This window comes from Myroides sp. C15-4, assembly GCF_050522745.1.
Classification (GTDB): domain Bacteria; phylum Bacteroidota; class Bacteroidia; order Flavobacteriales; family Flavobacteriaceae; genus Flavobacterium.
This window is the reverse complement of sequence record NZ_JBMVQX010000011.1, coordinates 1-57671: the sequence shown is the minus strand read 5'-3', so window position 1 is coordinate 57671 and position 57671 is coordinate 1. Positions and strand designations below refer to the sequence as shown.

Genomic DNA, 57671 nt, shown 5'->3' with positions numbered 1-57671 from the left:
TTCTACCCTACTAATTAAATTATACAGGTGTAATTCGCTATGGTTTATCGCAAAGCAAGTCAAATAAATTCAATAACATTCGTAAATTTGAGGTTTGAAATTCAAGCATATGAAAAATATTGGGATAATTCTGCTTCTAGTTATTGGTTTGAGCCTAGCCTCTTGTAAAAAAGAAACTGACCAAAATCAAGTAGAACAAACAAAATTACAGCAGTACAATGATAGTGTATTCAGCCATTTGATGAAGGAATGGAAGTTTAAAGTTCCCAAAACATCCAAAGAGTTGACTCCTATTTTAGAAGAATGGAAGCCGTGGAGCAACCTGATCAACGAGGTAAAACTACGTCCAGTATCTTCGATTGGCGCATTTCAGAAAAAAGCTGCTACATTAACTGAGATTGCACAAAACTTGACTTATCAAGCCTATCCTGCTCCATTGGATACCCCAGATATACAAACGCGCTATACCACCTTACTTACTGCTTTTCAAAATTTAGAAATGTACATTGAATTAGATCCAATCAATGTAGAAAAAGTCGATGAATGGCTTGATAATATTCAAATCAGCCTAGATGATATTGTCCGCATGATGGAGGAAAACTTAATGCGTCAAAATTATGCTAAACAAGAAGGTGAAGACGCTATGCTAGAGGAAATGGAAGAATTGAGAAATGAAACGCGAAGAGCCAACCCTGAAGAAGAACAATAATTTATGGAAATAAAACAATATTTTAATGAAGCTATACAGACCAAACAGGTCGTACATGATTTATTAAATAGTCGACAATCGCTACTTTTCAAAGGTCTTGTTGGATCAGCACTATCCTTTCAAATGGAAAGTTTATTCCGACAATCCGAACTTCCTTTCTTATTGATTTTTAACGACAAGGAAGAAGCGGCCTATTACCTCAATGACTTAGAACACTTCATCAACAAACAAGATGTGTTGTTTTATCCTGGGTCTTATCGCCGACCTTATCAAATTGAAGAAACAGACAATGCCAATGTATTACTACGCGCCGAGGTGCTTAACCGCATTAGCTCTCGCAAAAAACCAGCGATTATTGTCTCCTATGCCGAAGCGATCTTTGAGAAAGTAGTCACGAAAAAAGTATTAGAAAAAAACACCCTAAAAGTGCAAATTGGCGATCAATTATCGATTGATTTTGTCAATGAAACCCTATTTGAATACAACTTTAAGCGCGTAGATTTTGTTGCTGAACCAGGAGAATTTTCCGTTCGCGGTGGAATTATTGACGTATTTTCATTCTCTAATGACAATCCGTATCGCCTTGAGTTTTTTGGCGATGAAATCGACAGTATTCGAACCTTTGATGTAGAGACACAACTCTCGGTGGATAAGCAGAAAAAAATCACCATTATTCCCAATGTTGAAAATAAATTTACCGCTGAAACAAGAGAGAGTTTCTTAGAATACATCGCTGAAAAAACGGTTATCTTCGCTCAAAATACGGCTTTTATTGTCGATCAATTGAATCGCAATTTTGAAAAAGCAGGGGCTATCTTTGAGAAATTAAACAAAGAGCTCAAATATTCGAATCCCAACGAAATGTTTTTAAATGGTGACGTATTTTTACGTCAAGCAGAGCTATTCAACTATATTGAACTAACAGATAGTCATCCTATTAACCCGAGCAAAACCTACGTTTTTCACACCAAACCTCAACCGTCATTCAATAAGCAATTTGACTTATTAGTGCGCAATTTGAATGACAATTCTGATGCGGGCTATACCAATTACTTATACTGTGCGAATGAAAACCAAGCGAGGCGATTCAAAGATATTTTTGATGCGATTCGCGATGAAAATCAAAACCAAGTCGTACAGCAATATAAAACCATCGTTTTACCTATCTACGAGGGTTTTATTGATGAAGAGAAGCAAATTGCGTGCTATACGGATCACCAAATTTTCGAACGCTACCACAAGTTTACGTTAAAAAACGGCTATACGAAAAAGCAAACCATCACCCTCAAAGAGATCAATTCCTTGAGTGTTGGTGATTATGTAACGCATATTGACCACGGAATTGGAAAGTTTGGTGGCTTACAGAAGATTCAAGTAGAGAACAAAACCCAAGAAGCAATTAAATTAGTTTACGCAGACAATGATATTGTCTATGTGAGTATCCATTCCCTACACAAGATAGCCAAATACAATGGCAAAGATGGAGCGATTCCCAAAATACACAAATTGGGATCATCGGCTTGGAAAAATTTAAAAACAAAAACGAAAGCACGTGTTAAACACATTGCGTTCAATTTGATTCAGCTTTACGCTAAACGTCGAACGCAAAAAGGTTTTGCTTGTGCTCCTGACAGTTACTTACAACACGAATTAGAGAGTTCGTTTATCTATGAGGATACACCAGATCAATTAAAAGCGACACAAGAAGTAAAAGCCGATATGGAGCTGGATCGACCAATGGATCGTTTAGTTTGTGGGGATGTTGGCTTTGGAAAAACGGAGGTTGCCATTCGAGCGGCCTTTAAAATGGTGGATAACGGCAAACAGGTAGCCATTCTCGTCCCGACAACGATCTTGGCCTTCCAACATTTCAAAACGTTTGCTGAGCGCTTAAAGGATATGCCTGTTCGCGTGAGCTATATCAATCGATTCCGAACGGCAAAACAAAAGAGCGATATTTTACGCGATTTGGAAGCAGGGCAAATTGACATCCTTATTGGAACCCATCAATTAGTAAATAAAAACGTCGTTTTCAAAGATTTAGGTTTACTCATTATCGATGAGGAACAAAAATTTGGTGTAGCAGTAAAAGATAAATTGAAGACGATTTCTGAAAATGTAGATACACTTACCTTAACGGCAACGCCAATTCCGAGAACGCTACAGTTTTCGCTCATGGCAGCCCGTGATTTATCCGTTATTACAACACCCCCACCCAACCGATACCCCATCGAAACCAATGTTGTCGGTTTTAATGAAGAAATTATACGCGATGCAGTTGCTTACGAATTAGAGCGCGGCGGACAGGTGTATTTCATCAATAATCGCATTGAGAATATACGCGAAGTTGCTGGTATGATTCAGCGCTTGGTTCCCGATGCTAAAGTGGGAGTAGGACATGGTCAAATGGAGGGCAAAAAATTGGAGGAACTCATGTTAGCCTTTATGGATGGGGAGTTTGATGTACTGGTAGCCACAACAATTATTGAAAGTGGGTTAGACGTGCCCAATGCCAATACCATTTTAATCAACAACGCCAACAATTTTGGTTTGTCCGATTTACATCAAATGCGTGGACGCGTGGGTCGAAGCAATAAAAAGGCCTTTTGTTACTTCATTTGTCCACCGTATTCCGCGATGACGGAGGAAGCGCGTAAGCGCATTCAAGCCTTGGAGCAATTCAGCGACCTTGGCAGTGGATTCAACATCGCCATGAAAGACTTGGAGATTCGAGGGGCAGGAGATATATTAGGAGGTGAACAAAGTGGTTTTATCAATGAAATTGGCTTTGAAACCTACCAAAAGATTATGCAAGAAGCCATTGAAGAATTGAAAGAAAATGAATTCAAAGACCTCTATGCAACAGAAACAAAAGAAGAAAAGAAAGTATTTGTCCGCGATTGTCAAATCGATACCGATTTCGAAATTCTATTCCCTGATGAATACGTCAACAATATTACAGAACGCTTAAATCTATACAATGAGTTAAGCGCCATAACCACTGAAACGGGATTAAAAGAATATGAACAACGTCTCATTGACCGTTTTGGACCACTTCCAAGGCAAGCTATTGCTCTCTTAGACAGTTTGCGCATCAAATGGCATGCTAGTAACCTCGGTATAGAGAAAGTGATTCTAAAGCAAGGAAAAATGGTATGCTATTTTATCGGAGACCAAAAATCAGGCTACTATACCTCACCTAAGTTTAGACAAGTATTGACCTTCGTACAGCAGAGTAGTCACTTGTGTAAAATGCGAGAAAAAGAAACGAAAAACGGACTGCGCTTAATGCTTTCTTTTGATCAGGTTAAATCAATTAAGAAAGCGCTGGAGTATCTAGCGGGAATTGATTTGATGGAATAAGAGGCGAGAATTGTTTTTTGTTCTTTGCACGGTTTGTTCTTTGTAAAAACTGTGAACTGTCAACTGTAAACCAAAAAAGCCAGCTCGATGAGCTGGCTTTTTTTATTAATATCCAAATAAGTCTTCTAACGTTAATTCTTTGATTGTACCGAACTTTTTAACGGCTTCCCAATCTAAGTTTTCTTTTTTACCTAATAGACCTACGTTAAACGTTTTTCCTTTTACATGTTGGTTAAAGAAGTTTACTAAGTCAGACATTTGCATGTCTTGCGTTTGTTTGTAAATATCTTTGTTGATATCGTAGTTGATTCCTCTTTCTTGTAATCCTAACCAGTAGTAGAAAATCTGTGCTTTTGTATAGCGTTGTGTTGCGATGTTCTTCAAGGCTGAATTTTTCGCATTTTCGAATTGATTTTGCGCTTGCGGCATATCATTCATCAACTCCATCATAGCATCAACGGCTTGTGGCAATTTGTTCGCTTGTGTACCTACATAAGCCATAACGTAGTTGTATTTATCTAATTTTCCAGCATTTGCATACGCAGCATAAGCTGAATAAGCCAATGATTTAGACTCTCTAATTTCTTGGAAAACAACAGAAGCCATTCCTCCACCAAAGTAGCTATTGAATACACTTGAAGTAGCTAATAGATTTTTATCGAATTTAGATTCTCTACCGCGGTACGAAATTTCAGCTTGTACCATGTCATAAGGAGCAAAATACACTGTTCCATCCGTAGCTGGTTCTGCATATACTTTCTTCACTGGTGTCATTTTTCCTTTTCCTAAGTTGTGATTCGCTACAATTGCTTTTTTCACTGTTGCTAAATCATTTCCGTAGTAGAATACTTCTTGGTTATAGTCGAAGAAATTATGTAATAACCCCACCAATTCTGTAGGTTGTATCGCTTTTAATTCTGCTTCGCTCAAAATATCTTTAAATCGGCTCAACTGATTTCCAGACATAATATAGCTATTCAACGCACGTTGAATTCCTCCTTTGCTTGACTTCGCATCAAAACGAGATTTCAAGATTTGATCGACTAAGTTCTCATACGATTCTTGATCTGCTTTTGCATCTGTTACTAAGTGCTCTAGCAATTTAATTCCCGCAGGGATATTTTCTTTTAATCCCGAAATGGTGATATACGATTTATCTATTCCTGTATTCAATGAATATTCCACGCCTAGTTTGTAGAATTCCTTGCGAATATCTGCTGGAGAGTACTTGTTTGTTCCGATGTAATCTAAATATTCTAAAGCTAGGTTCAATTTCTTATCGTGATCTGATCCTACAGGTGTGATGTAGGTTACCGTCGCCAAGTCATTGGTTACATTTTCAATACTGTATAACGTAGTATTTATTTTTCCAATTTTTTCTCTTTTCAGTGCTTTATTGAAATCGATAAACTCTGGTTGGATATCCTTAACAGCCACTTGATTTAACGCTTTATAGAAATCTGATTCACTATCTCTATTTAGGTCGATTGGTGTGATTCCAGGATTTTCTACGCGAACTAAATCTTTGTTTTCTCCTTGGCGTTTGTAGATAATTGCGTAGTTATCTTTATAGTTTTCATTGGCGAAGCGAATGATATCGGCTTTGGTGATTTGCTCCATGCGGTCAATTTCACTCACTGCATCTTCCCATGTTCTACCTTGGATAAACGCTTGGTACATTTCTGTTGCCATGGCATCATTATGCTCCAATGCTTGCATTGAGTTCTTTCTCAACTCATTGATTACAGCTTGTAGCAACCACTCGTCAAAATCTCCTTTTTTAATTTTCTCTATTTGTTCCAATAGAAGGTCTCTCACCTCTTCTAGGGTTTGTCCTTCATTTGGCATCCCTGTTAATTGGTGAACCGAATAATCTTTCATGATCATTGGTGAACTACCTGCATATAATGCCTTTTGTTTTTGGTTGATATCTAAGTCGATTAACCCTGCTTGACCGTTGGTCAATAGCATATCAATCATCGTTACATAAAGAGCATCCTGTGTTTTTGCTCCTCCTAAACGGAATCCCATTTCTACGCGTTCTGCCTGTGGGCTGAATACTTCGCCAATTTTAACTCCTTGGATGGGTTGTTCAACAGCCACATATTCTTTCGGTTGTACTCCTTTTGTCATGGAACCGAAATACTTATTTACCATTTGAATGGTCTCATCAAACTGGATATCTCCAACCAATACAACCGCAATATTATTCGGTACATAGTATTGATCGAAATAATTGTGGATAGCGACCATAGAAGGATTCTTCAAGTGTTCAGACGTACCGATTGTCGTTTGTGTACCATAATGTGTCGTTGGAAATAACAACTTCATCATTTTTTCATGAGAGGCCCAGAAATCATTGTCTTGACCACGGTTAAACTCTTCGTATACTGCTTCTAATTCTGTGTGAAATAAACGCAATACCAATTGAGAAAAACGCTCTTTTTCAATGATTAAGAATTTCTCTAACTCATTAGAAGGAATTGCGTTTTTGTATACGGTTTCATCAAACCAAGTGTGCGCGTTTGTTCCTGTTGCTCCGATAGAAGCGACGGATTTGTCATACTCATTCGCAACAGCATATTGAGAGGCTTCTTTAGAAATCTCATCAATGCGTTTGTAAATCGCTTTTTTCTTCTCTGGATTTGTTTCATTTTTATGCTGTTCATACAGATCAGAAATTTGCTTAATTAGGCCTTGTTCAACTTCCCAATTAACCGTTCCTAATTTCGATGTTCCCTTGAACAACATATGCTCTAAGTAGTGCGCTAATCCTGTATTGTCTTCTGGATCATTGTTAGATCCCGTACGAACAGGAATATACGTTTGGATTCTTGGTTCATCGTGATTTTGTGCTAAATAAACCTTTAATCCATTATTTAATGTATAAATTCTAGCTTTGGTAGGGTCATTTTCTACATATTCATAAGTAAAACCATTGGCATCTGTTTTTGTAAGCGTTTTATATTGAGCGTGTAAAACTCCACTCATGGAAAATATAAAACCAAACAAGAGGTATCTTTTTTTCATAAATAGTACATTTTGTATGCCCAAAGCTAAACATAATTCTTATTTCTCAAACAAAAATTGCGTATGGATAAAAAAGAAAACGTCTTAAGTTTAAAACTTAAGACGTTTTCTTTTTCTTACTGTTCAATTGCTTCGTAAATTGGTGTTCCTATATTTCCATTTGGAAACTCAATTTTCAAGATTTGCGCTAAGGTTGGCGCTATATCTGTCATATGCGTTTGACGGGTTGTTTTTCCTGGTTTCACTCCCCATCCTAAGAATACGGCAGGGATATGAGCATCATACGAATTCCAACTTCCGTGGGTGGTTCCTTTTCCATCTTTTGAACCACTGAACCACTGAGGCTCTAGAATTAGTTGAATGGCTCCACTTCGCTTGTAATTGTATCCGTTGACAATGCGTTCTCTAAGCATTTGCGGTACTGCAGCAGTAGCGGCTTCTTGCATATCCACAACAAAAGCCACACCTTCTACTTTTTTCAATAATTTAATTGCCGCTTCAATCACATCCTCTTCTTCCACTTTACTTGATTCAAGTACTTCATAATTCAAGTGCACTTGGTAGTTCGCTAAGCTTTTTACCAAACCTGCTACGCCAAATTTCGCTTCTAATTTGTCATTTAACTCCTGGCGAATCACCTTGGTATCAAAGTAACCTGAATTCCCTTTCTGATCGGCAAAAAACTTTGGATTATGTGCTGCTCCATGGTCTGCACTCAAGAACAACGTATAATTTCCCTTTCCGATTGTTTGGTCTAAATACAGTAAGAAATCAGCGATATCGCGATCTAAACGCAAATAGGTATCTTCAATTTCGATGGAGTTAATCGCAAATTGATGTCCAATATAATCCGTTGACGACAAACTCACCGCTAAGAAATCTGTTACATTTGCTGGGTTATTTCCCAATTTTTCACTTTCGATCGCGCGTTTAGCAAAATCAAGCGTTAAGGTATTTCCCTGTGGTGTACTCTTAATAAGTTCATATCCATTTTCCTTCTTCAATTTCACTAAATCACGTGGAAATGTTGGAGCTTTCTCCCCTTTGAATGGCTCTTCATATGCATTGTCATCCGCTGTACTCAACACATAGGTATTGATAGGGTATAGCGTATTCCATCCTTCTTTATAGTATTTGTCTGCTAATTTTTCTTTGTTGAATCCCTTGACCCATTTTGGCAAGTCATTCATATAGTAGGTACTCGTAATCCAATCCCCTGTTTTACCATCTAACCAATAGGCTGCATTGGCAAAATGCCCAGCAGGTAAAATACCACCGCGATCTTTAATAGCAATTCCGATTACTTTCGATTGAAAATTAGTTGCTAATTTCAACTGATCTGTAACAGTAGATACCAATAGGTTTTTAGGTGATTGTTGTCCCACTTTTCCCTCACCACCAACGGCTTGCACACTGTCATCTTGTGTACAGTACATATTTTGTCCTGTGGCTTGGATAATAAAATCATTTCCTGCAATCCCGTGAATAGCAGGCACACTTCCCGTATAAATTGTACTGTGTCCAATAGCTGTATACGTCGGAACATAGTCGATCAATGTATTTTCACTCGAGAAACCTTCGTTTAGTAATCGTTTAAATCCATTGTCGCTGTAGCGATCATAGTAGCGATATAAGTAATCCCATCTCATTTGATCCACAACAAGGCCCACCACTAGTTTTGGTTTTTCTATCTTCTCACTTGCTAGAATAGCCAGTGAAAATAAGCAGCTCATTGCTGTAAGTACCGTTGACTTTACATTCATTTTAAATTATTTATTTGGGTGTTATTTAAGTAATTAATAGGGTTTAACAAAGCTATTAAAGTCATTCAACATAGAAAATAAATCCTGTCTTAAAGTTTGTTAGCATATTACACAGCACAGCGCATATCATTTTGACAAATAAAGCCTTTTTGCATTAATTTCATATTACCTCAACATTAAATATCAATAATTATTCCTTTAACTTTAAAAGAAATTAAATGTACTTGTTTTTCGACCAACATTTACCTTTCTAGTAGAATACCTTATCTTTGTATCTGTTGGACGTAGTCCTTTTCATTTCGTACACCATGGATATCGAACAGATTCTCACCGCTATTTATCCCTTACCTGAACCGTCACTCACTGCGTTAAAGTCTTTGTGTAGTGAGATCCATCTGCCTAAGGGGCATGTCTTACTTGAAGCGGATCGCATTGAGCACAATATCTACTTTATAAAGCAAGGGGTTGTGCGTGCATTTTCCATTCATGAAGAAGGCGAGATCACCTTTTGGTTTGGGGAAGAAGGCAGTACTATCCTATCGATGAAGAACTATGTAGAAAACCGAAAGAGCTATGAGAGTATTGAACTCTTGGTCGACTGTGAGTTGTATCAGGTGAATTTCAAGGAATTAAGTCAACATTACCTCACGGATATCCACATTGCGAACTTTGGGCGAAAATTAGCAGAAAAAGAGCTGATGCGCGTAGAAAAACGCATCATCTCTCGTGATTTGCTCTCTGCAACCGAGCGATATAAAGAGTTAATCGCCAATTTTCCGACTATCATTCAACGTGTGCCTTTAAAGTACATTGCGTCTTATTTGGGTATTACCCAAGTGAGCCTAAGCCGAATACGCAAAGATGTATAACTTCTTTCTAACTAAGTACAAAAATTTGCTTGTCGCTCAGGTGCTCGTCTGATCTTTACTTATCTTTAGGGTAAATATAACAACGCAATATGAACAAAATTAAAGTGGTTGCATTTGATGCAGACGATACCCTTTGGATTAATGAACCTTTTTTTAGAGATGCAGAACAACAGTTTTGTATTTTAATGGAAGATTACTTAACCCACCAAAGTATTTCACAAATTCTCTTCAAAACACAAGTAGATAACTTACCTCTTTATGGCTACGGAATCAAAGGTTTTACCCTTTCGATGATTGAAGCGGCAGAAATTATCTCCAAGGGAACACTAAACATTAAACTTATTGATAAGATAGTCAAAATAGGAAAAGAGCTCCTAACCAAACCCGTGGAGTTGATTGACGATGTAGAAGAAATTCTTCAAGAACTACAAGGCAAATACCGTTTGGTCGTTGCAACAAAAGGCGACTTAAAAGATCAGCACCGCAAGTTACACAAATCGGGACTAGGTCCCTATTTTCACCATATTGAAGTCATGACAGATAAAGAAGAAGTCGATTATGAAAAATTGCTCAAGCGACTCGACATCCAAGCAGAAGAATTTATCATGATTGGCAATTCACTTCGCTCCGATGTTTTACCTGTATTAGCTTTAGGCGGTCATGCTGTTCATGTGCCTTTTCACACCACCTGGTTACACGAGCACATCGATCATGCTGTGGTGCATGAGAATTTCAAATCCATCAAGAAATTATCGGAAATTAAGGAATTGTTGTAAGGTTTTTTGCGCGGTTTGCTCGTTGTGAGGTTCACGCGGATATGCAAGAGAAAAAAAGGATTCAAAATCAATGCAACGAAAAACAGAAAAAGGAAACCTTGAGGGTTTCCTTTTTCTGTTTCATAAGCAATTTTATTTATTTCACTTGATTCCGATTGATCTAAAAACGGTAGCCTACATAAACACCAAAATTCTGATTGTATATTTTAAAGTCATTAGCTCCAGTATTTTCTTCTACCCCAAATGTATTGGAGTTATCGAAAATAGTGGCGAATCCTCTAGTATATTGTGCCCCAACAAGTAAGCCAAATTTAAACTGGTACTCAATCCCAGCAGTAACTCCATAATCCATTTTTTGCAGGTATTTACTGTCTTCTTGATCATCTTCTGTTGATCCGAAAATACCGTGATCTTTATAGGTTTTTCCATTTTCGTCTACGGATGTAATTGACGAATACAGCAACATATTGATATAGGGTCCTGCATAAACCTGTAAGCCTCCAACTTTAAACGTTGGACTGATGGGATTCAGACGCAAGCTATGCATCTCCAACGTAGCATCAAACATATGCTCCTCTAATTCGCGTTTGAACTTTGCCCCATAATTTTGGTAATACAGTTCGTGTTTCAACCCAAAATACGTTCCGATGCTATTATCTACACTTACCCCTACAAAAAGGGCATTGCGGTGATCTATTTTACCATCTACTGCCAAGTCCTTCACGTCATCCCCTTTTAACGTAGACTGTAGCCATCCTGCTTTTACACTAAAAGAAGTTTTTCCTTTTAGATCTTCCTTGAGGTCCTGCGCTTTCACAGAAAGCCCAGTTAATACTAGTAAACTGAATATAATGTGTTTCATACTCCTTCTTCTTAAAAATCAATATCCCAAATTCCAACCGCTTTCTCTAACTCCACCAAAGACTCTGCATAACCAAATAAGGTTTCGGCATAAGCTTGTTGGGTTTCGTTATAGGTGCGTTGTGCATCCAACACTTCTAATAAACTACTTGCACCTCGTTGATAGCTGTATTTGATTCCTTCAAATACTTGTTTAGCTTCCTCTAGCATTCCGTTTTCAAAACGTTGGATTTGCTTTTGTTTGGTCAAGTAATTGCGATAGGCTTGGTTAATTTCTTTCTCCAATTCTAGTTCAATGATGTCGTATTCTAGCTCCGCTTGTCTTTCTTCATACAAAGCGGTTTTCAAGCCTGCCTCACGGCGGTTAGAAAATTTTAAAGGAACCGAAACTCCTGCTTTTACCACCGTATTTCCCGGAGTGGGTGCAACAGCATTTTTAACGAAGGAATTATTTTCAACACCAATATTTAACCCTAAATCGATGACGCGCTCTGCTCGTGCTAGAGCAACTTGTCTACCTGCCACCACTTTATTTTGTTGAGCAACTAAATAATCCGCTCGGTTATTTTGAGCCGTTACAATCAAATCTTCTAGGGCAAACAAGCGAACAAACTGACTGAAATCACCTGTTGGTAGATACACCGTATCAACGCGATAAGCACTGATGATGTTGCGCACTTCCATTAAACTATTCTCCCATGTATCATCAGCATCTTGCAAATCATTTAACATCGACTTAGCTTCCAACTTACTCTGGATAGCATCAACTTTGCTGATTTGTCCAAGTGAATAGCGAATACTATCTGACTTGGCTACTTGCAACATGGATTCGTAGGAGTCTTTTTGAATATCGTACAGCATTTTGTTTTGCATCGCTTCTAAAAAAGCAAGGGTCGATTCTGCGCGTAAGGTGTGAAAGAACTCTTGCAATTCTAGTTCAGCTAATACCTTTTGATCATGAGCTAAGTTTTTTCTTGCTTTTCGCTTGCCTCCTAACTCTAAATCCCAAGACAACTCGGCTTCAAATCCATACCCCATTTGCATGCGCTTTTGTTGGTTATCTGCCCAACCAAAACTCAACTCTGGATCTGGAAATGCTTTAGCGGCTTGCACTTCTGCTTCTGCTATATTGATGTTGTATTTCTCTGCTGCATAGCCTAAGTTATTTTCTATCATCTTAGATAGAAACTCCTTGTATGTAAGCGTTTGTTTATTTGTAGCTTGCTCTGTATGCCCATCTTGAGCATACAAAACACCGCTACACATTATAGACATAACACTTATACTGATATATTTTTTAAACATATTCATCTCCATGTTAGTTTTCTTCTGTTTCTTCTACTTTGACAAAGTCACTGTCTTTCCCCCATTTGCGCTCTACGAGATAGTATAAAGCAGGCAATACGAAAAGCGTTAAAATCGTGGCGAACAATAGACCATAAACGATCACTGTCGCTAGAGGACGTTGCACATCTGAACCGATTCCCGTTGCCATAGAGGCTGGAAACAAGCCCAAAATAGCTACTGTTGCCGTCATTAATACGGGTCTGAATCGCTGTTCTGCTCCAAGCAACACGGCTTCTAGCAACGCATGTCCTCGTTTTCGCAAATCATTGATATGGGAAATCATAATCACTCCATTTTGAATGGCTACACCAAATAGTGCAATAAATCCAACCGCAGAGGATACATTCAAAGACATCCCTCTGATATTCAAGGCTAACATTCCACCAAAAAGGGCCAGAGGCACAACAACCATCAACAACCCTGCCTGTCTAAATTGCCCAAAAGCACCATAGAGTAAGACAAACATCAAACACAAGGTCAACGGCACGATGATCGCTAAACGATTGTATGCACGGTGCTGGTTTTCAAACTGTCCTCCCCACTCAATGTGGAACTTGTTGTGATCATAGGTGATGTTCTCCTCAATTTTTTGCTGCGCTTCTTTCAATAAAGACCCTAAATCGCGATTACGCACATTCAATTTTACAGTCAAATGACGTCTGTTCATCTCACGTGTAATCGTACTTTCACCTGTACTTGTCTTGACATCGGCCACTTGAGATAGCGGTATTTTTGCTCCTGTACTTGACGTCAACATCAAATTGGCAATCTTTTCTGGAGTATTTCTACTTTCTTCTGTATAACGTGCACTGATATCGTATACCTTATTTCCAATAAAGATTTGCGAAATGGCCTTTCCTCCGATCGCTACTTCAATGAGCTCAGCTACATCAGCAACATTCAATCCGTATTGTGCTATTTTATCTCGATTTGCATGGATTTGCAATTGCGGTAAAGGTGGTTCTTGGTCAATGGCTAAATCTACTGCTCCATCTACTGTTTTCAACGTACCTAACACCTCATTGGCGATGCGTCTAGTTTCGTGAAAATCCTCTCCATATACTTTGACTACTAGCTCACTGTGCGCCCCTGAAATTTTATCCATTACTCCATCGATCATCGGTTGAGCAAAACCAACCGTAAATCCAGGTAAAGACTCATATTCTGCTGCTAACTCTTCGATTAAATCGTTTTTCGTTTTGCCTCTTGGCCATTCTTTATACGGTTTAATTCCGATTGAACACTCGAAATGAGAAGGAGTAAAAGGATCCGTTCCATCGTCATTTCTCCCTGCTTGAACCATAACGTAAGTTACTTCCTCATATTTCATGGTACGCGCTCTCAACGTATCACTCATTTCTTTGGATTTCTCCAACGAAATTCCCGGTGGCAACGTTACTTGTAACCAAATGGATCCTTCATCCAGAGGCGGTAAGAAATCTTTTCCAACCTTAGCAGTCAATCCAATGGTAATTGCCAATACAACTAAAATAGGTAAGAAGACTTGTTTTGGCTTTTTCATAATCTTCTCAATGCGATTATGATACAAGGTTGTTAGTTTTTCCAACCATTTGTTGTGGTATATTTTTCGCGGCTTTTTATACACAGCATAGGCTAATCCTGGGATTAAGAACAAGGCAACCAAAAGCGCTCCGAGTAAAGCAAATCCAACGGTAAAAGCCATTGGGGTAAACAGTTTCTTCTCAACGCGCTCAAAAGCAAATAGCGGTAAATAGGCTGTGATAATAATAATCGTAGCGAAGAATACTGGTTTTGCCACTTCTTTGGTTCGTTGGGCAATGGATTTTTCCTTGAGTTCCTCCTCCGGATTGTCTTCCCGTTTCTTGAGGATGGATTCCATCATTACAATGGCTCCATCGACAATAATACCAAAATCAATGGCTCCTAATGATAATAAGTTGGCAGGAATATCTGTAAAATGCATCAAAATAAAGGCAAATAACAGGGATACAGGAATGGTAATTGCTACCAATAACGCCCCTCTCCAACTACCTAAGAAAACAATCAATACGATGATAACTAAACTAATCCCTTCAATTAAAGTCGTCGATACGGTATGTAACGTCGTGTCTACTAATTCTGTACGGTCTAGGAAGGTATGAATCTTCACCCCTTCTGGCAATAGTTCATTATTTAATTCATCGACATATTGGTGAATTTTTTCTAGTACAATAGAAGGATTCTCTCCTTTTAACAAGAGTACAATTCCCTCAATACTGTCAGAGTAATTGCGCTCTTTATCCGAATAGCCTAAAATACCTTTGCGCTCTACATTTCCATATTTTAATCGACCTAAATCTTTTAAGAAAATAGGAATTCCATTTTCGGCTTTTACGACGATTTTCCCTAAATCTTCTAAATCTTTTACCAATCCAATTCCACGTACTACATAGCCCAAATCTCCACGGGTAAGTACACTTCCTCCTGAATTAACGTTGTTTTCTTCAATGGTTTCTGTAACATCACTTAGTGAAAGGTCGTATTGTTCTAATTTATGTGGATCTAATTCAATTTGAAATTGTGTGGTGATTCCTCCAAAATTGGTTACCTCAGCTACACCTGAAACTTGATTCAGTTTAGGAATAATAATAAAGTTCTGAATATCCGTTAGCTCGCGTAAACTATAGCCATCTCCTTCGATAATATAGCGGTATACTTCTCCGATTGGCGAGGTTAACGGGTCTAATTCGGGAATGGCATCATAGGGCAATTCCACGCCATTGAGTCGTTCTTGGATACGTTGACGGGCAAAGTAATCGTCTACTCCATCTTCAAAAACGATGGTAATCATCGAGAGTCCGAAGGTACTATTACTACGCATCACGTGCATACCTGGCATTCCGTTTAGCGCACGCTCAATCGGAATGGTAATTTGCAATTCAATTTCTTCTGCTGCTAAACCTGGTACTTGTGTAACTACTTGAGAGGTTGTATCTGCAATATCTGGATAGGCTTCAATAGAAAGTTGTTTCCATGAATAATACCCAAAAATACACAGTAAGCCAAACAAAGCAGCAACAAGCCATCTTTTGTGTATAGCTGTATCTATTATTGATTTTTTCATTTTTTGCTGTTTTATTGGATTACTACAGTTGTGGTAAATAAATACCTCCTTCACTCACTACTTTATCTCCTTTTTCTAAACCAGATAAGATAACAGTTTGATTGCCAGAAACCCCTCCAATGACAACATTTTTACGGGTGTATTCATTTGGCGCTACCTCCACAAAGACAAAAGAATCGTCTTCTCCTTGTAAAACAGCACGTGAAGGCACTAGGATTACTTTTTCAGGTTGGTCGATAAAACGCACATTCACATACATACCTGGTTTTAAAATGCGGTTGTTATTGTCTGCCTCGATTAAAACATCTATACTTCTCGTTTCTTCATCTACAATTTCATTTACATGATAGATCGTTCCCACAATCGGTTGATCAGGATAGGCTGCCAATTCAATTTGCACTTTATTCAATTTGGTTAAGTGTTGGATATCTTTTTCTTTCACTTTTCCCACAATCCATATTTTGTTTAATGCTGCAATTTTTACTACGGGATCTGCATCGTCATTGATGTATTGCCCTAGTACAATATTGTTTTCTAAAATCTCCCCTTCAATGGGTGAGCGAACAATAAGCGGTTGTCCTAAAGCCAAAGATCCCGGTTGTACATTGTATATCTTGATGGCTGCTGTTGCATTGTCAAATGCCGCTTTAGCTATCGAATTTTCAGTTTCTGCTTCCTCATACTCTTGGCGAACTCCAACGCCATTTTCCAACAAATCCGCTTGTCTTTTTAGGTTTAAAGACGCTTGTTTATATTCTTGTTTAGAATCAAAGTAATCTTTTTGTGCTTCGAAATAATCAGGAGAAGATACCTCAAACAAAGGTTGATTTACACCTACTTTTTGCCCCAATTTGATAAATGATTTGACAATTCTTCCGGAGAAGGGAGAAGCGATTTCCGCATAATGGTTTGGTATGGCTTTTACTAAACCCGCAGTTACTAGATCAAACGTGAAGTCTTCTTCTGCGACTTCCGCGACTTTAATTCTGCTTTTCAGATTTGAATTTTCTGTTAAGGAAATCACTTGATTATTCACTTGGTATTGTGCAACATCACTGGTTTGTTCCTTCTTTTCAGAGCAAAAACTCAATAAGATACTCAAGCTCAAAACTCCTGCTATTTGTACTTTTTTTGCCATTATGATTGTTTTAAATTTTTACGTTCTAATATTCTCTTAATTTACGAAATTTTACCCCATATTTTTAAATATAAAAATAAAACATTACGTTTATTTAACAATTAAAATAATTATCCCTTATCCATAGGGGGTTAAATCACAGCGGAAACGCCATTTTTTCATTTTGTTTATTTTTATAGCGTTTGAAACGCCTTTGTTTTACTAATGCAAATCGAAAATATAAGCAGCTAATCCAAAGTAGAGTAATAAGCCAATAATATTGACGATCGTTCGAATTGCGGGGCTTGCTACAACTGCAGGATCAGCTCCCATTTTTTTAACGAGTAAGGGTAAAGCAGCTCCAATGACAGTAGAAAAAACAACTTGTAAAAACAAGGCTACTGCGATTACACCACCAATTGCCCACAGCGTAAATGTTGCTGGAGTTTCCGTTTCCCAACTAAGAAAAACGACTTTGCCAAAAGCGAGTAAACCTAAACACAGGGCCAATAAAAGCGCAATTCTCATTTCTTTCCACAACACACTCATCCACGACTTGACCGTTATTTGCCCCAAAGCCAAAGCACGTACGACAACCGTTGCGGATTGACTACCTGCATTGCCTCCTGAATCTGCCACCATTGGCATATACAAGGCGAGAATAACCATTTGAGCAAGGGCTCCTTCAAAATTGTGAATGATTAAACCCGAAACTAACCCTACAATGGCTAAGGTTACCAGCCAAAACACGCGTTTTTTAAAGTGTCCTACAATAGAAGTTTCTGCATAATCTGCATCTTCACTGCTTCCCATCACCCCCATAAACTTTTGCATATCTTCCGTGTGTTCCGCCTGAATAATATCCAGTGCATCATCATGGGTAACAATACCGACCACTTGTTTTTTTCGATTGAGAATGGGCAGTGCCACCAATTCGTACTTGTCAATCTTGGCCGCCACTACTTCGCTATCTTCATCGACATAACCAAAAACAAAATCGCGGTGTAATTCTTCTTCAACCAATTGATGAGGTTCGGCAATAATTAAATCTTTCAAGGTGATAAATCCCAATAGCGTTTGATCTTCATTCACCACATAGATATAGTAAATTGTCTTTTTAGATGGTGCATCTTGTCTTACTTTGTGAATGGCTTCAAAACAGGTCATATCTTTCGATACAGTAGCAAAATCGGTACTCATGATTCCCCCTGCAGTATCTTCAGGATAGGAACTCAAAGCCAATACATTTTCTCGGACTTGTTTAGTCAAAAAAGGCAACAGATCAATTTGTTCTTGTTGAGTTAAAATCTGGAATAAATCAGCGCGATCTTCTGAGGGCATTTGCTCAAATAATCGAGCAAAGCGCTTCATACTCAACTGCTGAAAAATGGAAAGTTGTTTTACCAAAGGAAAGGCTGCAAATATTTCAGCTTGATGTTCCAATGGAAATTCCCTCAAAATGACAAATAATTCTTTGGTATCCATCAAAGACAACGCCTCACTCACATCGATAATAGGCATCTTCTTTAATACAGGAAGCATTTTAATCATTTGATCTAAACCTTGAAAATCTGCTGCTATTTTATGCAAATTACTGCGCTCATACTTCATTGTTCTCATGACATTCCACTTTTAAAGATTAATAGGTAATTAATTCCCAAGAAACTTCTGACACGCCAAATTCCAAAGAAACTTTTTGTGTAATCTGTTCTAAAATATCGTCTTTACGTCCGATGCAGTACACCTCAAACTTGAGGTATGAAAAAGCGGGATTTCCATTATCCGAACTTTTTAACGAACGCATTTGCAATTCTTTTTGCGCTTTGAGATGTTTGAGCACCATAACACGTATATCATTTTCTACTTGTTCTTTACATCCTACAATGATCTCATAAAACACTTCTGCTGAATCACTTTCTGTCTCGAAAGACATTTTATTCATCAAACTACCTATTGGGCGCAACAGCAAGTGAGCAGAAACAATTAATACCGTCATTACAAGGGCCTCTTTCCACAACCCTACTCCACACATAGAGCCAACTGAAGCTGAGCACCAAATAGTCGCTGCGGTATTCAACCCACGGATGCTAAATCCATCCTTCATAATCACTCCCGCTCCTAGGAAACCAATTCCACTTACAACATAAGAAGCTACACGTCCTACTGCAGTTCCGCCTATTTGGTAAGACATCAATACAAATCCAGCTGCTCCAATACACACCAAGGTATTGGTTCTCAATCCTGCACTTTTTTGTCTTACTTGACGCTCAGCGCCAATTAATGCTCCTAAAATAAAAGCAAGTAATAATCTTGAAATAAATACTGTAATTGCCATAACTTCATTTTTTTCTCCTACATTCTGAATACTTCTTCGTTATAAACAATTAGCAGGAGGATTAACATTCTTTAGTTAAAAAGGATTCTGTGTCCATCATTTATTTTTTTTGATGGGACAAAAGTAGAAGTTACAAGCACTGGAGGCTATTAGAAAGCCTTTAGAAAAAAATTAGAATTCTATTAGAAAAAGAAAGCGCTTGCAAAATTGCAAGCGCTTTTATTATAATCGAATGGTAAACGTCGTTCCTTCTCCTACTTTAGATACGACCTGTAGTCTACCTTTATGCAGGTTGATAATCTTATTGGTCAATGGAAGTCCAATGCCATTCCCTTCCTTGTAAGTTTGATTTTTTCCGCGATAGAAAGGGATAAAAATAGAATCCAAATCTTCTTCTGCAATTCCAATTCCCTTGTCGATCACCTCAATAACCAATCGATAATCACGGTAAGAAATTTGAATTGTACAGGCTTTATTTTCCGAAAATTTACAAGCATTTTCCAAGAGATTGACTAAAGCTACCTCCAATAAATACGGATTGGCATTGACAATCATCATCTCCTCATTGGTTACGGATTCATCAACTACGAAATTGAATTTATACGAGGCATCCATTTTTTGCAATTTCTGACAGGCATCAATAATCACCTCATCTACGCGAATAGATTTAAATACAATTTCCGTTGGATCATAACTCGCTTTGGCAAAATCCAATAAGCTATTAGATAAACGCACAATTTTTTGGGAATCGTTGAGTGCATTTTCAAGGGTTTGAATATAGTAAGCTTGGTCTTGTTCTTTACTTAGGGCCAATTCCAATTCTGCAATAATAGCCGCCAAAGGCGTTCTCAACTCATGGGATATATTGGAAACAAATTGTTTTTGCGAATCGAATGAGTTTTCTAGACGATTGAGCATTTCATTAAAGGTATCCGCTAAAGCTCCAAGTTCATCTTTATTTTTTTCTGTACTAATGCGCAAATCTAAATTAGTAGCCGTAATTTTATTTACCTCATTGTTCATTTTGGTAATGGGTAACAGCACTTTATCAGCAAAAAACAGTCCTACAAAATAGATGACTAGCAGCGAAATCACCACTAATACGACAATGGTTACAAAGAGATTTTGCAGCTTAGTATAACCATATTCATCGTAAGCTGTTGCTGTGATCACATAGTCTTGATCAGCAAAGGTATAGGTAACCCCAATCACTTGCCAATCTTCTTGTGTATAGTGTAAACTACCCTCGGCAATAATGGACTGAATCATTTCTTTTGTTTCCTTTACTCGGTCAATTTCTACTGCATCGTGATACAGCAAATTAAATCCATAATCGTAAACCGCTACTTCTACTTCGTTGATAATTTCGCTATTGTTGAGGTAAATTTTGTGTAAGGTTGTCGGTTTAACTTGAGCCTCCAAAAACAACTTAGCCTTAGTAATGGCTTCTTTTTCTAATTCTTCATAAAATTCAACTTCTCTGCTTTTGGAAGAGGACCAATAGATCACACTGGCAAACACCAATAAAATAGAGGCAACCAGCAAGGTAAACAGCAGGGTAAGTCTCGTTTTAATTCTCATTATTCTTCAATATGAAGCCCATTCCTGATTTGGTATGGATCAGCTTGTTATGAACATCTAACTCTATTTTCTTTCTCAAATAATTGATATACACATCAATAAAATTCGTTCCTGTGTCGAAATGCGTATCCCAAACCTTTTCAGAAATCTCTGCCCGTGATAAGACGCGTTCTGGATTTTCCATCATATACTGTATCAGATTAAATTCTTTCGGAGTAAGGTGTATCTCTTGTCCTGCGCGTTTGAACTTCTTCTGATTCAAATCAATTTCTAAATCGGCATATTTTAAAGTAGCGCTATTGGTTTCTTTTGCATGTTCAAAGCGTTTGAGTAGTGCTCGAATACGAACATAGAGTTCTCTTAATTCAAAGGGTTTAACTAAATAATCATCTGCGCCTGCATCAAATCCTTCCACTTTATCATCTGTCGTTCCCAAAGCGGTCAGCATAATAATAGGGGTATTAGGCAAGGTTTGTTTGAGTTCTTTACACAAATCAATCCCATTAATTTTGGGCAGAATAACATCCGTAACAATTAACTGGTACTTTTTCTGTAGGGCTAATTTCTTTCCCATATACCCATCATAGGCAACATCTACCGTAAAGTTTTGATCTTGTAAGCTCCGTTGAAGCAATTCAGCAACGCGAATATCGTCTTCTATTACTAATATTTGACTCAAAAGATTATCCATTTTAATTAATCTTGAGCAAGATAAGTCTTTTTGGAAAAACAGAGGTTATTTATCCTGTAAAACAACCTCTACTTCCCTTTTCACCCTACCTTAGTTTACTAAAAAAGCAGTTCAGAAACGACAATTTCCGTAATGTATCGCTTCTTATTTTCTTTATCCTCATAGGAGCGATTGACTAATTTTCCTTCAATCGCGACCTCTTTACCTTTAACCACATACTTCTCGGCAATATTGGCCAATTTTCCCCATACCACAACATTGTGCCATTGCACATGTTCGACTTTCTCCCCTTTATCGTTGAAATAAAATTCATTAATTGCAATAGAGAATGTAGCTCTTTTTTTTTCTGATCCAAAAACAATAATTTCTGCATCTTGTCCTGCTCGTCCGATTAATTGAACGCGATTTCGTAATGAACTCATAATATACCTGCCTTTTAAATTAAAAATAAACTAGTGATATTTTTAGCAAAAAATGCACCAAATACGAAGATCAACCGGCTTTTACCTTCTAAAATATTTACTTATTAGAAGTTTTATTTGTAATTTGCAATAAAAAATTCATGGATACTACAATTAACAAGATTGAACTTCGCAATCTTCAATTGGATGACTATTTAGAGCTTAAAAATTCAATGCTAGAGTCCTATACGGGAATGGAAGATCCGTATTGGGATAAAAGTGAAATAGAAAACTTACTGAGTATTTTCCCTGAAGGACAATTAGTCGTTTTAGTTGACGACATTGTCGTAGGATCTGCACTTTCTATTATCATCGATGAAAAGAAAGCAATGTCCACGCATAATTATGATCAGATTACGGGTCACTCTTCCTTTAGTACGCACAATCCAGAAGGAAACGTCTTATACGGAATTGACGTTTTTATTCACCCAAAATACAGAGGTTTGCGGTTAGGTCGCCGTTTATACGATGCACGTAAAGAATTGTGTGAACAACTCAATCTAAAATCCATTGTATTTGCGGGGAGAATCCCCAAATACGCTAAATATGCCAGCGAACTTACGCCAAAGCAATACTTAGAAAAAGTAAGAGCCAAAGAGATTAACGACCCTGTGATGTCTTTTCAAATGTCGAATGACTTCCACATGGTTCGCCTAATGCGCAACTATTTAGATGGAGATAAAGAATCCAAAGATTATGCTGTTTTACTGGAGTGGAACAATATCTACTATGAAAAAGATGTGCAGTTGATCAACACCAAAAAAAGTGTAGTACGCTTGGGGTTAATTCAATGGCAGATGCGTCCGTTCAACGATCTGGAAGAATTCTTTGATCAAGCGGAATTCTTCATCAATGCCGTGTCCGACTATGAAAGTGACTTCGCCATGTTTCCTGAGCTATTTACCGCTCCTTTAATGGCCGCGTACAACCACTTATCAGAGGCTGACTCTATTCGTGAACTCGCTCGTTATACTACACCAATCCGCAAGCGATTCCAAGAATTTGCAATCTCTTACAACATCAATATTATTTCGGGTAGTATGCCCTATCTGATTGATGGGACGCTATACAATGTTGGGTTTCTATGTAAACGAGACGGTACATACGAAATGTATTCTAAAATACACATTACACCTAATGAAGTACATTACTGGGGGATGCAGGGAGGATCAGCCATTCGAACGTTTGATACCGACTGTGGAAAAATTGGAATTATTGTATGCTATGATGTGGAATTCCCAGAATTACCTCGTTTATTAGCCGAAGAAGGCATGGAAATTCTATTTGTTCCTTTTTTAACGGATACGCAAAATGGATATACACGTGTGCGTAACTGTGCCGCTGCCCGTGCCATTGAAAACGAATGTTATGTCGCTATTGCCGGATGTGTTGGAAACTTACCAAAAGTAAACAACATGGATATTCAGTTTGCTCAAGCGGCAGTATTCACTCCTTCAGACTTCGCCTTCCCAACCAATGGGGTAAAAGCAGAAGCGACTCCCAATACTGAAATGACCTTAATCGTCGATGTGAATTTAGACCTACTAAAAGAACTACACGAACATGGTAGCGTTCGTATCATGAAAGACCGACGCCTAGATTTATACGATTTACAAAAAAGAAACCATTCCAAATAAAAGAAAAAAGCTTGAACTCCCATTCAAGCTTTTTTTTATCCCTTCAATTGCCCTAATTATTAGCACGTTTCGGATTTTAGAATTGATTTAATATAGAGATATTTGTGAGACAGTTGACAGACTAGGTGTGTAACAAATCGAGCAAATAGCAACGAACAAAAAAACTGCTTTTCGGCTTTCGGCTTTTGGTTCATTACATCTAGTTGAAAAAGAAGATTCTCTTATGATGAAAAAATATCACAAAGAACAAACAACAAAGGGCAAACAACAAATCGAAGATTCATTGAACATCAAAATAAAATATAAACTAAGTGAGATAAAGAACAAATAAAATGAAAAACCAATCTTCCTTAAATTATACCCGTATTGCTCAGGCTATTGAGTACATTCAGACCCATTTTAAACAACAACCTCGTTTAGAAGAAGTCGCTAGAGCTTTACATTTAAGTCCTGCGCATTTTCAGCGGTTATTTACGGAATGGGCGGGTACTAGTCCGAAGAAATTTCTTCAATTTACTAGTATCACTCATGCCAAATGGCTTTTAAAAGAAAAACAGGTGTCGCTTTTTGATGCTACCTTTGAGACGGGCTTATCCAGTACCAGTCGGCTACACGATTTGTTTATTACCTTAGAAGGGATGACACCTGCTGAGTATCAAAATGGCGGTGAGCAACTCACCATCAATTACAGCTTCACACCAAGTATTTTTGGCTCTCTATTCATTGCTTCTACATCCAAAGGGATTTGCCATCTTGTATTTACTGAAAACGAAGACGAGGCACTACAAAATTTACGAGCCAAGTTTCCAAAGGCAAAATTCCAAGCGGCAATGGACCTACAACAGACCCAGGCCTTACAAATCTTTCAGCGCGACACCCCAGATTTAAATCAAATCAAATTACACCTAAAAGGCACGGAATTTCAGCTCAAAGTTTGGCAGAGTTTGCTCACCATTCCGATGGGTGCTTTAACTACCTATGGCGCCATTGCCACACAGATTGAAAACCCTAAAGCTTCACGAGCAGTTGGAACCGCCATTGGCAGCAATCCTGTTGCTTTTTTAATTCCCTGTCATCGCGTGATACAATCCTCAGGAGTGCTCGGCAACTATATGTGGGGAGCCACGCGTAAAAAAGCCATAATAGGATGGGAAGGCGCACAAGTGTACAACGAAATAGAACTAGAAAATGGACTTATTTAATACACTGGATCCTACACAATACAATTTCCTCCCATATGATGGGACGGTGAATTGTTATGGCTATCTGCTACACACTGAAGAAGCTGCTTTTTACTTTGACCATTTACTAGGCCACATCGAATGGAAAAATGACGAAGCGGTGATATTTGGCAAACGCGTAATTACCAAACGCAAAGTGGCTTGGTATGGATCCAAGCCTTTCCAATACACCTACTCCAATGTAACCAAACTCGCTTTACCTTGGACGCCAGAATTGCTTGCCTTAAAAGACCGCATTGAAAAAACAACGGGCGAAACCTATAATTCCTGCCTGTTAAATCTATATCATGATGGCAGTGAAGGGATGGCTTGGCACAGTGATGGTGAAAAAGATTTGAAGAAAAATGGCGCAATTGCTTCCTTGAGTTTAGGAGCTACGCGAAAATTCATGTTTAAGCACAAAACTACACAAGAAAAAGTAACTTTTATACTAGAAAGTGGACACTTATTGGTCATGAAAGACGAAACACAAACGTTTTGGGTTCATCGTTTACCCCCGACAAAAGTCGTTCATCATCCACGTATCAACCTGACATTTAGAACCATAGAGAAATAAAAAACAGCCCCCAACCTAGAGAGCTGTTTTAAACTAAAAACATAATAACTAACTCAATTATTCTCGCAAGTAAGAATAATCAAACCAATAAACAACTATAGGGTTATTGTTACAACATCGAAGTTGGACAAACAAAAGCTGTTTTATCCAAACTAGTACGAGGCGCTAGGGCTTGAAATCCACCAACGACATCTACTACTTTTAAAAAGCCATTGGCGCGTAATATTGAAGCGGCAATCATACTGCGATACCCCCCTGCACAAAACACCACATGGGTTTTTTCTTTATCTAATGTGCGTAATTTTTCTTCTAATATATTGAGTGAAATAAAGGTGGAATCCACTAAATGTTCCGATCGGTATTCATTTTCCTTCCGCACGTCTAACAGAGTTGCATGTTCACTTTCGATATAAGCATCAAATTGATGCGCTTCTAAACGCGGAATCGTATGCAAGGGGCGATTTGCTTTTTTCCACGTTTCCACTCCACCTGCTAAAAAGCCAACGGTATGGTCGTAGCCTACACGAGATAAGCGAATCATACTTTCTTCTTCCTTACCTACTTCGGTAATCAAAAGAATGGGCTGTTGAATATCTTTAATCAACTCACCTACCCAAACGGCAAAGGGTCCACTTAAACCAATATTAATACTCTTTGGAATAAAACCTGTTGCAAAATCTTGAGGAGTGCGTGTATCAAGTACCAATACCTCTCCTGTATCCAACATTTTATCAAACATGGCTAAGGTTAACGGTTTATACGCGCGATCCAAAACCTCATCTAACTGCTCATATCCCCCTATGTTTAGCAAGACATTTTTTGGAAAATATTGAGGAGGGGTAGCCAGCCCAGTAAGCAACTCCTCGACAAATTCATCTTCCGTCATATCAGCACGTAGTGCATAATTGGTCTTCTTCTGATTTCCCAATGTATCTGTTGTTTCCTTGCTCATATTTTTACCACATGCACTTCCAGCTCCGTGATTTGGGTACACGATTAAATGATCGGGTAGTGGCATGATTTTGTGGCGTAGTGACTGATATAAATGCCTTGCTAATTTTTCTTGTGTTAATTCTGATTTGACAAGCTGCACCAAATCAGGACGTCCAACGTCGCCAATAAACAAGGTATCCCCAGTAATAATGGCTTGTGGTTCTCCTGCTTCGTCAAAGATCAAATAGGTGCAACTCTCCATAGTATGTCCTGGTGTATGCAATACTTGAACCTTAACACCTCCTACGTAAAAGATTTGATTGTCCGTGGCGATAATAGCCTCATAACTCGGTGACGCAGTAGGCCCAAATACAATCTTGGCACCTGTTTTTTGCATTAAGTCCAAATGACCACTGACAAAGTCTGCGTGAAAATGAGTTTCAAAAACATAGTTAATCACAGCACCGTCTTTTGTTGCTCGATCCAAATAAGGTTGTACATCGCGCAAAGGATCAAATATCGCTGCTTCTCCATTACTTGACAGATAATATGCGGCATGTGCAATACACCCGGTATAAATTTGTTCAATTTTCATAATCAATCTTTTAAGTCAAGTAAAAGTAGCTCTTCTATACCGAGATAAAAATGACAATTATCATACAGATCTGCACTCTTTTATATTTATTTTAAGAATTCAAGCAGACATCTGCCCGATGCAATCCATTATTTTTTTGTAAATTGGGAAAAACTAACAATTATGAGAAATTACAAAATAGCCTCGCTTAAAAAACTACAAGACGAGGGCAAAAACATGCATCGTTTGCCTTTCTCAATTCGCATTCTCTTAGAAAACGTACTGAGAAATCACGACGGATTTGCCATTACAGATGAGCACATCGATACGTTAGTCAATTGGCAACCTCAACCCACAGATAAGGATATTCCATTTAAACCTGCACGTGTATTAATGCAGGATTTTACGGGTGTTCCTGGAGTAGTAGATCTTGCATCCTTACGTGCTGAATATGTTCGACAAGGAAAAAATGGAGAAAAAATTACACCCGCTATTCCCGTTGATTTAGTGATTGACCACTCGGTGCAAGTAGACTATTTTGGAACGGACTATTCTTATAAAGAAAATGTAACCAAAGAGTATGAGCGCAATGCCGAACGTTATGAGTTGCTCAAATGGGCTCAACAAGAATTAAAAGGATTTACTGTAGTGCCACCAGGCATGGGAATTTGTCACCAAGTAAACTTAGAGTACCTCGCTCAAGGGGTCATTAATCGAGACGGTTGGTTATTTCCAGATACTTTAGTAGGGACAGATTCTCATACCCCTATGGTCAATGGAATTGGTGTAATTGCTTGGGGAGTTGGAGGAATTGAGGCAGAAGCAGCCATGCTGGGTCAACCGATTTACTTTACTTGTCCCGAAGTTGTTGGACTCAAACTAACGGGAAAAATTCCCGAAGGTGCTACCGCTACCGATATGGTGCTCTCTATTACCAAAGTATTGCGCAAGCAAGGTGTTGTCGGAAAATTTGTTGAGGTGTATGGTGATGCTTTAGACCACTTATCCGTTACGGATCGCGCAACAATCTCCAACATGTCTCCAGAGTTTGGGTGTACTGTAACTTACTTCCCTATTGATGATCAAACGCTACATTATATGCGTCAAACCAATAGAGATGAAGACCACGTGAAATTAGTTGAAGAATACTGCAAAGAAAATCTTCTTTGGCGAACAGGTAAAGAAGACATTACCTATTCTGCTGTGGTAGAATTGGATTTAAATACACTAGAGCCAACAGTTTCAGGACCTAAACGTCCACAAGATAAAATCTTGGTGCGCGATTTAGATAAAACCTTCTCGTCCTTATTAGAAGAAGAATACAACCGCGCTTATGTTGCGGTGAAAGACCGCCGTGAATCGGCTTGGTTATCTGAAGGTGGATCAGGGACTGAATTCATCTACAAACAAGCCGAAAATTCTACTAGTCAACCCACTGAAGTGGTGAAAGAAGCTATGCGAGCAGTTCGCATCAAACAAAAAAACAAAGAATACGTCGTAAGTGATGGTAGTATCGTACTAGCCGCCATTACGAGTTGTACCAATACCTCTAATCCTGAAGTAATGATTGGCGCAGGATTAGTTGCTCGAAAAGCCATACAACGTGGATTGCGCACCAAATCATGGGTTAAAACAAGTTTAGCTCCTGGTTCAAAAGTAGTAACCCATTACCTCGATCGCTCTGGTTTATCAGAAGATTTAGAAGCTTTGCGTTTCCATACCGTTGGATACGGGTGTACCTCATGTATTGGAAATAGTGGTCCTCTACCAGCACCTATTGCAGAAGCGGTAAACCAAGGAGATTTAGTTGTTGCTTCTGTTCTTTCGGGAAATAGAAACTTTGAAGCTCGTGTACATCCACAAGTTAAAATGAATTTCTTAATGTCACCTATGCTTGTAGTTGCCTATGCTTTAGTAGGACGTGTAGACATTAACCTGATGACAGATCCACTGGATTACGATCCAAATGGAGAACCAGTATATTTACGCGACATATGGCCTACACATGAAGAAATTAGAGCCGTTATCAACGACTCTTTAAAACGCGAAGACTTCAAAGAAGTATACGATCAAATTTTTGAAGGAGAAGAAAACTGGAAGAATCTACAAGCCCCAAAAGGAGCAAGTTTCGAATGGAATCCAGCCTCTACTTACATCCGTCATGCACCCTTTTTTGACCATTTACCGAAAGATCCAAAACCGCTAACAGATATTCATGCAGCAAGAGTTTTACTTTATTTGGGTGACTCTGTAACAACAGATCATATTTCTCCAGCAGGTTCCTTTAACGAAGAATCAGCCGCTGGAAAATATTTGTTATCGCAAGGGGTAAAACCAGAAGATTTTAACTCCTATGGATCCAGACGTGGAAATCACGAAGTGATGATGCGTGGTACCTTTGCCAATGTGCGCATTAAAAATAAAATTGCACAACGCGAAGGAGGTTATAGTACCTACTTCCCTACAAATGAATCCTTAACGGTATACGATACCGCTATGAAGTACCAAGAGACTGAAACGCCTCTGATTGTTATTGCTGGAAAAGAATATGGAAGTGGCTCGTCTCGTGATTGGGCGGCTAAAGGAGCTTACCTATTAGGTATAAAGGCTGTAATTGCAGAAAGTTTTGAACGCATCCACCGCAGTAACTTAATTGGAATGGGGATTGCACCTTTGCAGTTCTTACCCGAGCAGTCAGCAGAACGTTTAGGCCTTACGGGTACAGAGACCTTTACTATTACAGGATTAGCTGAAAACCTAAAACCACATAAAATTGTAGAGATCACAGCGACGAATGAAGCCAATCAAACGATTAAGTTCCAAGCCTTGGCGCGATTTGATTCACTCATCGAAATTGAATACTATAAAAATGATGGAATTCTCCAATATGTTTTAAGAGACTTCTTGAAAAACTAAAATAGAAAGAGGGTGTCCCAAAAGGTCACCCTCTTTTATATTAAACAAATCCTAGTCTTATTGCATCTTGCACTAAATTTGCCGAATCCAAGGAGCCAAACGCCGTTTTCATTTTGGCAATTCGCTTTTTGATGGTTGGCGTGGATAAAGGAATATATTTTTCCAAATCAACCAATTTATGTCCTTTAGCCAATAGAATCAATATCGCCCGATTGTAATCGTCATACATCACTTCTTTATTTAACATCTTTTCTAAGCACTGCTTAACCAATGGACTTTGGTAAGTGCCTCCACCTAACACCGTAGTCACAATATCAATCAATACTTGTGGTGTAATTTCATTTTTTCCAATAACACTTGTGGGTCTGATATTCTTTACAATTTCATAAATTGTTAAGATTTCTGTATGTCCTGTTATGGTAATTGTCCTACAACTAGGCATTTCTTTTTTAATGTAGCGAATAATATCTCCACCATCTTCCCAAGAAGAAAGTTCTCCTTTTGGCAATGAGAAATCCACAAGTGCCAAGTCATACGGCTTTTCTTCCACTATTGCTTGGTCTATTTTTTGTTTGGCTTCTGAGCAATCAAAGGCTCCCTCAAACCTATACGATTGGGCTATTGCTTCATGACCTGACAAAGCCATTCGATATCCCTCTACAATTAAGGGATGATCGTCTACTAACAAAATTCTCTTCATAAAACAATCCTTAATATCTCTAGTCTAGCCTTTTTTCAACCTTAGGGAATCCCCCCTTAATCCATTCCCCAACAGATTATAGGTTTAAATCGACATTCAATCAACACGTTACGCAATGAACCTGTTACTTGCTAATGTAATAAAAAACAGTATTTGTTTTTGTGCCCTCCTGTATATTTATACATTTTTATACTAAAAGGATACAAGAGAAAGCTCATTCCTGTTTCAAAAGAATAAAAAAAGGTCAATTCCCTAGGGAATTGACCTTTTCTATCTTGTGAATTGGTTCGTTATACCAGTTGATTAGCAACTAAATATTCGGCAATTTGAATGGTATTTGTAGCGGCTCCTTTTCGCAAGTTATCTGCTACAATCCACATATTTAATGTATTGGGTTGCGTTTCGTCTCGGCGAATTCGCCCAACAAAAACGTCGTCTTTTCCTTGTGCATAAATAGGCATTGGATACGTATTGGTATCAATATTATCCTGTACAACAAGGCCAGGAGTTTCATGCAACAATCGACGTACATCTTCGACAGCAAAATCGCGTTCAAAAGAGACATTTACGGTTTCACTGTGTCCACCCACAACAGGAATACGCACTGCAGTAGCTGTTACTAATACCGTATCATCTTCTAATATTTTTTTGGTTTCATTGACCAATTTCATTTCTTCTTTCGTATATCCATTGGCTTCAAAAACATCGCAATGAGGCAATGCATTTTTGTGGATAGGGTAAGGATATGCCATATCACCTTTTTCACCAGCGTATTCATTCTCCAATTGTTTCACCGCTTTAACCCCTGTTCCTGTAATGGATTGATAGGTAGAAACTACGACGCGTTTTACCTTGTATTTCTTATTTAATGGTGCCAATGCCATCACCAATTGGATGGTTGAACAGTTGGGATTGGCAATAATTTTATCTTCTTTGGTTAAACTTGATGCATTGATTTCCGGAACGATTAATTTTTTGGTTGGATCCATTCGCCAAGCCGATGAATTATCAATCACGGTAGTTCCTACTGCTGCAAATTTAGGGGCCCATTCCATAGCGATTGTTCCACCTGCAGAAAAAAGGGCTATAGCAGGTTTCATCTTTACAGCATCGGCCATTGATTGTACTACAAACTTCTTCCCTTTAAATTCGATCTCACTTCCGACAGAGCGTTCGGAAGCAACAGGTATTAATTCTGTTACTGGAAAATTGCGTTCTGCTAATACTTTTAGCATAATCTCTCCTACCATGCCGGTAGCGCCTACTACTGCTACTTTCATTTTAAATCAATAAAATTATATTTAGTTAAATTTTTGCTTCAAACAAGTTGCATGTCTTTGATTTGCAACTGATTGTTAATTTCACCTTTCCATTCGTTTTCTTCAATCGAATAGACTAAATCAAAGAATGAACGATTTTGTATATCATCTAAGAACTTACCAAAGGAAAATCCGATGGCACTAAAGCCTTTATCGAGATGCCCGCGTTGTCTCACATACATTTTCAGGTGCTCCTGATTGGCTCCTAATCCACGTGCATATCCAGTATCATAGACGTTTTTAGTCAAGAAAACTGGACTCATATTTTCCGGTCCAAAGGGTTCGAATTGTCTTAATATCCGACAGAACTTGGGCGTTATCTCAGCGAAATTAAGAATTGCATCTATTTCTACTTCTGGTATTAAATCTCGCTCCAATATGGTGCTAGATACCACCTCTTCGAACTTGGCTTTAAACTTGTGGTAATTTTCTTTCTTACACGTCATCCCTGCGGCGTACATATGTCCTCCAAACTGAATTAATTCATCCGAACACGCTTCTAAAGCCGCATAGAGATCAAAATTTTTAACCGATCGAGCAGAAGCTGCTAGCACATCTCCACTAGCCGTAAATACAACGGTTGGTCGATAATAGGTTTCAATCAGACGGGAAGCCACAATGCCGATTACTCCTTTGTGCCACGACTGATGAAAAACAACCGTCGACTTATTGTTAATTTCTCTATTTTCAATAATCTGATCTTTGGCTTCTTCTGTAATGTTTTGGTCTAATACTTTGCGTTCTTCATTAAAGGCAATAATCATTTCTGCTGTTTCTTCGGCTTCTCGCATCGAAAATCGAGTTAACAAGTCAACGGCGTAATTGCCGTGTTGTATTCGTCCTGCAGCATTAATTTTCGGTGCAACTTTAAAAACAATATCACTAACCGTATAATTACTTTGCTTATATACATTAAGCAGTGCTTTTATTCCTGGGCGCGGGTTGCTATTAATCACCTCTAAACCAAAATAGGCCAAGATTCTATTTTCACCTGTAATAGGTACAATATCTGCTCCAATAGCCGTTACGACCAGATCGAGATAAGGGCGTAGATCTTCAATAGTCTGATTTCGATTAGCAGCTAACGCTTGTACTAATTTAAATCCTACCCCACAACCACACAATTCATCATAAGGGTAGGTGCAATCTCTGCGTTTGGGATCGAGTACGGCTACTGCATCTGGAATTTGATCACCGGGTAAATGATGATCACAGATCACAAAATCAACTCCTTTCTGCTTGGCATATTCGACGTGTTCAATGGATTTAATCCCACAATCAAGTGCAATAATTAGCTTAATATCATTATCTGCTGCATAATCAATCCCCTGATACGATACGCCATACCCTTCTTTATAGCGATCTGGAATATAGCGATCTACCTGAGAATAATACGTTTGGATATACGAATAGACTAACGCTACCGCTGTAGTGCCATCCACATCATAATCGCCAAAAACCATTATATTTTCTTTGTTCTCAATGGCTTGTTCAATTCGTTGAACTGCTTTGTCCATATCCTTCATCAGATAGGGGTCATGCAATTCCTCTAAAGCAGGGCGAAAGAAACTTTTCGCTTGCTCATAGGTTGTAATTCCACGATCAACCAAAAGCTTGGCTAAGATGGGATCAATACCCAATACGCGAACTAAATGGTCAACACTCTCTTGGTCTTTTGTCTCTTTTAAGGTCCACCGCATTATTGTTGTTTATGGTAATGAATAGTGGTTTCTACTTTCGCAAATTGCGTAAACATATGCATTACTCCACAATATTTTTCGACCGATAAATCAACGGCTTTTTTTAGTTTGGCTTCATCGAGATTATCGCCATAAAAATGGTAATCTACACGCACAGTATGGTATACAGCAGGATCTTCATCCGTTAGTAGTCCTTCGGTTTCAATTTTAAAATCAGCAACATCTAATCTCATTTTTTTGATTAAAGAAGCAACGTCTAATCCTGAGCATCCTGCCAAAGCAGATAGCATCAAGGCTTTAGGACGAAACCCTTTATTGTCTCCTCCATTTTCTGGTCCTGCATCTATTCGCATGGTTTCTCCACTTGGATTCGTCGATTCAAATTGCATATTCTCTAACCAAGTAGTGGTAACTTTATGTGACATAATCTAGTATCATTTTTATCAAATGTATCAAAAAATTTCAAGGATTAACCCTTTTAAAACGTTAATAATTAACCGTCCTTCGGCGTCAATTTCTCTGTTCTCTCCTTGTAAATCAGAATAAAAAACGGCAAATAAATTTGGTTTTAGTATAGCTTGACGTAATTAGTCCTCTTTGGCAAAAAAAACACGGGAGTACTCTTGTCATTCAGCTGAAGAAGTTGTAAAAAACAAAAGGAGTCATACCCTTTGTGTACAACTCCTTTTGTTTTTTTATTTTTTACCTGATACCACTACGACGATTTCGCCTTTGGGTGGTTTTTCTTCGAAGTGTTTGAGGACCTCTAAAACGGAACCTCTAACGGTTTCTTCGTGTAATTTCGACAGCTCACGAGAAACGGAGATGATGCGATCTTCACCAAAATAGGTTTGAAACTCCCCTAGTGTTTTCACTAATTTATGAGGAGAAACGTAGATGATCATGGTTCTCGTTTCTTCTGCCAACTGCAAATAACGCGTTTGGCGACCTTTTTTATCTGGTAAGAATCCTTCAAATACAAATTTATCATTGGGCAATCCACTGTTAACCAAGGCAGGTACAAAAGCCGTTGCTCCAGGTAAACACTCTACTTCAATTTGATTTTCGACACATGCTCTTGTCAATAAAAAGCCTGGATCTGATATTGCTGGAGTACCTGCATCTGAAATTAATGCAAAGGTCTCTCCCGTTTGCATGCGCTTGACTAAACCTTCTACCGTTTTGTGCTCGTTGTGCATGTGATGGCTCATCATCGGCGTATTCACTTCGAAATGCTTTAACAGCTTGCCGCTATTTCGCGTATCCTCCGCTAAAATATAATCTACTTCTTTCAACACTTTAATTGCGCGAAAGGTCATGTCTTCTAAGTTGCCAATCGGCGTTGGTACAACGTATAATTTCCCCATAATTTTTATTCGAAACGCTTTTCAATTAGCGTCATAAAACGCTCTGCATATTCTTCTTTTCCTTCCCAATTGTTGTACTCTGGTTTGACCAAGTGCTCCACAAAACTTCTTGCTTCATCGTACGTACTCACTGTATTTAATTGAGACAATACGCGATTAAAATCTTCTGAACTATTAGCAAACAAGTGTTTTTCAAATGCAATGCGATCATTTAATCCTACCATAATCGTACCACGGTAAATATCATTGATCGATTTTTTGACAATTCGAGGTTCTCGTACCGAAACTTGATCTAAGTTAAACAACATATTTTGTTGGTTATCCCCTTTTGTTTCTTCCTTCACCTCTTCTTCTTCCTTTGCTTCTTCCTCTTGTATTTGTTGCGCAAAGAAACTCGCAGTTGGTTGATTTTCTGCTTCCGTTGAAGCTGCTGCATCTGCAACTACGCGTTCAAACATGCTGTCATCCACTACGATGGTGTCTTCTTTTGCGATGTCTTCTACTCGGATGAACTCAATTTCTCCAAAATCAAAGCCTTCAAAAGGATTATCCTCGCGTTGATTCGCTGTTAGCGGTGCAAATACCACTTCTTCCTCCTCTTGCTTCTCAGTTTCTTCTTCCTCCTCTTCGAAAATCGCAGAATTTGCTCTTTCAGCTACAGCCTGATCTGCTAATTCTTCTTCTATTTCCAACACATCTTCTTCGGTCCAATCGTCTTCCTCTTCATTTCCCTCTTCATTTCCCTCTTCATTTTCTTCCTCCTCTGTCCAATTATCCTCTTCTTCTGTACTTTCTTCCTTCGCTGTAATCTCTTCGATTTCGGCAATAGGAATGCCCAATTCTTCCTCTTCCTCCTCGATAGCGTCCGTTTCAGCTGCTACCATTATTTCCTCTTCAATCCTTGATTCAGGACCTTCTATTTCTGCTTCTTCCTCTTCCAGTTGTGCTTCTATTACTTCCTCTTCTTCAACTTTTTCCTCCGCTGTATCGAAAGGCAAAGCTTCAAAGTCCACAACAACCTCTTTTTCTGCTTCTACGACAATGGGATAGTCTTCCGCCAATAAATCGGTAGGGATTTGCGATCTTTCTTCCTCCTCTTGTCGATTTGTTTCGATTTGTGTTGGTGTTTCTACTTCACTTGTCTGAGCAAGTGCTACGGCACTTAACTTCTCTACTAACTGATCTTCAGTGATGTCTTTTACAAGTCCTAACGCTAGGTTATCTTGATAAAATTTTAAAATTTGAAGCTTTTCATACAGTTCTTTGGCTTCAACATATAACTTATCTACATCTGTATCTTTCATCTGCAATACGCGATGAACGATGCTCAACAACTCTCCCTCTAAGACTTTCTTCATAACTTTTAATTTCATTAGTAAATTATACAAGCTTTTTTTGATAAATTTGTCCTTCACAAAGTAACAAAAAAACTACTGGTTTCAGGCCGAAAATTACAAAATGTTTCTAGAAATTCCCGTTAATCACAAAGAACAGTTTGGATGGATCGAAGTAATCTGTGGATCAATGTTTTCTGGAAAAACAGAAGAACTGATTCGCCGATTAAAAAGAGCCCAATTTGCCAAGCAAAAAGTCGAAATTTTTAAACCTGCTGTTGATACGCGTTATCACGATGAATACGTCGTTTCACACGATGCGAATGAGATTCGATCAACGCCTGTTCCCACGGCAGATAGCATTCGATTATTGGCGAGTGGTTGTGATGTCGTTGGCATTGATGAGGCGCAATTTTTTGATGCTGAGATTGTCAATGTGTGTAATGATTTAGCCAATTCGGGTATTCGCGTTATTGTTGCTGGTCTAGACATGGACTTCAAAGGAAATCCATTTGGTCCGATGCCTGCCTTAATGGCTACTGCCGAATACGTCACGAAAGTACACGCGGTGTGTACCCGTACAGGAAATCTGGCACATTACAGCTACCGAAAGGCCGAAAATGAGGCTATTGTTATGCTTGGTGAAACTGATGAATATGAACCGTTAAGCCGAGCGGCTTACTACAACGCAATGCGAGAAGCTGAAAAGCTCAAAAAAGAAAAACCCAAACCCTGATTATATAGATTAAACGCTTTATGAGAAAAATATACCAAATTTATCTGGACTCTTACCGAGGATTATCCTCAGCCTCTTGGATGCTAGCCATCGTTATGTTAATCAATAGAGCCGGATCGATGGTATTTCCTTTCCTAGGTGTTTATATGTCAAAGGAGCTCCATTTTGAAGACGAACAAACGGGCTATGTTTTAGCGTGTTATGGACTTGGTTCGATGATTGGCTCCATGTTAGGAGGCTGGCTAACAGACAAAATCGGAAACTACAAATTACAGTATTTAAGTTTATTGGGAAGTATTCCCATGTTTATCTTACTCCCCCACTTTACTTCGGTGATTAGCTTGGCAGTGATGATTTTCTGTCAGAGTACCATCAGCGAGATGTTTCGTCCTGCGAACTCTGTGGCAATCACCAAATACGCGCGACCTGAGAATATTACCCGTGCTTTTTCTTTAAACCGAATGGCAGTTAACTTGGGGTTCTCTGTTGGTCCTGCTATGGGAGGTATGTTAGCGGCCATTTCGTATGCTTTATTGTTTTACATCAATGCAGGGGCAGCTTTCTTTGCAGCCGTTGTTTTTATCTATTTCTTTAAAGGGCGCAAAGAAAATCCTAAACCGACCCCCATCGCTGAAGAGGAGGAAGAGATCGCTTTGGGCATGTCGACAACTCAACGTCAATCTCCATATAAGGATCGTTTATTCTTATTCTACAGCTTGTTCTGTACGTTGTATTCGATCGCCTTTTTACAGCTATTCAGTACCCTACCCATCTTTTACGAAAAAGTTGGTGGACTCACGGAACTAGAGATTGGAATTGTGTTGGGGTATAGTGGTTTGCTAATTTTCCTAACTGAAATGTTGTTGGTTCACATGGCTGAACGCCATTTAACAACGCAAAAAACCATTTTCTATGGGGCACTAATTGCACCATTGGCTTTTGGTATTTTCCTACTGGATCATAGCATCCTCTCTATTTTCTTGTCTATTACTTTTTTGAGTATATCAGAAATGCTGATCTTTCCTTATACCTCAACGGTAACCGCTATGCGCGCGGATGATAATAGCAAGGGCTCTTATATGGGCGTTAATGGTTTAACTTTTGCCATAGGTTTTATTATCTCTCCGATTTTAGGTACCAAACTAGTTACCTACTTTGGTTATGACATCTTGTGGATTGTCATGGGATCCCTCTTTTTAATTGCAGCCTTTGGTTTGAATTACACCGTTGGGAAGATGGTTAAACCGAAAGCTTAGTCGAGACGTTTTTTTTATTTTTTTTATTTTCCGCCAACAGTAACTGTTAGTCCTTGATTACAAATAGGATAAGTAAATGAAAACAAAAAACAAATGTTAAAATTTAAAACTCTATATAAAATCGGGCTTTAATGCCTTGCATTCTATATATTTTGTTCTATATTTGCACTCGCATTAACAAAATAATGCAGTCCAATATAAGGCGAGGTAGCTCAGTCGGTTAGAGCGCAGGATTCATAACCCTGAGGTCACGGGTTCAACTCCCGTCTTCGCTACGAATAAAAAAGACTTAATCAAGAGATTAGGTCTTTTTTTTGTTTCTAGTGAAAGTAAAGAAATACTTCTTTCATCTTCTACTTCACCGTTTTCTATTTATTTTTGTGTCTTCTATCAAAACATCGTCTATTGTTTTAAAAGTAACTTTTGATTGTTCTAGGACCTCCAATACTTAAATTATCCTACTTTTTAACAAACGTAAAATCAATTTCCATCTCTTTGTTTGATACTTTGGCCTTGAGTGTTTCTCCTTCCCTTTGATAGGCAATATGAGTAGGAAAATCATGGGCTTCATTGACACAAACAAACGCTTGTTCTTGTAGGTTTTCTACATCAAATTGAATGCTATCTGCATCGTCAGAAGTTCGTACTACTAGACTCCATTGTCCTTGAATTTGCTCCAACTTCATGTATTCTTTACTGATCGTATCCATTTGCAACAACGTATAACCAATGCCTTCGTACTGGTCATTGTTTATTTTCTTCCACGATTCGAAAGTTGCTCTTCCCTTTTGGTCATTGATTCTCTTCCAATCGCCCAAAAGCCAATCCATAGAAGTTGTTTGCACGACTGCTGCTTGGGGCTGAATGACAGCTGCGGCTGTAGTCTTTGTATTGTCTTTACAAGAATAGAAGACCACGGCTACTGCTAATACGAGTGCTTTTTTCATGTTTTTTTGAATTAAACTCTTTGTAATTTAAAGATAATCAATTCCTTATCACATTAAACGAATCGGCTCTCCTTTTTTTGTTTTCGTCTTTTGCTTGCTAAACTTTTTCTAAAAGAAAAGGAAGATTACAAAAAACTAAATATATTTGTTTGATTCATGCAGAAGTACAACAAACATATTGCCCAATTTTTGTGTCTCATCTTGGTTTTGCTAGGTGTTGAAAAGATTAATTTTTTTTCCCCTCAAGATTGTGAGACTCGGCAATCTTTTTGCCCTATTGCGACTACGTACGCCTACAAATTAGGCTCTTCTACGACAACAGACACGGAAACCACACCGAAGCGTAAGAATTGTAAAGCACTAAACATTTCATGTGAGACTTTCTTTCTTGCGCAAGTAAGTGCAACCTATCCTGAGAAGAAATCGGACAATTTTAGTACAGCGCTATACTTCTACAAACCTGTCATCCATTCGAATCCATATATAACCATAATAGATCCCCCACCTAATATGTTATCGACCTAATAAAAAAAGAGCTCCGTATGGGAGCTCTTTTTTATTGCTAGATTTTCTTATCTATTTAGTGGTCAAAACGAAAAACGTCAATTTACATTTTGAGAATGATAAATTCACTTCTTCTATTTTCTTGGTGTTGTTCTTTTGAACATGGAACACCATTTTGACATTCGTTAATTAGCTGGCTTTCTCCATATCCTCTTCCTGAGATTCTCGATGGATCAATGCCTTGTTTAATCATCCACTGCATAGTTGACTTCGCTCTTCGCTCTGATAATTGCATGTTATAAGCATCATTACCGCGGCTATCTGTATGGGAGCGAACATCGATAGTAATGTTTGGATACATATTCAATACTTCCACAACTTTAGCTAGTTCAGCTGCAGCATCTGGGCGAATTGTAGCCTTATCAAAATCGAAATAAATCGGCTCTAACCTCAGCTTTTTAAATAAGTCATCGGATTCGGTAATGGTTTCTTGCACAGGTTCAAGTCCAATTTCAACTTGCTCGACGGCTTGTAATTCATACCCCATCGTTTGTGCGATTTCCTTAGTTTGGAATCCAGTTGCTTCTGCTTTCAAACGGTATTTCTTTCCACAATCGAGGTCAGCAAGACTAAACTTCCCTTGTTCATCCGCTTGCACTTGCGTTAGTGCTGTGTACGTTGCGTCATACAAGGTGATCGTTGCTCCTGCTAAAGCTTCTCGTGTAGCAGCATGAAATACAAAACCATCAATACTTTGTTTACAGTCGATTTCTTTTTTCTCTTGTACTAAGTAGAGATCATCCCCGCCAGCACCGCCAGTACGATTCGAACTCACAAATCCCTTTTTTGCTTTTGGATCAAAATAGTAACTAAAATCATCCGCAGGACTATTCATGGGTTCTCCAATATTGGTAACGGTACCAAAAGAACCATCAACGTTTATTTTGGCCATGAAGATATCCAATCCACCTAAGCCCGGTCGTCCATCCGTAGCGAAGTAAAGCATATAATCACTGGAAATAAACGGAAAAGTTTCACGTCCTTCAGTGTTGATTTGCTTTCCAACAGACTCTACTTTAGCAAAACTGCCATCTTCTTTTATTTCTACGCGAAATAAATCACTTTGCCCGATGGATTCACTTCGATCTGATACGAAGTACAACCACTTATTGTCGGGTGTAAGTGCGGGATGGGCGTTATTTGCCTTAGGATCGTTGATGGTTAGTGCAACGGGTTTGCTCCACGTTCCATCCTCTAGCAACGTGGCTTGGAACAATTGCAACAGTGCGTTTTTATACTTATTCTGCTGTACCTCATCTTTTATCGCTCCCGCATTTTGAGTAAAATACACGGTTTTTCCATCTTTTGTAAAAACAGCTGTGGACTGGTTGATATCGCTGCGCTCGTCTTTAAAGAAGAGCTGAGGTTCTTCGAATGTTCCATCGCTATTTATGGTTGAAGCATACAAACTCGTATAGGCTTCGTTGGTCCATTTGTGTACTTTGCTTCCCGATACTGTTTCGGAAGCTCTAGCAGACGTATAAATCAATTGTCCTTTGTAAATCGTTGCACCGTAATCAGAATAGGGACTATTCATTGGCAAAGGTTCAATTTCGTAGCGATTGGATCGCTTTTCGATCTCGGCTCTGTACTTATTCTTATTGGCTTCGAATAGTTGTGCACGTGAATCCTGTTCTTCCATGGAAGTAAAGGTACTCATATACGCATCGGCTTGCTCATATTGCTGCATCGCACGCAGGGTTTGCGCATAGCGGTAGTAGTATTCTGAGCCTAGCGATTCTTGTTTTTCTTTGGCAAATTGAATGAGTTCGTCATACCACTTATTTGCCTCAGTTAATTTTCCGTTGAAATAATAGGCATCCCCTAATTTCTGTAGCGCATTCACGCTTTTGAATCCCTTTTCTACGGCTTTCTCATAAATTTCAATAGCATTGATATACTCATACTTTTCAAACTTATGATCTGCTTTATTTTCACGCTTTTCTTGTGCCCATCCTATTGATGTTGTCAACGCGATTGAAGATAAAACTAGTAAAGTAATAAATCTCTTTTGCATAATGTATCATCATTTAGATTAGAAGAAACGCGGTGATGTTTTTCTGGTGTAGCGATTAAAGATATCGGCACGCAAGAAAAATTCATGTGAACCGCTGTTGTAATGGCGTAAGCTGGTGGTATCTGCATCATAGGCATACCCTACAAAGAGGGTTTCATTGATTTGGAATCCAACTAATCCACTAACGGCAGCATCCCAACGATAAGCTACTCCTGCTGTAAATTTATCCAAGAACAAAAAGTTTGCTGTCAAATCCAGCTGTACAGGTGCTCCTTGTACGGCTTTCATCAAGAATGCCGGTTTGAACTTAATATCGGGATTTACTTCAAACACATACCCCCCCATAAGGTAAAGTTGCATCTTTTGCTTCATCGTTGTTACCTCATTATCGTCATAGCGATGCGTTTCTAAGAAACTAGGCACAGACAATCCCAAATAAGAACGATCGGAATACAAATAAACTCCTGCTCCAATATTGGGTGTGAATTTATTGGTAATATTTTCTTGAATCGTGATATCCGATGGATCAAAAGGGTGTCCTTTGGTGTAATCCACATTTAGGATATCAGCAGAAGCCTTTAATCCGAAGGCCAATTGATACTGATAGTTTAACTTGATTTTGTAAGAGAAATCTACGGCAATATTATTTTCATCCATAATTCCGATTTTCTCATTAACGAAAGAAAATCCAATTCCTACATTGGACTCATTAATAGGTGTAGATACAGAGAAGCTCGCTGTTTTAGGCGCACCATCCAATCCTACCCATTGTGTTCTATAGTTTCCGAATAAACTCAATACCTCTCTTGTACCTGCATAGGCGGGGTTATAAATAGAGGTGTTATACATATATTGGGAGAACTGGGGTTCTTGCTGTGCAAAACCTTGTTGAGCAGCGCTTATTAATACTAAGGCTGTACCAACTTTTTTGAGTTTGTTTAAAAAATTCATCCTTACTATTACTTTGTTTCTAAATGTAAATACCCTGCTTTCTTAATGGTTCTGGTCACACCTTCTTTTTCTACTTCGTACACAAGTACATAGTAATACGTTCCAGAAGGTAATTTTTCACTGTCATTGAATGTCATCTTTCCTTTAGAGTAACCGTCAAAAACATTTCCGTTTGAATCGTAATTTTTCGTTTCAAACACTTTGGCTCCCCATCGGTTAAAAATTTGAACACTGTTGTTTGGAAATCGGTTAATATTGTCAATAAAAAAGTAATCATTAACCCCATCACCATCAGCAGACACAATATTATAAATCACGACATCTCCTTCTAATAACCAATCTGTTTTTACTGTCGCCAAGGTAAAATACCCCAAGCCCTTTACCGTAGTTGGTGTTGAAATTCGACGGGCACTAACATCGACAATTCCACCTTCGTCTACCCATATTTTTTTGTCTTCATCCCAACGTACAATATGAAGGTCTTTTTCTGGTGTAGCTAAAACAGCAGGAGAAGTTGTACGATCATCCCATGTTAATTCAAGGATTACATTTTTTTCTTCCTTACTTCCTTTATCCACATACCAGTACTCAGTTGTATTCAACGTATTGATCACACCAGCGGCATTCGAGCGTTCGTTAAAAAAGGTTTTGTCGTCATACTTATATGCGCCAACATATACCTCTGTATCCTTTTCTGGTGCGGTGATATAGGCTGGACGGTGATATCCTTTGTTTCCAATGGGAAACGAAAAGGCTTCCTTTCCTTCTTTGTCTACCGTTCCATCGACATGACTCGCATCTGTCGGATTATTCGCTTTGGCTCCTTTCAAAAAGGCAAAAGAGGCTTTTCCTTCTTCCACGGTTACAATTCCGTCTAAAAAGTCAACTTCTCCTTTTGCTGCAATATCATTTTGGAGTAAAAAGGCACTTTCAGCAGTAGCGTTATTTAGTTCAAGGTTATTGAAACGGATCAATTGGCTCCCTTTAATTGCCTGTTGTTGATTGGAAGTAAAAATCGTTTTACCTGAATTTTTCAGTTTTCCGTCTTCTCTAAAATCAAACAACCCATCATTGGTTAAATCGCGGTAGACATACAACGTCCCGTTGTTGAATACCGTTGCGTTTTCTTTGTTTTCCATTGGGAATAGCGTCGCCATTTCAGTATTAGGCATAATGTACAAACCGCCATAATTAACGGTTTGTCCAAAAGCGAATCCCCCAGTTAAAAAACAAGTACAAAGCAAGATTTTATGGTTTATCATCTTCTTTACTTTAGGCTTATTCTTTAACAACGAAAACAATATTCATCATCGAATAAGGGTTACCTGCTCCAATTACTTTATAGGTCATCTTTCCGTCTGCTGTAATTAGGATATCCGAAAAAACAGTAGCGTCGTAATCCGTCACATAGTAATATAAATCTGTCGCCTCTGGAAAATGAGGGATTACCGCAGGGGCACCCACACTACTCGCTGTATTTCCTGTCAAGGTAAATTGATTCACATACTCTTGGTATAAATCCTTTGCACCATCACCAACAACAGTAGTATCAAACACAATCGAAGGCATATAGAAAAACTTTACTGCTTTATTGTCTGATGTGACCATTTGTTGCCACTTTGATCCGTCGTTATAGTAGAAACCAGGTACTACATCATTGTCTCTTTTTGTATTGTAAACCGTCATCCCCGCTACATGAGCTTGTAAGGGACTTGCATCTGTTGTACTCGTTAGTTCCAACCTAGGCAATAACAATCCTTTATTTGACGCTTCAACTTCAAGCATTGCATTTGGGTTGATTGATGGGGTTCCCCCTACTTTAGTTTGAGCAAAAGCTACAGTGCTCAATACGGAAAACATGAATCCTAAATATATCTTTTTCATCTTATTATTGAATTTAAGGTTAAAATGATGGGGTACTGTCGTATAAGGAAGTATCCCCACCATTTCGCTATTGATTAATTTATATTATGGTTGAGTCACTTCTTCATTAGATGTGTACTCTACTACAACCTCGTAATCGCCTGCGGGTAACATGATATATTGATTCCCTACACCGATATTAAACTTAATTTGGACTCCATCAACAACCTCAACATCTGTTGTATTTGCCGTAACAACATGACCAGCCGCATCAAGCAATTTAATAGCTAATACTTGATTGATCTTTTTAAGATCTTCTACAATAGTAAACGCTACAGGTGTTGCAACAGCAGAATAAGCAGCAATCGTCGTTGCTCCTTTTCCTAAATACACTTTGTATCCGTTATACACATTTCCAGTGTAAACTGTATCACCAACGTTAGTAATATGATCGCCTAATGTTTGTTTGATAATGTCTTTATATTTATTAATCAAATTCACCAAGAAAGACGCAGGTAATTCAATTTCTTTGTTCTCTTTTGTACCATCAAGATGGGTAATCACTTGATAAAATACGTGTGGAGTTGCATCATTACCTTTATCATCATCGCCATCGTGATCGCCAAAATATACATTCCCTCCTAGATTCAATACATTCGTAATGGCATTCTTAATCTCCTCGTTATTGTTGATTGAGTTTAAGATGTCTTCCGTCATGTTGATGTAATCTTTTTGATTTCCTTCTGCACTATATTCATAAAAGATTTCACCTTTTTTCACATCTGCAGCTACTGGTGCTGTACGTACCGCTCCAAAAGTTGGCAATGTAGCATCCGTGATAACTTCTGAGCGTTTGATTTGTGTTTTGGTTTCTAAATCACCAATGCTAATTGATTCGTATTTCGCACCATCCCAGTATTGGAATTCCCAAATCGTTTTCGTTGCATCATTTGGATCTTCAACTTCCGTATAGATCACATTGCCTTCACCGAATTTTGTAATGTACTGTAAGTATTCCTCAACTGTTGTGAACGTTTTATCCCCTTCCGCAGTTGTAATAGTGATATTCGTTGGAGTTTCTAAAATCTCTTGAATGTTGTTGATTACTCCACCCACTACGTCAACGTGGATCGCACCTGTTGGAACAGATGTCCAAGCTGCTGGATCTGTTTCTCCACCTGCCTTGATATAGGCTTCAGATAAGTAGTACTGTTTGTTGTTGTACGATACAATTGTTGTATTGGTTTCAGCGGATTCTACTAAACCTTGAATGTCGATGATTTTATACGTATTGCTTGCTTCATCCCAGTATTGGAATGCCCAAATTGTTTGACCTGCATTGGCTGGATCTTCAATTTCCGTATAGATCACATTTCCATTTGAATACTGTGTAACATACTGTAAGTATTCCTCAACCGTTGTAAACGTTTTATCCCCTTCAGCAGTCGTGATAGTGATATTCGTTGGAGTTTCTAAAATCTCTTGAATGTTGTTGATTACTCCACCAACTACATCAACGTGGATCGCACCTGTTGGAACAGATGTCCAAGCTGCTGGATCTGTTTCTCCACCTGCTTTGATGTAGGCTTCAGATAAGTAGTACTGTTTGTTATTGTACGATACAATCGTTGTATTGGTTTCAGCGGATTCTACTAAACCTTGAATATCAATGATTTTATACGTATTGCTTGCTTCATCCCAGTATTGGAATGCCCAAATTGTTTTGGTTGCATCATTTGGATCTTCAATTTCTGTATAGATCACATTCCCGTTTGAATACTGCGTAACATACTGTAAGTATTCCTCAACTGTAGTGAACGTTTTATCTCCTTCTACAGTCGTAATAGTGATATTCGTTGGAGATTCTAAAATCTCTTGAATGTTGTTGATTACTCCACCCACTACATCAACGTGAATTGCACCCGCTGGAACAGACGTCCAATTTGCTGGATCTGTCTCTCCACCTGCTTTGATGTAGGCTTCAGATAAGTAGTACTGCTTGTTGTTGTACGATACAATCGTTGTATTGGTTTCAGCGGATTCTACTAAACCTTGAATGTCGATGATTTTATACGTATTGCTTGCTTCATCCCAGTATTGGAACGCCCAAATTGTTTGACCTGCATTAGCTGGATCTTCGATTTCCGTATAAATCACATTTCCGTTAGAGAATTGAGTAATATACTGTAAGTATTCCTCAACTGTTGTAAACGTTTTATCCCCTTCAACTGTGGTAATGGTAATGTTTGTTGGTGATTCTAAGATCTCTTGCACATTGTTTACCACGATATCTGTTACTTCGATAGGCATGGCTCCAGGCGCGTTATTCGGAATAGTGTCAATTGTATTTGCCTCATCTGCTGCTAACCAATCGATAATCGTTTGTTCCGAAAAGTAGATTAACCCTTTTACTTTTCCGTCTGCATTTTTTACCTCTCTCATGAATGTTTTTGTTTCCACTCCATTCACAAGGTCGTTGAAATCGATCTCTTGGGTTGTGTATTCGTTATTCGTTACATCATAGGTTACGGTATAGAATTTTCCTCCTTCATACACTACGGTTGTATGAGTAGGTGAAGTAGGATCTTCATTTCCAGGATTAGATGGTACGATATAATTAATTACGGCTTGTAAATTTTTGATATCCCCTTCAATATTGGTGATATTATCGCCTAAATTTTCAATTACTTGATCAAGCTCCGCTTTACCAACAATGCGATTCCATTTGGCATCTACCCAATAATAAAATCCAGTTGGAATACTAGCATCGCTACTATTATATACTAATAAACTTTCAGTTTGTGCTCCTTCAATCGGTTTGAACACATCGATTGCAGTTAATGCAACACGGGGAATTAAAATACCTTTATCTGTAGCTGTTACATCCAATTGTGTAGACGTGATAGGTGTTGGTGTTCCGATACCAACCTGAGCATGTGAAAAATATGATGCTCCTAAAACTGCAGCTGCTACTATTATTTTTTTCATTTTATTCTATCTTTTAATTCTCTAGTATATCTTATTTAATTTGTTGTGTAACGTTCAGGTTTGATTTTACTGAACAGTTTCTCATATTCAATCGAATAGGTAATCTTCTTCCAATGACACAGCCATTTCGATAGGTTTGTACATAAACGACGCTGTATTTTGGTCCTAAACCTGCATCTTCAGGTAATTCATCCTGGTATTCAGGCAGATAATACGGTAATCTGAAGTTGTTCAATCCATCTGTTGGTAGCGGAGTACCTCCAGTTTCTTCGGCATAGACTTCATAGGTAGAACATCCATCTTTTACGTTTATCGTCAAGACTCCTCCTTGACACATATCTAGGTATTCTTCTTCGATATCAATTCCAACATCAATTCGAGGCGCTACTGTTACCTCGTATATATTAGTAAAGTCACCAAGTACACCAACAACACTTCCATACGAAATCTTAACGCGATCAAAGGGTTGGTCAATTTCTTTGATAATCATTTTGTACTTGTTGCGATAGCCAAGACCAAGTAGTTTCAAATCTAGAATTTGAGCCCCATTTGTTCCATCAATTTCTTCTCCTACTTTTTGGTCTCCTAAATAGCGTTGGATTTTATATCCTTTGATTAATTCTAAGCTCAAAATTGGATTTCCTGGAACCTTTGTTACGATATGCAATTTATCTCCAGGCATGGCTTGTTGTTTGAAGATTACGGTTAAACTTGCCGCATTCAATACAGCAACACCTCTAGATATGGTAGCATGCGTTTCGAGATTTCCATCTACTGCATTCCATGGATTCACCACCGAAGCGGTTGCACTAGCTACACCTAATCCTAAATCTTGAACGCCATGTAGTACATCTAATACAGCTGGATGCACATGATCTGAAACGGGCTCACAGTATTTAGGTGAAAATGCACTTACATTTTCCGTATAATAGGCATGGTAAACTTTGGCAATTTGAGCTACACTCAACAAAGATCCTTGAGAAACGCGAACTCCTTTGTATTTTTTAGGACCACTGCTATTAGATGGAACGAAAGTAAATTCCACTACATTATCCGCGGCTAATAAATCTAATAAACCACCTTGAACGGATTTTAATGTTCCGATTGTATTACCGTTGGCATCTAATCCTACAACTGAGATACCTCCAGCGAGCATCAATCCACTGTATTGTTTTCCAAGCTTAATGGTTACAGGAGTACCTGCAGCCACTTCTTCTTCAAAGTAGATATTTTGCCATACTGTACCAATACCTAGAAGACCTATACCCGTAGTCAAAGTAGAATGGGTTGTTGGATCTCCATCAATGGTATTGCTGGTCCCACTTACACCTCCTGTAATGATAGATCCCCAGCTTGATGAACCTGTAGCGTATACTCTTTCGATTGTTGGTGGACATAAACTACTATCATACACCGTTACGATAACATTTTCAAATGTTTCACATTGATTTAGAGCTGTAGCCACTACTGTTAAAACGTAAACGCCAGGCGTATCAAATGTGATAGATGTGCCATCAAATATTGCTGCATGATTATTATACCACGTTATCGTTTCAGTTCCATTTGCTCCTGGAACAGAAGCTGTTGGCAAGGTTACCGTTACTGTACTTTGACCCTGTGGAATAGTCACATTTATACGTTGACTATCAGAAAATTGAATAACAGCCGAAGGAAGTTGAGTTACCACAAAAGGGTCTGATGATTCCGCGACCTCCGCTCCTTTTGTATACACAACCGTATAACTTCCTGCATGATTGGTCTCTAACGTTTTTTCTTTTCCATAATTTGGATTTGTACTACCTGCAATAGTAGCATCAATAGCTTCTCCATTAAAGTACCATTGGTACGTATCTGCCTCTGTATTCGAAATATTAGAATCTAAAACAAAGGTTTCTTCCGCACACAAATCTTGTGCTTTGTTTGATGTAATAATTGCTTTAGGTAAACTAGCCACGTGAGATACGTGAATAATCGTTCCTGGGCTTTTAGTCATATCTGCTTCTGTAGGATTCGTATTATCTACAGGAGGATAAGAAGGGTAGCTCAAATCAGAACCGCTTTCTTTGGTAAAAGCAATGTTTTTAATCTCTAAGATCCCCGCTAAATCCGACTGAACCATTACATGAAATACAAATTGTCTTTCACTTCCTGGGTTCATTGTGCCAGAAAAATCAAAAAGTACTTCCGTACCATCAGTTGAGAGATGTCCTTCTATCGCTGAAGAAAACGTTGTTCCTGCTGGCAATTTATCTGTAATATTAAATTGACTTATCGGAGTATCACCTACGTTTTTCACATGGATGGTATATTCCACTTGTTCACCACCTGAAACCGAAGTAACAGTAGCATCGTCATTTACTTTGTACGATTTCCAAGAAACGAGTTTTTGATCCGATCCAAGTGGTTTGCACAATCGTTCTACTTTATAAATATCGAGTGAAGAAAGTACATCTACACTAACTAAAGATTTGAGTCCAATCGAAATGCGGTCATACTGTCCATTGGGTTTAAATGGAAGGTCAATGATACTAGAAGAGTTGAGTAATTCCAGCACCTCTGTACCTTGTAATAATCCATTATCCCAATCCAAGCGATCCACGAAGGTATCTCCTTTATAAGCGGCAATTTCCAATTTTTCTAAAATAGGAAGCGTCACCAATCCAGCTGTTCCTGCTTTCAGACGAATATTTGTCACATCGCCGATTTCTGAAAGGGAATTAAAATAGAACCATTGTTTAACTTGTCCTGCAACGTTCAACGTACCTAAACTTAATTTTGACGCATGGGTAGTGTTATCGTCAATCGCACGTTCAGGATTGGTTACTCCAGCACCACCTAATGCATTTACAGACAGATTCACTCCCTCATATTCGTAAGAAGTAGCAAAAGCAGCTACACAAGGATCCATTGCTGTTTCGTAACACATCCCATATACGTTCATGCTATTGGGTTGTGAAAGTAGTCCTAAAGCACTATTGGTTTTATCAATAATTCGAACAGACTGATAAGCACTAGTTGGCGTAATAGCCAAATAAGTACGACCTTCTTTATCTACCACAACTTTAATAGTTCCTTCACTTGAAGAAGCATTAGTCGTGTATGTATTTCTATTTAGAATTACATTTCCTTGTTTATCTTTTACCTGAACTTCAAAATCGTGCTTTCCAAACACCAATCCATCCAAAACTCCCGTTACTAGGTTACCTAAACTTCCACCTATTAACTTTTCTAAAGCTGTTTCTTCAAAATCGATGCGCACATAAGAAGTAGTATAGGCAGGTATTGAATCAGTATAACCCAACTCTACAAAACCTTCAAATTTGTTGCCTAAGCCCAATAAAAACCCTGCTCCTGATTGCAAGGTTGAAAAAGAGTCGAAATCATCGTCAAACAAATTAGAAAGGTCATTGACATTACTTGCGTCAACTAAGGTAGTTGCACAAATAGGCGCTATGAATGGCGATGGGGTAATTGTTTCAGGACAACTAGCGCTTACGCGTTTGACATCGTATAGTCGAATTGGTGGAGTTACTCCTACACCTACAAGGGTAGAAGCTTGAATTTCTACACGATCAAATAGTTGCGTTGTATCAAAAGTTAAGGTTTGAGTTCCACCTGATTTAAATAAGCTTAATAGATCTAAATTATTAATTAAACCTTGTCGTAAGGTGAATACTTCCTGCTCTTGATCACCTAAATAAGTGACTATTCTATATCTTCCCAGCAGATCTGCACTCAACAAACTCGATGGATCTAGCTGCAAACGAACTTTTAATTGATCGTTTCCTTGAGAAGGATGAGTAAAATAAATTAGTTGTTTTACTGTTGCAGCAACACCGAGTAACCCCGTACTAATTTCCGCATATTCAGAAGAATTACCACTAATAGCATGATATGGATTGGTTACTCCTGCAGTATTCAAATTCCCAACAGACACATTAATTCCCGAGATATCATAAGAAGTAAACTGCGGGGGAAAACAAGCATCTGTTCCCATTTCGCGGCACATATTGTATACCTTCAACGTACGAATAGCACCATTGGGAATACTCAATACTTTATTTGTGATTTTAATGCTTTGGTAGGGTTGATTAGGCGTAACCGCCAAATAATAACGCCCTATTCGATCTTGTACAACTGTCATTTTTCCGCCTGTCGTGGAGGAAAATCCGTTTGCACTCGTTGATTCAGAAACTAAAGTAGATCCATTATATGCTTCTATTTCAAAATAGTGATTACCTAATACAACGCCTAGTACATCACCAAGTAATTTACCTAAAGTACCTCCCACTAGGGAGTTCAATAAATCTGTTTCCGCATCAATTCGAATATAAGACGTAGTATTCGCAGGTACCTGATTAGGATAAGCCATATGAATCATGCCTTGCGACGCAGGTGAAGCGAGTAGTGCTCCAGCATCTGCGTATAATGTAGCATAGGTTTCGTTGTTATTATCCAAAACATTGGTTGGAAAATCAACATTTTGAAACTCAACTAATGAAGTAGCACAACTAGCCGTTTCAAAAGGCACTTGTGTTGGTGTTGGTGTTGAAATTTCAGGGTTTATACAATTTACTCCATCAAAACGCTCTACATCATAAATGCGGATCCCCCCCTGTAAGACACCAATATTTACAGTATTATTTACGCGGACCTCCACGCGATCAAAAGGTAAGCCTGGCGCAAATGTAAGTACTGCAGATCCTTTATCTTCAAGGAGATTAAGCAGGTTTGTTCCATTCAGCAAACCTCCCTTTAGCGAACGTAGATACACTTCCTCATCACCATCAAATGCCCTAACTTCAAGTGAATTAATAACATTGGCAGTAATTAATCCCGAATCAGGTCCGAGTTTGATGTTAAACGAAGCATTTGCACTGGATTTGGTAGGAAAATAAAAAAACTGCGAAAGATGACCTCCTAAGTTAATATCTACTACCCCTCCTCCGAATTTTAGTTTAGAATACGTCTCTAGATCATCATCAATGGCATGAGCGTAATTTTTTGCAACTAAATCTTTTAATAAATCAATTTTAATCCCAGCTGAATCAAAAGAAGTACCAATGGGTTTTTCACAATTGGCCAATGTATCTCCTTCATAAAACGCTCCATATACATCTAGTTCTGCTTTTAACAAAGGTATTAACCCTTTATTAAAATTTGTAATTTTCAATTTATTAAATGGTTCTGAAACACGAATTGCTATAAGAAAATCTCCTGCTTTATCTTGAACAATTCGCAATTTCGTACTACCACTTATGGAACTTGTCGATTCACTAAAAATTAAGGTATCGTCATTGTACGCATCAATAGTGAAACTGTGACTTCCCAATAATCCGCCTAAAACACCGTCTAATAATCCGCCAAGGGTACCTCCCAAAAGAGGTTGTAAAAGTTGGTTATCGTCTGCTTTAATTTTAATATAAACCGCCTGATTTACTAGTATTGGTTCTTCAAAACCAACCGTAAGTTTTCCATTGGAAATCAATTTGGCTTTCAATGTTCCAGAAGTTGCTAAATTTCCATCAACAGTGTGGTTTGGATCTGTAACATTACTATGCTCAAAAAGTCGAGTTGCGAAAACTCTATTCTGCCCATATCCGTGGACCAATGGCACAAGAAGTACCAAAAAAAGTAACACCCTCATCCAGAGGGAAAAAGTAGTTTTCTCTTTCATGTGTTGTGTGTTAAACATATTATTTTCAAAAAAATTCGTCGTAAGGTGTATATGCATAGCACGACAACGATGTGCGTAATTGGCACATGTGTCATAACAAAAGATCTACTAAAAATAGAGGAGGATATCCTATCACCACAACCGTGTGATGATATGGAATAAAAATGCGCAGTTTATCACCAAGGCGTAGTTTGCCCTAGGTTCCCTTTTTCTGCGAAAATACGTTTATGCCAACTTAGCCCTAAGTCGACATAAACCTATTCCTTTCTACAATACACTTCAGTTTCCTTAGCCCAAGTCAACTTCAGTCTATCCTTTTTTAAAATATAGGTTGCTTTCTTAGCCCAAGTCCACTTCCTATACTTTATTCTGTTTTTTTTCGATCAATCCTGCGTAGTTTTCAAGCATCCCACTTAAAATATCTACAGAAATACACTTTTTCTTTTCTTATATCTCGTTGTATTGTTTTATTTTTTTTCTTCGCGTTTTTCGCTTTTTCCACTCAGCCCAAGTAGATTATTAGAAAAGCACTAAAATGTCCTTTATTCCTATAAATACGTATTTTTTTTACTGCTTTTTTTAGCTTTTTAATAGCTTTAGAAGTAAAAGGTATAAATATATCTTCACGATTTTATATGTTATTCTATAAAATCAACACAAAAATAAACAATAACTTACAAATAATAAAGCTTTTATGGAATTTCAATCAAAAATCGTCATCTTAAAGAAATGAAGTAATCTTATTTATTTCTTAAATTTATAGACATAAATGTCATAGCAAAAGTTAATATCAAAATAAAATAAAAGCCATACCGTTAATTAAAAAGAATAAATTTATTTAAATATGGTTAAAGAGAATCAATCCAAATAATCGCCTTTTTTGAAGTAGTTCTAAAAAGACATCGTATTGAAAAAAAGACGTCTTTTACAGGGCAAAGCAAACGCTAATTTTGCCTGTATTCCCGTGACAATATTCTGTACTTATCGCAGTAAAAACAGTTCGAATCACTTATTTTATATGGGTTTACTTCTTTTGCTTGCTTCTTTGTTTTCTTTACATTCACTCCTCCTTTTTCACTAAACAGCTAAACCAAACTAAAAGACGTTACAGGCCGAAAAAAAGAGAATTACACAGCATCACACACACAAAAAAAAAATTTCGCATTATGTGAATATTTTATTAAAATTAAAGTTAATATGTTTTTGTCCTTCTTATGATTCGATACCCTTAAACATTTTTTGCCTTAGGAAGATTTAGTACCTTTGACAAAACACTACTAGTATGGAACAAAACGCCTATATAAAAACGGATATAGCAGATAAAATTGCAACAATTACCTTTTATAGTGCAGCAAGCAATTCATTTCCAAGTCTTTTATTGGAAGAATTAACGACTGCCATTGACAACTTGAATACCTCAACTACGGTTACTACCGTTATTCTTCAAAGCGAAGGCACAGGAGCTTTTTGTGCTGGAGCCTCTTTTGACGAATTACTCTCTATTCAAGATACAGCAACGGGTAAAAAATTCTTTTCCGGTTTTGCTCATGTCATTAATGCCATTCGCAAAAGCCCTAAAATTTTCATCGGTCGTATACACGGTAAAACCGTAGGCGGTGGTGTAGGACTAGCAGCTTCTTGTGATTATTGTTTTGCAACAGATAAAGCAGCGATCAAATTATCAGAATTAGCCATTGGCATTGGTCCTTTTGTGATTGAACCCGCAGTATCGCGAAAAATAGGAAAAACAGCTTTTACTTCCCTGTCTTTGGCTGCCCATGAATGGAAAACAGCCACTTGGGCACAGCAACACGGCCTATATGATGAGGTATATGATACAATTGAGCGTTTAGACCTAGAGCTTCATACCTTCGCAACACGCGTGAGTACTTATAATCCCGAAGCTTTAGCTGAAATGAAACAAATCTTTTGGGAAGGAACAGCCCATTGGGATACGCTATTGACTGAAAGAGCAGAAATTTCAGGCCGATTAGTGCTATCAGACTTTACAGTACAAGCGCTACAAGCGTTTAAACAAAAATAAAAAAGACCGTAAATAGCTAAATACAAACACGATTTCCCGTATAGTCGTGTTTGTATAAAAGCTATCTTTAAATCAAAAATGAAAGTCAAAATTCTGTTGTTCTTCTTCTTTGCTTACCCTCCTTTTATTCATGCTCAACAGCCTAATCAAGAACACAACACAACGCCCTTCGATCACCTAGCACTTACAGCTGGACTCACTACTTTAGGGTTTACTGCTGAAGCTGTAACACCCCTAGTCAACCATTTTTACATCAAAGGAGGACTCAATACCTTCAGCTATACCACCCGTCAGCATCGTATTGCATTAGATGACCCCTATGGTTTATTAAACGAAGCCTTTGGTCAAAATGTATATTATGAAATGCGAGGCGATGCAAGAAATGTTCACGGTCACCTAGTGGTCGATTATTACCCCTTTAAAAAGGGCATCCTTTACCTCAGTAGTGGACTTTATTTCGGAAGTACCAAATTGACTGCCCGCGGTAGTATCACCAACAAAGATGGAAGCCCAGCTGAATTGCAATCGCCTTATGAATGGCCAACGCTCGAATTCAATGGACAAAAAATTGACATCACCAACGGTCAATTAAACGCCGAACTCACATTGGGCAATACCCTAAAACCCTATATTGGAATCGGTGTAGGAAGAGCAATTCCCCGCCGTCGTTTGGGGGCAAAACTCGAAGTGGGTCTCTTATTTGCAGGTAAGTATACCCTCAAACAAAATGGCGTAAATATAGAAACAATGACAACCAAAGAACACAACTTTGAAGATACCGATGCTCTTATGAAAATCTTTGAATATTATCCCATGGTAAAAGTTCAACTGAACTATCGTCTGTTTTAAAAAAAACCTAAAGAACCTAATCCACGCCCAATATCAGACTACCCAACTAGATTTTTCACTACCTTTGTCAAAATTTTTGGTTATGTCTAAAATTAGAATTACAAAACAATTTACTTTCGAAACAGGTCATGCATTATATGGATATGACGGTAAATGTCGCAATGTACATGGACACAGCTATAAACTAGCTGTTACTGTAATAGGCACACCAATTACTGATTCATCTCATGTCAAGTTTGGGATGGTAATTGATTTCAGTGATCTAAAAAAAATAGTGAAAGAGGAAATCGTCGATATTTTTGATCACGCTACTGTTTTTAATCAAAACACCCCTCATGTTGAGTTGGCACAAGAGTTAAAAGATCGCGGACATCATGTTATTTTGGTGGATTACCAACCAACGAGTGAGAATATGGTGATTGACTTTGCTCAAAAAATCAAGAATCGCTTACCAGAAAACCTTGCCTTGTATTCTTTGCGTTTACAAGAAACGGATTCTTCTTATGCCGAGTGGTTTCAATCTGATAATTTATAAGCAACTGTGGATTTTACAATTGATACAACTAAAGGCGTCTACTTTGCCTCTGATCAACATTTCGGAGCGCCTACGCGTGAAAAAAGCTTACCAAGAGAACAGCTTTTTGTGGAATGGCTAAACGAAAAGGAACAAGACATGGGTGCTTTATTCATCTTGGGAGATCTCTTTGACTTCTGGTTTGAATACAAAACAGTTGTACCAAAGGGGTTTGTTCGTGTTCTTGGTAAATTAGCACAGCTTAAAGACCAAGGCATTCCCATCTATTTTTTTGTGGGTAATCACGATTTGTGGATGAATAACTACTTCCAAACGGAATTGGGAATTCCCGTTTTTCACGAGCCGCAAGTATTCACCATCAATGGCAAGCAATTTTTTATTGGTCACGGCGATGGATTAGGCCCTGGAGATTTAGGATACAAACGCATGAAAAAAGTGTTCACCAACAAATTTTCCAAGTGGTTATTTAACTGGTTACACCCTGATATTGGCGTGCGCTTAGCCCAATACCTCTCAGTGAAAAACAAGTTGATTTCCGGTGATGAGGACATTCGATTTTTAGGAGAAGATAAAGAATGGCTTGTGCTGTACGCCAAGCGAAAATTAGAAAGTAAACACTATGATTACTTCGTATTCGGCCACCGTCATCTACCCATGGTCATTGACCTCAATGAACAATCGAAATATATCAACCTCGGAGATTGGATTAATTATTTTACTTATGGTCACTTTGACGGTGAGTTTCACCTAGAAAAATACAAAAAGCCTTCGTTATAGAAGGCTTTTTTTGTTATTTGACTTTTGGTTATTTGACTTTTGGTTTTTGACTTTTGGTGACGTTCACCATCCACTCACCACCATCCACTCACCACTTTCCACTCTCCACTTTCCATTCACCACTTACCATGTACGTCCCTGACATAGGTTGACCATAAAAATTCAATTTTCCTATGAAAGTCAACGTTCAACAAATTAAAAA

The 57671-nt window shown here is 38.3% G+C and carries 39 protein-coding genes and 1 tRNA gene; 15 read left to right on the top strand and 25 right to left on the bottom strand.

Annotated features, from left to right (window positions below; all coding sequences use genetic code 11):
* The first annotated feature begins 109 nt into the window (after nucleotides 1-109).
* Both ACPDHL_RS07180 and mfd read left to right on the top strand, forming a co-directional pair.
* A complete protein-coding gene (locus ACPDHL_RS07180) occupies nucleotides 110-709 on the top strand; it encodes a hypothetical protein (protein WP_430532098.1) in 600 nt (199 codons plus the stop codon).
* Nucleotides 710-712: 3 nt separating this feature from the next.
* Nucleotides 713-4072: a transcription-repair coupling factor gene (gene mfd / locus ACPDHL_RS07175; protein WP_430532097.1), complete on the top strand. Its 3360-nt coding sequence runs from the start codon at nucleotides 713-715 to the stop codon at nucleotides 4070-4072.
* A gap of 105 nt (nucleotides 4073-4177) precedes the next feature.
* Here mfd and ACPDHL_RS07170 read toward each other — a convergent pair whose 3' ends face one another.
* Nucleotides 4178-7102 (bottom strand): M16 family metallopeptidase, encoded by a 2925-nt coding sequence (locus tag ACPDHL_RS07170; RefSeq protein ID WP_430532096.1) that lies wholly within the window; start codon nucleotides 7100-7102, stop codon nucleotides 4178-4180.
* A 116-nt stretch (nucleotides 7103-7218) separates the two neighbouring features.
* Nucleotides 7219-8865 carry an alkaline phosphatase PafA gene (gene pafA, locus ACPDHL_RS07165; protein ID WP_430532095.1) on the bottom strand — a complete coding sequence of 549 codons (1647 nt, stop codon included), beginning with the start codon at nucleotides 8863-8865 and terminating at the stop codon, nucleotides 7219-7221.
* Between the two features lie 308 nt (nucleotides 8866-9173).
* On the opposite strand from pafA, the gene ACPDHL_RS07160 reads away from it, so the two are divergent.
* Together ACPDHL_RS07160 and ACPDHL_RS07155 are read left to right on the top strand one after the other, a co-directional pair.
* Nucleotides 9174-9734 (top strand): Crp/Fnr family transcriptional regulator, encoded by a 561-nt coding sequence (locus ACPDHL_RS07160; protein ID WP_430532094.1) that lies wholly within the window; start codon nucleotides 9174-9176, stop codon nucleotides 9732-9734.
* An 89-nt stretch (nucleotides 9735-9823) separates the two neighbouring features.
* Nucleotides 9824-10510: an HAD family hydrolase gene (locus tag ACPDHL_RS07155; protein WP_430532093.1), complete on the top strand. Its 687-nt coding sequence runs from the start codon at nucleotides 9824-9826 to the stop codon at nucleotides 10508-10510.
* Nucleotides 10511-10670: 160 nt separating this feature from the next.
* Here the strand turns inward: ACPDHL_RS07155 and ACPDHL_RS07150 are convergent, their stop codons facing one another.
* The 9 genes from ACPDHL_RS07150 to ACPDHL_RS07110 form a co-directional block, all read right to left on the bottom strand.
* Nucleotides 10671-11372: an outer membrane beta-barrel protein gene (locus ACPDHL_RS07150; RefSeq protein WP_430532092.1), complete on the bottom strand. Its 702-nt coding sequence runs from the start codon at nucleotides 11370-11372 to the stop codon at nucleotides 10671-10673.
* Nucleotides 11373-11383: 11 nt separating this feature from the next.
* Nucleotides 11384-12646 carry a TolC family protein gene (locus ACPDHL_RS07145; RefSeq protein ID WP_430532091.1) on the bottom strand — a complete coding sequence of 421 codons (1263 nt, stop codon included), beginning with the start codon at nucleotides 12644-12646 and terminating at the stop codon, nucleotides 11384-11386.
* Nucleotides 12647-12689: 43 nt separating this feature from the next.
* Nucleotides 12690-15803 carry an efflux RND transporter permease subunit gene (locus ACPDHL_RS07140; protein ID WP_430532090.1) on the bottom strand — a complete coding sequence of 1038 codons (3114 nt, stop codon included), beginning with the start codon at nucleotides 15801-15803 and terminating at the stop codon, nucleotides 12690-12692.
* A 22-nt stretch (nucleotides 15804-15825) separates the two neighbouring features.
* Nucleotides 15826-16941 carry an efflux RND transporter periplasmic adaptor subunit gene (locus tag ACPDHL_RS07135; protein WP_430532089.1) on the bottom strand — a complete coding sequence of 372 codons (1116 nt, stop codon included), beginning with the start codon at nucleotides 16939-16941 and terminating at the stop codon, nucleotides 15826-15828.
* Between the two features lie 201 nt (nucleotides 16942-17142).
* Nucleotides 17143-18540: a magnesium transporter gene (mgtE, locus tag ACPDHL_RS07130; protein WP_430532088.1), complete on the bottom strand. Its 1398-nt coding sequence runs from the start codon at nucleotides 18538-18540 to the stop codon at nucleotides 17143-17145.
* Nucleotides 18541-18559: 19 nt separating this feature from the next.
* The gene (locus ACPDHL_RS07125; RefSeq protein ID WP_430532087.1) at nucleotides 18560-19255 is read right to left on the bottom strand and encodes an MgtC/SapB family protein; all 696 of its coding nucleotides are present in this window, start codon (nucleotides 19253-19255) and stop codon (nucleotides 18560-18562) included.
* A 222-nt stretch (nucleotides 19256-19477) separates the two neighbouring features.
* A complete protein-coding gene (locus ACPDHL_RS07120) occupies nucleotides 19478-20836 on the bottom strand; it encodes an ATP-binding protein (protein WP_430532086.1) in 1359 nt (452 codons plus the stop codon).
* On the bottom strand, nucleotides 20826-21527 hold the full coding sequence (locus ACPDHL_RS07115; protein ID WP_430532085.1) for a response regulator transcription factor: 702 nt from the start codon (nucleotides 21525-21527) through the stop codon (nucleotides 20826-20828). The genes ACPDHL_RS07120 and ACPDHL_RS07115 overlap by 11 nt, the downstream gene beginning before the upstream one ends.
* Before the next feature lie 98 nt (nucleotides 21528-21625).
* Entirely contained in the window at nucleotides 21626-21949 is a 324-nt protein-coding gene (locus ACPDHL_RS07110; RefSeq protein ID WP_182625831.1) for a single-stranded DNA-binding protein, read from the bottom strand.
* A gap of 140 nt (nucleotides 21950-22089) precedes the next feature.
* Here ACPDHL_RS07110 and ACPDHL_RS07105 point away from each other — a divergent pair, with 140 nt between their 5' ends.
* The 3 genes from ACPDHL_RS07105 to ACPDHL_RS07095 all read left to right on the top strand — a co-directional run bounded on the left by ACPDHL_RS07105 (nucleotide 22090) and on the right by ACPDHL_RS07095 (nucleotide 25422).
* A complete protein-coding gene (locus ACPDHL_RS07105; protein WP_182625832.1) occupies nucleotides 22090-23625 on the top strand; it encodes a GNAT family N-acetyltransferase in 1536 nt (511 codons plus the stop codon).
* Nucleotides 23626-23957: 332 nt separating this feature from the next.
* Nucleotides 23958-24827 (top strand): methylated-DNA--[protein]-cysteine S-methyltransferase, encoded by an 870-nt coding sequence (locus tag ACPDHL_RS07100; RefSeq protein WP_430532084.1) that lies wholly within the window; start codon nucleotides 23958-23960, stop codon nucleotides 24825-24827.
* Nucleotides 24814-25422 carry an alpha-ketoglutarate-dependent dioxygenase AlkB family protein gene (locus ACPDHL_RS07095; protein WP_430532083.1) on the top strand — a complete coding sequence of 203 codons (609 nt, stop codon included), beginning with the start codon at nucleotides 24814-24816 and terminating at the stop codon, nucleotides 25420-25422. Before ACPDHL_RS07100 ends, ACPDHL_RS07095 begins: the two co-directional genes overlap by 14 nt.
* A 109-nt stretch (nucleotides 25423-25531) precedes the next feature.
* Here the strand turns inward: ACPDHL_RS07095 and ACPDHL_RS07090 are convergent, their stop codons facing one another.
* Nucleotides 25532-26950, bottom strand: coding sequence for an MBL fold metallo-hydrolase (locus ACPDHL_RS07090; RefSeq protein ID WP_430532082.1), 1419 nt, complete (start codon nucleotides 26948-26950; stop codon nucleotides 25532-25534).
* Between the two features lie 162 nt (nucleotides 26951-27112).
* On the opposite strand from ACPDHL_RS07090, the gene acnA reads away from it, so the two are divergent.
* Nucleotides 27113-29845, top strand: a complete 2733-nt coding sequence (gene acnA / locus ACPDHL_RS07085; protein ID WP_430532081.1) for an aconitate hydratase AcnA — start codon at nucleotides 27113-27115, stop codon at nucleotides 29843-29845.
* A 40-nt stretch (nucleotides 29846-29885) separates the two neighbouring features.
* Here the strand turns inward: acnA and ACPDHL_RS07080 are convergent, their stop codons facing one another.
* The 6 genes from ACPDHL_RS07080 to ACPDHL_RS07055 all read right to left on the bottom strand — a co-directional run bounded on the left by ACPDHL_RS07080 (nucleotide 29886) and on the right by ACPDHL_RS07055 (nucleotide 36289).
* Nucleotides 29886-30545 (bottom strand): response regulator, encoded by a 660-nt coding sequence (locus tag ACPDHL_RS07080; RefSeq protein ID WP_430532080.1) that lies wholly within the window; start codon nucleotides 30543-30545, stop codon nucleotides 29886-29888.
* Between the two features lie 290 nt (nucleotides 30546-30835).
* Nucleotides 30836-31825, bottom strand: coding sequence for an aspartate-semialdehyde dehydrogenase (locus ACPDHL_RS07075; RefSeq protein WP_182625838.1), 990 nt, complete (start codon nucleotides 31823-31825; stop codon nucleotides 30836-30838).
* A 38-nt stretch (nucleotides 31826-31863) separates the two neighbouring features.
* Nucleotides 31864-33564: a single-stranded-DNA-specific exonuclease RecJ gene (gene recJ / locus ACPDHL_RS07070; protein ID WP_182625839.1), complete on the bottom strand. Its 1701-nt coding sequence runs from the start codon at nucleotides 33562-33564 to the stop codon at nucleotides 31864-31866.
* Nucleotides 33564-33989, bottom strand: a complete 426-nt coding sequence (locus ACPDHL_RS07065; RefSeq protein WP_182625840.1) for an OsmC family protein — start codon at nucleotides 33987-33989, stop codon at nucleotides 33564-33566. Before ACPDHL_RS07065 ends, recJ begins: the two co-directional genes overlap by 1 nt.
* 270 nt (nucleotides 33990-34259) lie before the next feature.
* The gene (gene rsmI, locus ACPDHL_RS07060) at nucleotides 34260-34931 is read right to left on the bottom strand and encodes a 16S rRNA (cytidine(1402)-2'-O)-methyltransferase (protein ID WP_182625841.1); all 672 of its coding nucleotides are present in this window, start codon (nucleotides 34929-34931) and stop codon (nucleotides 34260-34262) included.
* Nucleotides 34932-34936: 5 nt separating this feature from the next.
* Complete coding sequence (locus ACPDHL_RS07055) at nucleotides 34937-36289, bottom strand: hypothetical protein (RefSeq protein WP_430532079.1); 1353 nt, start codon at nucleotides 36287-36289, stop codon at nucleotides 34937-34939.
* A 100-nt stretch (nucleotides 36290-36389) separates the two neighbouring features.
* Here ACPDHL_RS07055 and ACPDHL_RS07050 point away from each other — a divergent pair, with 100 nt between their 5' ends.
* The 3 genes from ACPDHL_RS07050 (at nucleotide 36390) to ACPDHL_RS07040 (ending at nucleotide 38532) form a co-directional block, all read left to right on the top strand.
* Entirely contained in the window at nucleotides 36390-37001 is a 612-nt protein-coding gene (locus ACPDHL_RS07050; RefSeq protein ID WP_182625843.1) for a thymidine kinase, read from the top strand.
* Nucleotides 37002-37021: 20 nt separating this feature from the next.
* On the top strand, nucleotides 37022-38257 hold the full coding sequence (locus tag ACPDHL_RS07045; RefSeq protein ID WP_430532078.1) for an MFS transporter: 1236 nt from the start codon (nucleotides 37022-37024) through the stop codon (nucleotides 38255-38257).
* Nucleotides 38258-38458: 201 nt separating this feature from the next.
* Nucleotides 38459-38532: transfer RNA gene (locus ACPDHL_RS07040), tRNA-Met, on the top strand.
* A gap of 183 nt (nucleotides 38533-38715) precedes the next feature.
* Here ACPDHL_RS07040 and ACPDHL_RS07035 read toward each other — a convergent pair.
* From ACPDHL_RS07035 to ACPDHL_RS07005, 7 genes are all read right to left on the bottom strand, one after another.
* Nucleotides 38716-39204 (bottom strand): DUF6265 family protein, encoded by a 489-nt coding sequence (locus ACPDHL_RS07035; RefSeq protein ID WP_430532077.1) that lies wholly within the window; start codon nucleotides 39202-39204, stop codon nucleotides 38716-38718.
* A gap of 607 nt (nucleotides 39205-39811) precedes the next feature.
* Nucleotides 39812-41785 carry an OmpA family protein gene (locus ACPDHL_RS07030; RefSeq protein ID WP_430532076.1) on the bottom strand — a complete coding sequence of 658 codons (1974 nt, stop codon included), beginning with the start codon at nucleotides 41783-41785 and terminating at the stop codon, nucleotides 39812-39814.
* Between the two features lie 18 nt (nucleotides 41786-41803).
* Nucleotides 41804-42736, bottom strand: a complete 933-nt coding sequence (locus ACPDHL_RS07025) for a PorP/SprF family type IX secretion system membrane protein (RefSeq protein WP_430532075.1) — start codon at nucleotides 42734-42736, stop codon at nucleotides 41804-41806.
* Nucleotides 42737-42744: 8 nt separating this feature from the next.
* A complete protein-coding gene (locus tag ACPDHL_RS07020) occupies nucleotides 42745-43998 on the bottom strand; it encodes a gliding motility-associated C-terminal domain-containing protein (protein WP_430532074.1) in 1254 nt (417 codons plus the stop codon).
* Between the two features lie 16 nt (nucleotides 43999-44014).
* A complete protein-coding gene (locus tag ACPDHL_RS07015; RefSeq protein WP_430532073.1) occupies nucleotides 44015-44620 on the bottom strand; it encodes a hypothetical protein in 606 nt (201 codons plus the stop codon).
* Nucleotides 44621-44704: 84 nt separating this feature from the next.
* Nucleotides 44705-47587, bottom strand: a complete 2883-nt coding sequence (locus ACPDHL_RS07010) for a hypothetical protein (RefSeq protein WP_430532072.1) — start codon at nucleotides 47585-47587, stop codon at nucleotides 44705-44707.
* A gap of 31 nt (nucleotides 47588-47618) precedes the next feature.
* Nucleotides 47619-53264 carry a DUF11 domain-containing protein gene (locus tag ACPDHL_RS07005; protein WP_430532071.1) on the bottom strand — a complete coding sequence of 1882 codons (5646 nt, stop codon included), beginning with the start codon at nucleotides 53262-53264 and terminating at the stop codon, nucleotides 47619-47621.
* 1282 nt (nucleotides 53265-54546) lie between these two features.
* Between ACPDHL_RS07005 and ACPDHL_RS07000 the strand changes: the two genes are divergently transcribed.
* The 4 genes from ACPDHL_RS07000 to ACPDHL_RS06985 all read left to right on the top strand — a co-directional run bounded on the left by ACPDHL_RS07000 (nucleotide 54547) and on the right by ACPDHL_RS06985 (nucleotide 57469).
* The gene (locus ACPDHL_RS07000) at nucleotides 54547-55308 is read left to right on the top strand and encodes an enoyl-CoA hydratase/isomerase family protein (protein ID WP_430532070.1); all 762 of its coding nucleotides are present in this window, start codon (nucleotides 54547-54549) and stop codon (nucleotides 55306-55308) included.
* A gap of 78 nt (nucleotides 55309-55386) precedes the next feature.
* The gene (locus tag ACPDHL_RS06995; protein ID WP_430532069.1) at nucleotides 55387-56157 is read left to right on the top strand and encodes a hypothetical protein; all 771 of its coding nucleotides are present in this window, start codon (nucleotides 55387-55389) and stop codon (nucleotides 56155-56157) included.
* Nucleotides 56158-56239: 82 nt separating this feature from the next.
* Nucleotides 56240-56692 (top strand): 6-pyruvoyl trahydropterin synthase family protein, encoded by a 453-nt coding sequence (locus ACPDHL_RS06990; protein ID WP_430532068.1) that lies wholly within the window; start codon nucleotides 56240-56242, stop codon nucleotides 56690-56692.
* 6 nt (nucleotides 56693-56698) lie between these two features.
* On the top strand, nucleotides 56699-57469 hold the full coding sequence (locus ACPDHL_RS06985) for a UDP-2,3-diacylglucosamine diphosphatase (RefSeq protein ID WP_182625855.1): 771 nt from the start codon (nucleotides 56699-56701) through the stop codon (nucleotides 57467-57469).
* The last annotated feature ends 202 nt before the right edge of the window (nucleotides 57470-57671 follow it).

Bases quoted from the DNA above. Each gene is read 5' to 3' on its own strand.
- ACPDHL_RS07180 (WP_430532098.1), top strand. From the start codon at position 110: ATGAAAAATATTGGGATAATTCTGCTTCTAGTTATTGGTTTGAGCCTA.
- mfd (WP_430532097.1), top strand. From the start codon at position 713: ATGGAAATAAAACAATATTTTAATGAAGCTATACAGACCAAACAGGTC.
- ACPDHL_RS07170 (WP_430532096.1), bottom strand. From the start codon at position 7,102: ATGAAAAAAAGATACCTCTTGTTTGGTTTTATATTTTCCATGAGTGGA.
- pafA (WP_430532095.1), bottom strand. From the start codon at position 8,865: ATGAATGTAAAGTCAACGGTACTTACAGCAATGAGCTGCTTATTTTCA.
- ACPDHL_RS07160 (WP_430532094.1), top strand. From the start codon at position 9,174: ATGGATATCGAACAGATTCTCACCGCTATTTATCCCTTACCTGAACCG.
- ACPDHL_RS07155 (WP_430532093.1), top strand. From the start codon at position 9,824: ATGAACAAAATTAAAGTGGTTGCATTTGATGCAGACGATACCCTTTGG.
- ACPDHL_RS07150 (WP_430532092.1), bottom strand. From the start codon at position 11,372: ATGAAACACATTATATTCAGTTTACTAGTATTAACTGGGCTTTCTGTG.
- ACPDHL_RS07145 (WP_430532091.1), bottom strand. From the start codon at position 12,646: ATGTCTATAATGTGTAGCGGTGTTTTGTATGCTCAAGATGGGCATACA.
- ACPDHL_RS07140 (WP_430532090.1), bottom strand. From the start codon at position 15,803: ATGAAAAAATCAATAATAGATACAGCTATACACAAAAGATGGCTTGTT.
- ACPDHL_RS07135 (WP_430532089.1), bottom strand. From the start codon at position 16,941: ATGGCAAAAAAAGTACAAATAGCAGGAGTTTTGAGCTTGAGTATCTTA.
- mgtE (WP_430532088.1), bottom strand. From the start codon at position 18,540: ATGAGAACAATGAAGTATGAGCGCAGTAATTTGCATAAAATAGCAGCA.
- ACPDHL_RS07125 (WP_430532087.1), bottom strand. From the start codon at position 19,255: ATGGCAATTACAGTATTTATTTCAAGATTATTACTTGCTTTTATTTTA.
- ACPDHL_RS07120 (WP_430532086.1), bottom strand. From the start codon at position 20,836: ATGAGAATTAAAACGAGACTTACCCTGCTGTTTACCTTGCTGGTTGCC.
- ACPDHL_RS07115 (WP_430532085.1), bottom strand. From the start codon at position 21,527: ATGGATAATCTTTTGAGTCAAATATTAGTAATAGAAGACGATATTCGC.
- ACPDHL_RS07110 (WP_182625831.1), bottom strand. From the start codon at position 21,949: ATGAGTTCATTACGAAATCGCGTTCAATTAATCGGACGAGCAGGACAA.
- ACPDHL_RS07105 (WP_182625832.1), top strand. From the start codon at position 22,090: ATGGATACTACAATTAACAAGATTGAACTTCGCAATCTTCAATTGGAT.
- ACPDHL_RS07100 (WP_430532084.1), top strand. From the start codon at position 23,958: ATGAAAAACCAATCTTCCTTAAATTATACCCGTATTGCTCAGGCTATT.
- ACPDHL_RS07095 (WP_430532083.1), top strand. From the start codon at position 24,814: ATGGACTTATTTAATACACTGGATCCTACACAATACAATTTCCTCCCA.
- ACPDHL_RS07090 (WP_430532082.1), bottom strand. From the start codon at position 26,950: ATGAAAATTGAACAAATTTATACCGGGTGTATTGCACATGCCGCATAT.
- acnA (WP_430532081.1), top strand. From the start codon at position 27,113: ATGAGAAATTACAAAATAGCCTCGCTTAAAAAACTACAAGACGAGGGC.
- ACPDHL_RS07080 (WP_430532080.1), bottom strand. From the start codon at position 30,545: ATGAAGAGAATTTTGTTAGTAGACGATCATCCCTTAATTGTAGAGGGA.
- ACPDHL_RS07075 (WP_182625838.1), bottom strand. From the start codon at position 31,825: ATGAAAGTAGCAGTAGTAGGCGCTACCGGCATGGTAGGAGAGATTATG.
- recJ (WP_182625839.1), bottom strand. From the start codon at position 33,564: ATGCGGTGGACCTTAAAAGAGACAAAAGACCAAGAGAGTGTTGACCAT.
- ACPDHL_RS07065 (WP_182625840.1), bottom strand. From the start codon at position 33,989: ATGTCACATAAAGTTACCACTACTTGGTTAGAGAATATGCAATTTGAA.
- rsmI (WP_182625841.1), bottom strand. From the start codon at position 34,931: ATGGGGAAATTATACGTTGTACCAACGCCGATTGGCAACTTAGAAGAC.
- ACPDHL_RS07055 (WP_430532079.1), bottom strand. From the start codon at position 36,289: ATGAAGAAAGTCTTAGAGGGAGAGTTGTTGAGCATCGTTCATCGCGTA.
- ACPDHL_RS07050 (WP_182625843.1), top strand. From the start codon at position 36,390: ATGTTTCTAGAAATTCCCGTTAATCACAAAGAACAGTTTGGATGGATC.
- ACPDHL_RS07045 (WP_430532078.1), top strand. From the start codon at position 37,022: ATGAGAAAAATATACCAAATTTATCTGGACTCTTACCGAGGATTATCC.
- ACPDHL_RS07035 (WP_430532077.1), bottom strand. From the start codon at position 39,204: ATGAAAAAAGCACTCGTATTAGCAGTAGCCGTGGTCTTCTATTCTTGT.
- ACPDHL_RS07030 (WP_430532076.1), bottom strand. From the start codon at position 41,785: ATGCAAAAGAGATTTATTACTTTACTAGTTTTATCTTCAATCGCGTTG.
- ACPDHL_RS07025 (WP_430532075.1), bottom strand. From the start codon at position 42,736: ATGAATTTTTTAAACAAACTCAAAAAAGTTGGTACAGCCTTAGTATTA.
- ACPDHL_RS07020 (WP_430532074.1), bottom strand. From the start codon at position 43,998: ATGATAAACCATAAAATCTTGCTTTGTACTTGTTTTTTAACTGGGGGA.
- ACPDHL_RS07015 (WP_430532073.1), bottom strand. From the start codon at position 44,620: ATGAAAAAGATATATTTAGGATTCATGTTTTCCGTATTGAGCACTGTA.
- ACPDHL_RS07010 (WP_430532072.1), bottom strand. From the start codon at position 47,587: ATGAAAAAAATAATAGTAGCAGCTGCAGTTTTAGGAGCATCATATTTT.
- ACPDHL_RS07005 (WP_430532071.1), bottom strand. From the start codon at position 53,264: ATGAAAGAGAAAACTACTTTTTCCCTCTGGATGAGGGTGTTACTTTTT.
- ACPDHL_RS07000 (WP_430532070.1), top strand. From the start codon at position 54,547: ATGGAACAAAACGCCTATATAAAAACGGATATAGCAGATAAAATTGCA.
- ACPDHL_RS06995 (WP_430532069.1), top strand. From the start codon at position 55,387: ATGAAAGTCAAAATTCTGTTGTTCTTCTTCTTTGCTTACCCTCCTTTT.
- ACPDHL_RS06990 (WP_430532068.1), top strand. From the start codon at position 56,240: ATGTCTAAAATTAGAATTACAAAACAATTTACTTTCGAAACAGGTCAT.